Here is a 54,687-nt window from a genome sequence, read left to right on the forward strand (position 1 = left end):
CGCGGTGGTGCACTTCGACGGCGCCCGCATCTGGGAATGCACCCCGCACTTCGGGCGCTCCCTCCCGGAGATCGCCGCCCTCGCGGACAGCGTGTACGTCTCCTTCTACAAGTCGCTCGGCGGCATAGGAGGCGCCGCGCTGGCCGGGACCGAGGACTTCATCGAGGAGACCCGGGCCTGGCGGCACCGCTACGGCGGTCAGATCTTCCAGCAGTGGCCGACGGCGCTCACCGCGCTCGCCGGGCTGGATCGCGAACTCCCGCGGCTGCCGGAGTACGTCGCGCACGCGAAGGTCGTCGCGCGGGCACTACGGGAGGGCCTGGCCGCGGCCGGGGTGCCGTGGTTCCGGGTACAGCCGGACGAACCGCTCACCCACCAGTTCCACCTGTGGCTGCCGTACCCGGCAGAGGTGCTGAACGACGCGGGCATGCGGCAGGCGCAGGAGACGGACACCAACCTGTTCCGGACCTGGTCCGACGAAAGCCCGCCCGGACTGGCGATGACGGAGGTGACGGTGGGCTCGTCCGCACTGCACTGGACGGCCGACGACATACGGGCGGCGCTGACGGACTTCCTCGACCGCATGCAGAAAGGACACCGGACATGAACCGCCAGGAGCGGACGGCAGCGACAAGCAGCAGAGAGAGGAGGGGCCATGCCGTTCCCCGATGAGATCGCTCCGCCCACCGTGGTCGCCCATCGGCCGGAGTGGCAGGCCGAGTTCGGGCAGCTGGCGGAACGGTTGCACGACACTCTGGGCGAAGACGCGGTCGCCATCGACCACATCGGCTCCACCTCGGTTCCGGGGCTCCAGGCCAAGGACTGCATCGACGTGCAGGTGCGGGTCGCATCGCTCGACGCGTCGCGGGACGTGGCGCGGCTCACCGGGATCGGCTTCCGCCTGCGGCCCGAACCGTGGAACAACACGGAGGTGTCCTTCGGGACGCAGTGCCGCAAGCGCGTCTTCGCGCCGCCGGTCGGCGCCCGGTCGTGCAATGTCCATGTCCGCGGGGCCGACAGCCCCAACACCCGCTTCGCCCTGCTGTTCCGCGACTACCTGCGCGCGGACGACTCGGCTCGGCGGGCGTGGGGAGCCTTCAAGGAGCGGCTGGCGCTGAGCGTGCCGGAAATGTCCGCGTACGGAGGGATCAAGGCGCCGGCGACGATCGTGCTGCTGGGCGCGGCGGAACGGTGGGCGGCCGACGTCGGCTGGTCGGCCGATTCCGGGTGGGCGGCCGGCATAGGCCCGCCCGCCGGGTAGCCGCCTCGGCCTCCGCGGGTGAGACGGGCGAAGGAAGCGCCCAGGGCCCGTACGGCACGCAAGGTGCGGGCCGGTAGGCGGTCGGCAGGGTCGGTGATCACGGCGTTGAAGCGACGCCACCGGTGGATCTCGCGGACGGTACGGACGGTGTCGGCGCCCGGCAGAACCGGGGCCCGCTCGCCGCGCTGGGCGGCACGGTAGGTGTCGAGCATGTGCTGCTGGTGTGCGTTCATGCCCTCACTCTGGGGCGCCGCCGAGGGCCGTGGCGCGTCGATTGACGAGAGCCGTCAATCGACAACGGTGCAGGTCGAAGCATCGCGCATGATGGGTGCATGGCCGACGTCATAGACATCACCGGGCTGCCGCCCGAGCGTCTCCTCTTCGCCCCGTCACCCCTGGCGGAGCTGGGCGCCGCCCTGCACGCGCTGTCCGAGCCGGGCCACCACCCCGGACTGCACGGCTGGGTCACGGCGACCACGGCAGGGCTGAAGACCGACCTCGCCGACCGCCTGTGCGAGGCGGACTTCCTGTGGCGGTCGTCGCGTTCCGACATCCTGCTGCCGACCCGCCCGGGGGCGACGCTGGCCGAGGACCTGGACGCACTCGACCGGATCGACGACGAGCGGTTCGTGGCAGCCGCCTTCGAGGTCACCTGCTCGTCCCGCTACACCATGGTCACGCCCTCACCCCTCGTGGACGCCGAGGAGCGGGCGCGGGTACGGGAGATGGCGGCGGCGCGCGGGCCGCGCCAGGCGGCGTTCACCAACCGCATGCTCACCGACCCCGACGGGCTGCGGGTGTGGCTGCGCCGCCTGTTCGAGGACTGTGAGGAGGAGTTCTTCGGGGACATCTGGCGACGGGTCGGCATCCAACTGGCCGCGGACGCCCGGCACAAGACCGAACTGCTGCGGCACAAAGGGCTGGCGGAAACACTGCCGGCAACATCGACCGCCCTCTCCCTGGAGAGCGGCGGCCAGGACGGAAGGGGGAGCGACGGCGAGCGCATCATCGTCGACAAGCTGGCCGTGGGCCGCACGACGGCGTTCTCGGACGCGGCCGACCCTGGCGTGACGTTCATCCCGACGTCGTTCGGCTGGCCGCACCTGCTGCTCAGCCACGCGCCGGGCTGGCGCCCCGTACTGCAATACCCGGTCGCCAGCCCGGAGTTGCCGGCACCGGCCGCACTGGAACTCGTACAGCAGCGGCTGGAGGCACTGAGTCACCCGATGCGGATGCAGCTGTGCCGGACACTGTCACGCGGGCCGCACACCACGGGCGAACTGGCCACCGCGTTCAGCATCACGCCGCCCGAGGTGTCCCGGCACGTCGCGATGCTGAAGAAGGCCGGCCTGATCCAGACGCGGCGCCGCGGCCGATACGTCCTGCATCAGCTGGACCTCCAGGTAGTGGCCCGACTCGGCAGCGACTTCCTGGAGGGAGTGCTGCGGTAGGGAGTGCTGCGGTAGGGAGCGCTCCCGTAAGGGTCGTTCCCTGCAAGGGAGTGCTGCTCCGCGAGGGAGTGCTGCTGTGGGGGTGGGGTGGAGGGGGAGGTGGGGAGGGTGGGGCGGGGGGGGAGGGCCCCCAGGGCGTCACGGCTTGAACCTCACGCGGCGTCAGGATGCATCGTTGCGTCATGACCACTTCTGCGACCTGGAAGGTAGGCCGGCTCGCCGAGGCCAGCGGGCTGACCGTGCGCACCCTGCACCACTGGGACACCATCGGTCTGCTCAGCCCCTCGCAGCGCACCACGGGCGGACACCGGGAATACACCGAGGAAGACCTCGTCCGTCTGTATCAGGTGCTGGCGCTCCGCAGCCTGGGGCTGGCTCTGGACACCATCGCCGTCTGCCTCGATGCCGGGGTCGACCCGGAGCGGCTGGTCCGGGACCACTTGGCCGGAGTGGAGGCATCCATTGCCGCGCTTGGTGTGCTGCGTGCACGGCTCGTGCGGCTCGGTGACGAACTGTCGGCCGACCGGGCTCCGACAGGTAGGGCTCTGATCGATGCGTTGCGGGCGATCGGCGGCACCGGTCCGGAGAGCGCGCACACGCTGAGCCGCCACCTGGAGGCCGACCGGATCGAGGCCCTACGATCCCGTGCCGCCGCCCTGGGGCCCGCGAGGCATTACCTGCTGGAGGTCGAGTGGCCTGAGCTGTACCGCAGGGCCGAACGGCTCCGTGTGGCCGGCACTCCCCCCACTGACCGGCGGGTCCGTCGGCTGGCGGCGCGCCTGGATGAGCTGAGTGCGTTGTTCACCGGCGGCGATGCCCGTATTTCCACTGGTGTCAGGGCTGCCTGGCGTGACGATCCGGCCGCCATGTCGGGAGACCCCGGCGCTCCGGCTGACGACTGGCGAGAGCTGGCCGACTACCTGGACCGCGCTCGCGACACCCCGGCCTGACCGGCACGTGCCGTGGTCACCCTGTCCCCTTCCTTCACCTCCGTTCACAGAAGGAGTCCGGCCATGAACCGCCGATCCCGTATGCGCACCGCGCTGACCTCAACGCTCCCCACTCTCCTCGCCGTTCCGGTCCTCTGCCTCCTGGCCGTGGCCGGCGCGGTCCCGTGGTCTCTTCTTCTGGCCCTGCCGGTTGCGCTGGTGGTGCACGCGGCCATCAACTTCTTCCGCCTGGAACGGAGGCTGTCGGAGGCCGGTTCCAGGCGCCCGAAAACCGTGTGACGATCACGTGCGCCGGCCGAGCGCGCGGGCGTCCGGCTCGGCCTCCGGTCCGCGGACCACGGTTCACGGACCACGGACCGTGATCCGTGAACCGTGAACCGTGAACCGCACCGAAATCCCCTCACTGCCCTGACCGGCAGCGATCCGAGCAGCCCCCGACAGCCCCTCACAGTCCCCAGCTGCCAACTGCCCCACAGGGACCTCTTCAGTTGTCCTGAAGGAACTTCTTCGCGAGGGCGTCGCCGCGGCTGACGGCGTCTTCGTGGCTCTCGATGGGGTCGGCCTTGGAGTTCTTGAAGAGGAGGTAGGTGACGCCCGAATCGGCGCCGCCCGACTCCGGGTTGGGGTCGATGCCCAGGTTCTTGGCGGCTGCGTACGACGCCTCACCGATGATCTTGTTCGGGCCGGTGTCGCCGACGACGGCGTACTCGACCTGGTTGTTGTAGATGATGGCGACCACACCGCCGCCCTTGATGCCTGCCGCGCCGTAGTCCCAGATGTCGCTGACGCTGGGCACCACGACGTACGGGAGTTTCTCGGCGCTGAGCGGCTTGCCGTTGGACTGGTGGAACGCCGTGTCGTCCTGGAACCAGGGGTCGGTGTCGGCGTTGCACTGGGTGGTGATCTGGCCGTCGCAATCTATGTCCATGTCGGCCTTCCAGAAGACCGCGCCGTTCTTGCCGCAGACCGGGACGGTGGCCGAAGTCTCTTCGTCGGTGCGGTACTTGCCCTTGGAGAGCTGGTCGCACGTGGCGAGCTTGGCGAGCAGGTCGGATGCGCCGACCGAGCCCTCCTGGAGGCGGTGCGCCTTTCCGGCGGACGGCGGGGGTGCTGCGGTGGTCGGCTGGGCCGCGGCGGGCAGGGCGGCTGCGGCGAGGAGTGCCGCACCGGAGGCGGTGGCGAGTGCCAGGATGCGTGTCCGCACTGGGGAACCTCTCTATTAGGAAGGTTTCCTTACCGAGCGGGGTCAATCTGCTCCTGTTGCGTGTCCACGTCAACCCTTTGGGCGATGCGGTTCCGGCCAGGCTCAGTCGTCTCCCGGCCCGAGTCTGGCCCCCGGCCGGTCCGCGCGCCCCGCCCGACGTGCCCTCAGGACCGGCTGTTCGCCCGGTCGGAGGCGAGACTTCGCCCGCTCGCCTCCGCCGGGGGCCGCCCCGTCCCGGCTGAGCGCCCGACACGCTCGCCTCCGCCGACGCCCGGCCCGTCCCCGCTGAGCGCCCGACCCGCCAGGCGCTCGCCTCCGCCAGCCGCCCTTCCCCCGCTAAGCGCCCGTCCCCGACCCCGCGCCCCCGGCCCGTACCAGGCCCGTCTCGTAGGCGAGGACGACGGCCTGGACGCGGTCCCGGAGGCTCAACTTCGTGAGGATTCGGCCGACATGCGTCTTGACCGTGGCCTCCGACAGCACCAGCTTCGCCGCGATCTCGGCGTTCGACAGCCCCTGCGCGACCAGCAGCAGCACCTCGCGCTCGCGTTCCGTGAGCCGTCCCAGCTCGGGCCGGTCCGGCTCGGCGGCCGTGGCGGGCAGCATCGGGGTGAAACGGTCCAGCAGCCGACGGGTGGTGGAGGGAGCGACGACGGCATCGCCGCTCTGCACGGCCCGGATGGCGCCCAGCAGTTCACTCGGCGGCACATCCTTGAGCATGAAGCCGCTGGCGCCCGCCTTCAGCGCGGAGAACGCGTACTCGTCGAGGTCGAACGTGGTGAGGATGAGGACCTTGGGCGCGTCCTCGTTCCGGCCGCCCTCGCAGATCCGCCGGGTGGCCTCGACACCGTCCAGATGAGGCATCCGGACGTCCATGAGGATGACGTCGACCTTCGTGGAGCGCAGCACCTCCAGCGCCTGCACGCCGTCGCCCGCCTCGGCGACGACCTCCATGTCGGGCTGCGCGGCGAGCACCATCCGGAAGCCGGTGCGCAGCAGCGCCTGGTCGTCGACGAGCATCACGCGGATGGTCATGGCAAGGGGATCCCTTCGGGGGTGGGGCTCCAGGGTACGGAGCGGGCAGGGTACGGGCCGACGCACCGGAGCGGGTGCGGGACCTGGCAGGCGACGGGGCGGGCCCGGCCACCGGGCCGTGCGACCCGGCGGTGCTCCCGGACGCCGAGAGGCGACGAGAAGCGCATGCACAAACGCTCCGGGGCGGCTCCCCGGCCGTGCGTGCCGCGTCCCGCCGCCCTCACCGTTCGGGCTTGAGCGGCAGGACGGCGCTGATCCGGAAGCCGCCGCCCTCGCGTGGCCCGGCCTCCAGCCGTCCGCCGACCATGCCGACCCGCTCGCGCATCCCGATGAGGCCGTGCCCCAGGCCGTCGGCGCCGCCCTCTTCGTACAGTTCGTGCTGCGCGCCCCGCCCGTCGTCCTCGACGAGAAGGCCCAGGTCGGCGTCCTTGTAGGTGAGGCGGACGGTCGCGCCGACGTCGGGGCCGCCGTGCTTGCGCGTGTTGGTCAGCGCCTCCTGCACGATGCGGTACGCGGTGAGTTCGACGCTGCTGGGCAGGGGCCGCGGCTCGCCCTCCACCCGGAAGTCGACGGGCAGCCCGGCGCCCCGTACCTGGTCGACGAGGTCGGCGAGCTGTTCCATGCCGGGCTGCGGTACGTACTCGCCGCTTTCGGGCTGTTCCCCGGTGCGCAGCACGCCGAGCAGGCGGCGCATTTCGGCCAGTGCCTGCCGCCCGGTGCCGGAGATGGTTTCCAGTGCCTGCCGGGTCTGCTCCGGGGCGCTGTCGAGGACGTAGGCGGCGCCGTCGGCCTGGACGACCATCACGGAGACGTTGTGGGCGACGACGTCGTGCAGTTCGCGGGCGATCCGGGCGCGTTCGGCCGCGACGGCGATGCGGGCCTGTGCCTCGCGTTCCTTCTCCAGCCGGGTGGCCTTCTCCTCCAGCTGCGCCCAGTAGGCGCGCCGGGTCCTGACGGAGTCGCCGAGCACCCAGGCGAGCACGAACGGGCCGGTGAGCAGCACCGTGAGGAAGACACCCTCCCAGAGCGGGCGGCTGTCGGGTGCGTCGCCGAAGCGCATCAGGGAGAGCGTGGGGCCGATGAGGGCGCCGATGAGGGCGAGCCGGGAGGCCCAGCGGGTGGTGCCGGATGCGGCGGTATAGATGATCACCAGCATCGCGAAGTCGCCGGGGTTGCTCGGCACGTTGGCGATCAGTTGCCCGACGCCGAGCGCGGCGGCCAGCAGCAGCATCCACTCGGGCCACTTGCGGCGCAGTGCGATGACGGTGCACAGGCCGACGGTGAAGAGCGCGCCGAGGGACTGCTCGACGGCTCCGCCCGGCAGCGACACGACCCACAGGCAGTTGAACCCGAAGAGGAGGAACGCCCAGAAGGAGTCCACCCCTGTCGGGTGTCTGCGGAAGAAGTCGTAGAGGCGCTGCACGTAACCCAGCGTATGCAGGCCGTATAGGTGTACGGGTCAACCGGAGGGGCGATCCTGTGCGCCGCGTCTACTCCAGAAGGTGGAGACCGGAGCACGCCTGCGCCGCCGCCCGCCGCCCGGCGCTCGTCCCTTCCGCCCCTTCCGCCCGCCGAGCACCCCGGCCGCGTGTACCCCCCACCCCCCTCGTGCGTACCGTGGTCCGGTGACGAGCGAGTGGTGTGGCTGGCGGGACGCGGCGGAAGCGGCCCTCTACGGTCCTGACGGTTTCTACACCCGGCCAGGTGGCCCCGGTCCCGCGGGGCATTTCCGTACTTCCGTGCACGCCTCGCCCCTCTATGCCGGTGCTGTCGCCGGGCTGCTGTGCCGGGTCGACGCGGCGCTCGGGCATCCGGACGAGCTGGCGCTGATCGATGTCGGCGCGGGCCGCGGCGAGTTGCTGACGGGGGTGCTGGACGCGCTGACGGACCGCACCGAGGCGGCGGGTGCCGCGGCCCCGCTGTCGGCGCGGCTGCGCCCGTACGCCGTCGAGCGTGCCGCGCGTCCTGACGGTCTGGATCCGCGCATCGGCTGGCTGGCCGAGCTGCCGGCGCCCGGTTCGCTGACCGGGCTGCTGTTCGCGAACGAGTGGCTCGACAACGTTCCGGTGGAGGTCGTCGAGACCGATCCGGACGGGGTGCCGCGCCGGGTGCTGGTCGGCGCGGACGGCACGGAGCGGCTGGGCGACCCGGTCGGCGGCACGGACGCGCAGTGGCTGGCCCGCTGGTGGCCCGGTCTCGTCCCGGAGCCCGGCCGGGCCGCCCCCGCTCCCGCCCCCGCCCCCGGCCTGCGCGCCGAGGTGGGCCGCCCGCGGGACGCCGCCTGGGCGCGGGCCGTCCGTACGCTGCGCGCCGGGCTCGCGGTCACCGCCGACTACGCGCACCGGCGGGACGACCGTCCGCTCTTCGGCACGCTCACCGGGTTCCGGGCGGGGCGGGAGGTGCCCCCGGTGCCGGACGGTGGCTGCGACATCACCGCGCATGTCGCGCTGGACGCGTGCGCGAGCCCGGCGGCCGGGCTGCTGACCCAGCGCGAGGCACTGCGCGCCCTCGGCGTGACCGGCCGACGCCCGCCGCTCCCCCTCGCCACCACCGACCCCGCCGCCTACGTACGGGCGCTGGCCGCCGCGGGCGAGGCCGCGGAGCTGACGGACCCCGCGGGGCTCGGCGGCTTCGGCTGGCTCGTCGAGCCCGTGGGCGCGGCCTGTGCCGGAATCCTGGACGATCTCGGCGCCGGGCGGGTCCGGCGGGAGCACGGCGGCGGGTAGCGCGCGGGCCACGGCGGCGGGTAGCGCGCGGGCGCGGTACGGGCACCGGCCCGCCCGCGGCCCGTCCCGCTCCGCCACCTCCTCCCGTCCCCGCCCCGCCGAACTGCGAGACTGTTCCCATGACGGAGACGACGGTCGGCATCGGCGGCGCGGCGGAGAGCACCGACATGGTGCTGAACATCGGCCCGCAGCACCCCTCCACGCACGGCGTGCTGCGGCTGCGCCTCGTTCTTGACGGTGAGCGCATCCAGCACGCCGAGCCGGTGATCGGCTACATGCACCGCGGCGCGGAGAAGCTGTTCGAGGCGCGCGACTACCGGCAGATCGTGATGCTCGCCAACCGTCACGACTGGCTGTCCGCGTTCTCCAACGAGCTGGGCGTGGTGATGGGCGTCGAGCGGATGCTGGGCATGGAGGTCCCGGAGCGGGCCGTGTGGACCCGTACGCTGCTCGCCGAGCTGAACCGCGTGCTCAACCACCTGATGTTCCTCGGTTCGTACCCGCTGGAGCTGGGCGGCATCACGCCGGTCTTCCACGCCTTCCGCGAGCGCGAGGAGCTCCAGACCGTCATGGAGGAGATCTCCGGCGGCCGGATGCACTACATGTTCAACCGGGTGGGCGGCCTCAAGGAGGACCTGCCGGCCGGGTGGCTCGGCCGGGTCCGGCACGCCATCGCCGATGTCCGCTCCCGGATGGACGTGTTCGACAATCTCGTCCTGGGCAACGAGATCTTCCGCGGCCGTACCCGCGGCGTCGGCGTGCTGTCCCGCGATGCGGTGCACGCGTACGGCGTTTCCGGGCCGATCGCCCGCGCCTCGGGTGTCGACTTCGACCTGCGGCGCGACGAGCCGTATCTCGCGTACCCGGATCTCCAGGACACCCTCAAGGTCGTCACCCGGGATGCGGGCGACTGCCTGGCGCGTTTCGAGTGCCTGCTGGAGCAGAGCCACAACTCGCTGGATCTCGCGGACGCCTGCCTGGACCGCATCGCCGAGCTGCCGCCCGGTCCGATCAACCAGCGGCTCCCGAAGGTCCTCAAGGCCCCGGAGGGCGCGACCTACGCCTGGACGGAGAACCCGCTCGGCATCAACGGCTACTACCTGGTGTCCAAGGGCGAGAAGACGCCGTACCGCCTGAAGTTGCGGTCCGCTTCGTACAACAACATCCAGGCGCTGACCGAGCTGCTGCCGGGGACGCTGGTCGCTGACATGGTCGCGATCCTGGGGTCGTTGTTCTTCGTCGTCGGCGACATCGACAAGTAGACGTCGGCAAGTAGACGTCGGCGAGTAGACGTCAGCAAGTAGCCGCTGCGGGGCGCTAGTCGGGGCCGTTGGGCATCGCTGTCATGCGTCCGGCCCCGCCCCCGGCCCGGGAGACGGGCGGGAGACGGGGCCGGAGGGCGAGTGCCTGAGGGCAGGTGCCGGTTACGAGATGGCGCTGCGCAGCTCCGCCACGTCGAGCTGTTCGGTCTCGTCGTGCGCCGTGAGGTCGATGACCTCGCCGACACCCTCCGCGGGGACCTCGGCACCGGCCTCGTCGCCGTCATCGGCGGCGTTCCCCGGTGCGTCGGGCGCCGTCTCCGTACGCGCGTCGGGAGCCGTCTGCGGGCGCCCGTGCCCGGCCTCTTCCGTACGGGCGTCCGGAGCCGCCGCTTCCGGGGTCTGGCCGGGGCGGAGGCGGGCGGTGGCGTGGGCCGACTGTTCGGCGACGGCCTCGTCGCCCACGACGTCCGCGAGGTCCTCCTCCAGCGGGGCGGGCAGCTCGCGCGGCGCCGCGTTGCCGAAGAAGTCGAAGCCGCCGATGGCGCGGGACGCCCGGGGGCCGGGTGCCGCGGGCGGTGCGACGGCGGCGGCAGCGGCCGGGATGTGGCGGAGCGCGGGGGCGGCGGCCTCGGCGGCGCGCGCGGTGGCCGCCGCGGGCTTCCCCCGGCCGTCCTCACCACCCTGCCCGCCGGACTGCTCCGGGCGGTCCTGGGCGGGGTTCCGACTGCCGTCCTGGGCACCGTGTGCGCCCTGGCCGCTGGCGCTCTCGTCGCGCTGGCGGGCGGCGTTGCGGGCCAGCCGCTGGAGGGCCAGGTCGGCCTGCGCGAAGGTGGCACCGGCCGCGGAACGGCCGTCCGTGGCCCGTGCGTCGGCCGTGCCGCGCTTGTCGATGGCGACCCGCTTGTCGATGGCGGCCCGCTTGTCGGTGGCGGGGCGGCCGTGCGCCGTGCGCCGGCCGCCGGATGCGGCGGGACGGTCGGAGGCGGCGGGGCCGTCGGTCTGCGGCCCGTCGGTCCCGGGGTCGTCCTGTCCGTCGGTGCGGGTGCTGCGTTCGACGGCGGTGCCCGGGGTGCCGTGCGGCTGCCGGGGCAGGCCGCTGCCGAGCGCGGTCAGCTCCTTGGCGGGGGCCGCCGCCTCGATCGCGAGCAGCCGACGGCCCTCCAGGGCGCTGGCGCGCTCGGTCTCGGCGGTGGCGTAGCGGCGCAGCAGATCGGCGTGTTCGGTGCGCAGCCTGGCCAGTTCGGCACGCTTGGCCCGCAGCTTGGTGTCCAGGGCGGCTCGTATCTCGCGGGCCTCCTCGACGTCCGTTTCGAGTTCGGCGATCCGCTCCTCGGTCCGCCATTCGTCACGGGTCCGGGCGCGGCTCAGCTCGGCGACCCGCTTGCCGGCCTTGCGGTCCCAGACGCGCAGCAGGACGGAGCCGGTGACCGCGGCGGCTGCGGCACCCGCTGCGAGTCCCCGCTGCACCAGGTCGTCGCCGACGAACCACGCGCCCGCGGCGCAGGCGATCGACGTTGCGGCGACCGAGGAGGGAGGAAGCAGCCGGTGGAGGGGTGGTGAATGGCGGTGGCGTCCTCGTGGCATGGCCAGAAACTTACCGTGCGTGCGGGGCCTATGGGGCCCCGCCCACCGATCCGTTCCCCGTGGCTACTTCTTCACCAGGCCCTTCGACTCCAGAAATGTCTGGGCGACATCCGCGGGCTTGAGTCGCTCGGCGTCGACCTTGCGGTTCAAGTTGATCAAGTCCTTGGTCGTCAGCACACTCGTGAGCTTGCCCAGAGCCGTCTCGATCTCCTTGCTGCCGGCGCTCTTGGCATTCACCACGGGCAGCACATTGTCGGCGTTCTGGAGCTTCTTGTCGTCGTCCAGGAGCACCAGACCGAAGTTCTCCAGGGTGGCGTCCGTCGTCGTGGTCAGCACCAGTTGATCGGTGCCGTCCTTGACCGCCTGCTTGGCCGGTGTGGTGCCGACGCCCTTCGGATCGATGCCCTTGACGTCGATGCCGTAGGACTTCTCCAGGCCCGGCTTGCAGAACGGCCTGGTCTCGCACTCCTCGCCGGCGGCCAGGGTGACCTTCTGCCCGGAAGCTCCGAGATCGGAGAGCGTCTTCAGCTTGTGCGCCGCGGCGAATTCCTTGGTAACGGCGAAGGCGTTCTGGTCGGTTGCCTCACCGACCGGCAGTACCTTCAGTCCGCGCGGCCCGGCGAGCTTCTTCAACGCCGTCACGGTCTTGTCGATGTCACTGGAGGCGACGGGCTTCGCCTTGGCGCCGTTCTTCTTCGCGTTGAGGAATTCGGCGAGGGTGGAGGCGTATTCCGGAACGACATCGATCTGGCCCTTCTCCAGGGCCGGTTCATACAGCTCGCGATTGGCGAGTGTCTGTACGCGTGCGGTGTATCCGGCATCGTTAATGATCTTGGAATAGATCTCGGCGAGCACCTTCGACTCGGTGAAACCGGCAGAGCCGACGACGATCTCGCCCTTGCCGCCCCCCTTGCCGGTTGCTCCGCCCTTGTCCTCCAGGCTTTCGCCGCTGCATGCGGCCAGCCCGGCCGCCAATGCGATCACTGTGCCCGCGACAACCGCGGTGCGCGACGCGCGTGACGTGCTGCTCATGGGATTCACCATTCGGTTCGTTGAGTTCGGATGTGCTGGTTGGGGCGAGGACCGTGCGGAAGGCAGCTTGGCAAAGCGCCGGCGCCGCGTCAGGCGGGTTTCCCTATCGCGACCGCATCGTCACCACGACCGCCGCGCCGCCCACGGCCCTTGGCGCGGCGCCGCCGCCCCCGCATCGGGTCGAACAGCCGGTCCGCGAGGATCAGCGCGCCCTCAACGGCCAGCGCAAGTACGGCCACCAGCACGGCGCCCGCGACGACCTGCGGGGTGTCGTAGTTGCCGAAGCCCGCGGTGATGATCCGGCCGAGCCCGCCGCCGCCGGCCAGCGCGGCCAGTGTGGCGGTCGCGACGACCTGCACCGTGGCCGACCGCAGCCCGGTCATGATCAGGGGGTAGGCGAGCGGCAGTTCCACCCGCAGCAGGAGCTGCGGGCCCGACATGCCCATCCCCCGGGCCGCCTCGACCACGTCGCGGTCCGCCTCCCGCATCCCCAGATAGGCGTTGGTCAGCAGCGGCGGTATCGCGAACAGCACCAGCGCGATGACCGTCGGCCAGTCGCCCTGCTTCCCCAGCGGGCTGAGCGTCAGCAGCACCAGCACCGCGAAGGTCGGCACCGCCCGCCCGACGTTGGAGAGGTTGACCGCCAGCGTCCCGCCCTTGCCGATGTGCCCCAGCCAGAGCGCCACCGGCAGGGCTATCAGACAGGAGATGACCAGGCAGACCGCGCTGAGCTGGACGTGCTCGCCCAGGCGGTGCCACACCCCTTTTTCCCCGGCCCAGTTGGCGGCCGACGTCAGCCACTGCCAGGCGCCCGTGATCGCGTCCATCGCTCAGGCCACCGCCTTCGTCACCCGTGCCGCGCGCCGCGCACGGGACCTGGCCCGCGCCTGCGCCCGCGTCCACGGCGTCAGCAGCCGCTGGAGTGCCAGCAGCAGCAGATCGGCCACCAGCGCCAGCAGCACGCACAGCACCGAAGCCGTCAGCACCTCCGCCTTGAAGAAGCCCGCCATGCCGCTGGCGATGAGATTCCCCAGGCCGCCGTATCCGACGACGGAACCGATCGTCGTCATCGCCACCGTCGACACCGTGGCGATCCGCAGCCCGGCCACCAACGCCGGTATCGCCAGCGGGAGTTCCACGCCGAACAGCAGCCGCAGCGAGCCGTACCCCATCCCGCGGGCGGCCTCCCTGACCTCGCCCGGCACCGCTTCGAGCCCGGCGAGGATGTTGCGCACCAGGATCGTCAGCGAGTAGAGCACCAGACCCGTGACGACCACCGAGACGGAGACCCCGAAGACCGGCGTCAGCAGGGCGAACATCGCCAGCGAAGGGACCGTGTACAGCACCGTCGTCAGCCCCAGGACCGGCCCGGCGGCGGCCCGCCAGCGCCGGGCGACCAGCGCCAGCGGAAAGGCGATCAGCAGCCCGATGACGACGGACGCGACGGTGATCCCGATGTGCTGGAGCGTCGCGTCCAGCAGCTCCTGGCTCCGGGTGCGGACGTACTCACCGCAGATCCAGTCGTTCGCCTCCAGGCAGCTCGGGCCGCCCGGCTGCCCGGCCGCCTGCGCCACGTGATGTCCGGTCAGCTGTGTCGGCAGGCTCGCCGGCAGCTGTGCCATCAGCTGCGTACCCCACGGCACACTCACCCGTCGTCACCTCCCCCGCCCCTGTCGCTCACATTTTCGGTGACTGTCTGCGACCCTATCCCCCACCACTGACAATCGGCCCGGCCCGCCATTCATCCGCCACATCGCGTTCACAACTGCCTGGTCACAATGGAACCGTCCACCTTGGGGGAAAGATGATCCGCTTCGCGCACGTCACCAAGCGCTACCCCGACGGCACCACCGCCGTCGACGACCTCTCCTTCGAGGTCGCGAAGGGTGAACTCGTCACGCTCGTCGGCCCGTCGGGGTGCGGCAAGACCACGACGATGAAGATGGTGAACCGGCTCATCGAGCCCACCAGCGGCAGCATCCACCTCGACGGCGAGGACATATCCGCCGTCGACCCCGTCGAACTGCGCCGCCGGATCGGCTACGTCATCCAGCAGGTCGGGCTCTTCCCCCACAAAACCGTCCTGGACAACACCGCGACCGTCCCGCACCTCCTCGGCTGGCAGCGCAAGAAGGCACGCGAGCGGGCGGCCGAACTCCTCGACCTGGTCGGCCTGGACCCGGCCGTCCACGGCGACCGCTACCCCGACCAGCTCTCCGGCGGCCAGCGCCAACGCGTCGGTGTGGCCCGCGCACTCGCCGCCGACCCACCCGTCCTCCTCATGGACGAACCCTTCGGCGCCGTCGACCCCGTCGTCCGCGAACACCTCCAGAACGAATTCCTCCGCCTCCAGTCCACCCTCCACAAGACGGTCCTCTTCGTCACCCACGACATCGAGGAGGCGGTCCGCCTCGGCGACCGCATCGCCGTCTACGGAGAGGGCAGGATCGAGCAGTTCGACACCCCGGCGACGGTCCTGGGCGCGCCGGCCACCCCGTACGCAGCCGCCTTCGTCGGCGCGGACCGCGGCCTCAAGCGGCTCTCCGTCACCCCCGTCGAGAGCGGCGACCTCGATACGCCGCCGGTCGTCCGCCTCGACGACCCCGCGGACCGGGCAGCCGCCCTCCTCGCGGCCGACGACGCCTCCTGGGCGGTCGTCCTGGACGCCGACGCGTCCCCGTACGGCTGGGTGTCAGCCGCCGCGCTCGGCGGCCCGGCACCGGACGCCTCCGCCTCGCCCCGCACCACGAAGTCCGCCGCGGGCACCGTCCGCGACCACGCCCGCCCGATGGACGCCGCGCTGCCCCTGGGCGCGCCCCTCAAGGAGGCGTTCAGTGCGATGCTCCAGCACGACGCCGGCTGGATAGCGGTCCTCGACGGCACGGACTACCGCGGCGTCCTCACCCCCGGCCGGCTGCACGCCGCGCTGCGCCGCTCCACCGGCGCCGACGCCGCGCGCATCCCGCGCGCCGAGGTGTCCCTGGACGCGGTGCCCGGAGGCCGCTGACCTGCCGTCCGCCTAGGCCGCGGTGGCGCCCGCGTCGTCCTCGTCGTCCGGCAGCTTGCAGACCCGCTCCAGGAAGATCGCCGCCGCCACCACGGCGGCGCCCGCCAGCACCGAGAGACCGGCGTAGATCGCCTGGTCCCGGCGCGGCGCGACGTCCATGCCCGAGATCAGCAGGAAGACGCCCGCGCCGCCGTACAGCCCCGCGACCAGCGCCGCCACCAGGGCGCTCGCCTGCCCGAACACCACCGCGCGGGCGGCGACCAGCGGATCCACGCCCTTCGCGCCGGGGCGCCGCTCGCGCTGCGCCCGCAGCCGCGCGCGGAACGAGAGGGCGGTGGCGGCCAGCACGGCCGCGATCAGCGCCAGCACGATCGGCGCGGCCAGCGGCACGCTCGGCAGGGTGCCCAGGCTGTCCCACAGCCGGGCGCCGGCCCAGGCCAGCACCCCGGCCACCAGAAACAGCCCGACCAGCACCTTGATTCGTAGCTGCTTCACCGAGCCATCGCCCCTTGCGCCCTCATGGCTGCCCCGCTGTCCTGATCGACTCGTCCGTCACGTACACCCGCGTCCACGCCACCGCGGTCTCCGCGATCACGCCGTGCGTCACGCCGTACGCAACCACATCGCGCGGCCCGGACGCCGTACGCGACCCGCAAGCCTAACGACTACTCGGGCAGGTGCAGTTCCAGGTCGGCGCGCGCCTGCACGCCCTGGCTGCCGACCGAGGCCAGCAGATCGGCGACCGCGCCGTGACCGGGCACCTCGGCCGACGGGTCGACGTCGTGCCACGGCACCAGCACGAAGGCACGCTCGTGGGCGCGCGGGTGCGGCAGCGTCAGCCGCGGGTCGTCGGAGATCACGTCCTGGTAGGCGAGGATGTCGACGTCGATCGTGCGCGGGCCCCAGCGCTCGTCCCGCACCCGCTCGAAGGCTTCCTCGATCGCGTGCCCGCGCTCCAGGAGGGATTCCGGCGGCAGCGTCGTCTTCACCAGCACGACGGCGTTGAAGTACGAGGGCTGCGAGCCCGGGGTCACGCCCCACGGCTCGGTCTCGTACACCGGGGAGACCGCCTTGACCCGCAGTCCCGGGGTGTCCTCCAGTGCGTCGACGGCCCCTTGGAGCGTCTCCAGGCGGTTGCCGAGGTTGCTGCCGAGGGAGATCACGGCGCGCTTCGGGTTGGACAGGGTCACATCCGCCGCGTCCACCTGCTCCACCACGGAGGCGGGCACCGGCTGAACGGTCGGGTCACTGCTGGTCATACTCGACTCCGGGTGATGGTGATGGTCACGTCGTCGAAGGGGACGGTGATCGGGGCATCCGGCTTGTGCACCACCACTTCCACCTCCTGCACCCCCTCGTGCTTCAGGCACTGGGTGGCGATCCGCTCCGCGAGGGTCTCGATGAGGTCGACCGGATCGCCCTCGACGACGGCCACCACCTCCTCGGCCACCACGCCGTAGTGCACGGTCTTCGCGAGGTCGTCGGTGGCTGCTGCCGGGCGGGTGTCGAGCCCCAGCACCAGGTCCACGATGAAGGTCTGGCCCTCCTCGCGTTCTCGGGGGAACACCCCGTGGTGCCCTCGGGCCTTCAGCCCACGCAGCGCGACACGATCCACGCGAATCACTCCCACTGGTCCCACTGGCACCTTTGGCGCCACTGCTCGTCGGAATTCCGGACATGCGCCGAACCCGTCCGGCACACCGCCCGTCGTCGAATCTACCTGCGAACACCGACAGCGCTCGCCCATGGGGGCTATGGACAAGGCCCCTCACTGCTGCTAGGAACCCGCCAGATGGGCCGGGCCCGGACAGCCGTGAGGCCGCCCGCGCGGCCTCCTACCCCGGTTACCCCGGACCGCGTCCCCCACCCCTACCCACACCGCACTTGGCTCGAACGGGTGCGCTCCCGATCACCCCGCTGACGCCCGCCCTCGCCCTGCCACGGCACCCGAAGGCCCGGACGGCGACGTCCCGCGGCCCTCCTCAGACCGCGCCGGGCGCCCCGCCGGGACCGGCCGCGCCGTCCTCGTCGTCGCCGTCCTCGTCACCGTCGCCCTCGCCGTCCGTCAGCACCGGCGAGCCGTGGTGCGACCACACCCGCCAGCCCTCCTCGGTACGCCGGAAGACGTTCGTCGCGACGACCAGTTGGCCGATAAGCGGCCCCACCGACCCGTCGTCCTCGGCGGGCCCGCCGCTGAGGATGTTCTCCGTACACGTCACCAGCGCCGTGTCACCCATCACATCGATCTCGACATCGGTGAGAAAGAACTGGATGTACTCGGTGTTGGCCATGATCAGCGCGTACGAGCGGAGCACCTCGCCACGCCCGCGCAGCACAGGCCACCCGGGATGGACGACGCTGACCTGGCCGTCCAGCCACAACCCGGACATGGCTTCGTGGTCGCCGCGCTCGATGGTCTCGTACAGGGTCGTGTTCGCCTGCTCGACCAGCTCGATGTCCGTACGTGGGCGCAAGCCGCTCACACCGTTCCCGTCGCGTTCGCCGTCATGTCCTCGCGGCCAGCCGTGCCCGCCGCGCGTTCCACCGCGCGGGCCACGCGTACCGCGTCCGCGCTCGCCCGCACCTCGTGCACCCGCACCGCCCAGGCCCCCTCGCGCGCCACGATCGCCGACACCGCCGCCGTCGCCGCGTCCCGCTCCCTGGCCGGCGGCGGGGCGGTTCCTTCACCGCCCGCCAGCACCCTGCCCAGGAACCGTTTCCTCGATGCGGCCACCAGCAGCGGGCGGCCCAGGGCGCGCAGCCTGCCAAGCCGGGCGACCAGCTCAAGATCGTGCCCGGCGTCCTTGGCGAAGCCCAGGCCCGGGTCGATCACTATCCGCTCCGGATCGATGCCGCCCGCCACCGCCCGCTCCATGCTGCGGCCCAGCTCGTCCACGACCTCGCCGACGACGTCCGCGTAGACGGCACGGTTGTTCATGTCGATGGACTGGCCCCGCCAGTGCATCACCACGAACGGGACGTACGCGGCGGCCACCGTCGGCACCATCGCCGGATCGGCGGCGCCCGCACTCACGTCGTTGACCAGCCGCGCCCCCGCCTGCACCGCCTGCTCGGCGACGGCGGCCCGCATGGTGTCGACGGAGACCACGGCGCCCGCGGCGGCCAGCTCCCGTACGACGGGGACGACGCGGCGCAGCTCCTCGGCCTCGTCCACCCGCGCGGCTCCGGGACGGGTCGACTCGCCGCCCACGTCCACCAGGTCCGCGCCCTGCGCCACCAGATCGAGACCGTGTTTGACGGCCAGCTCGGTGTCGAACCACTGGCCGCCGTCGGAGAACGAATCGGGCGTGACGTTCACCACGCCCATCACCGCACAGCGGTCCCAGTCCGGAAGTCCGGCCACCCGGTCACGCGAGGTACTCATGCCACCAGCGTAGGCGGTGTACCAAGGGGCTTTCGTTCGGATCATGCGAGCCCATGATCCGAACGGAAGGCCCTTGCGCCTGCGCGATGGCCACCGGTCGCCGCCCGCGCACCGGTACGGCCCGCTCAGGCCGCGTGCTCCATGGCGCTCGCGGCCGGCCTGGGCGCATCCGTGTGCGCGCAGGGCCGCGGCTCGACGGGCTTGCGGCGGCGCAGCGCCCGCGGCAGGCCCAGCTCCAGATAGCCCTCGGCCTGGAGCGCCGCCAGGCCGATCCGCGGGATGTCCCTGCTGTTGCGGAACACCACGAAGCGCGGCTCCCAGCGGGGCCTGAACTTGTCGTTGAACTTGTACAGCGACTCGATCTGGTACCAGCGGGACAGGAAGACCAGCATGCCGCGCCACACCCGGATGACCGGGCCGGCGCCCAGCTTCTCGCCGCGCTCCAGAGAGGAGCGGAAGACCGCGAAGTTCAGCGACACCTGCTTGATCTTCAGATCGGGCGCGGCCTGCAGCGCGGCGACGATCAGCAGTTCGTTCATCCCGGGGTCGGCGCTGCGGTCGCGGCGCATCAGCTCGAGCGAGATGCCGTCGCCGCCCCACGGCACGTAGTGCTGCATCGCCTTCAGGTCGCCGAAGGCACCGGGCTCCTCGCCGTCGGCGGGCGCCTGGTGCGCGGTGGCTATCACCGCGTCGCCGTCGGTCACCGCGTCGATCCGCCCCAGCGCCATGGAGAAGCCGCGCTCGGTGTCGGTGTCCCGCCAGGCGTCCGCGGCCAGCTGGATGCGCGCCAGCTCGTCCGGCTCCAGGTCGCGCACCCGGCGCACCCGGGTCTCGTAGCCGTTGCGCTCGATGCGCTTGACCATCTGCCGTACGTTGCGCATCGCGCGCCCGGTGAGGCTGAAGTCCGCCACGTCGACGATCGCCTCGTCGCCCAGCTCCAGCGCGTCCATGCCGGTCTCCCGGGTCCACACCTGGCCGCCGGTCTCGCTGCACCCGGTCACCGCCGGCGTCCAGGAGTGCGCCCGCGCCTCCTCCATGAACCGCTCGATCGCGCCGGGCCACGCCTCGACGTCGCCGATCGGGTCGCCGCTGGCGAGCATCACGCCGGAGATCACCCGGTAGCAGACCGCGGCCTTGCCGGTCGGCGAGAAGACCGCGCCCTTGTCGCGGCGGAGCGCGAAGTAGCCGAGCGAGTCGCGGCCCCCGTGCTTGGCCAGCAGCTCCCGCAGCCGCGACTCGTCCTCGTCGGTGAGCCGGGCCACCGGATGCTCCGGACGGAACGCCAGATACGCGGTGGTGGCGAGGGTCAGCAGGCCGAGCGCGCCGAGCGAATAGCCAACGGTGTAGTCGACCCGGTGCGTGTAGGCGATCGGGCCCTCGAAGCCGAACAGGCCCCACAGCACGTGCTGGACCCGCTCCCACAGGGACGGCGAACCGACGATCTTGCCGGGGTGCGAGCTGACGATCACCAGGCCGATGCCGAAGCTGGCGCCGCCCAGCACCACGGCGTTGGCCACCGCCTTCCAGCGGCTGCGCGGGTCGGGCAGCGCGGCGAACTCCTTGCGGTGCCACAGCAGGAACGCCAGCAGCGCCAGCGAAAGCACCGCCCCGATGAAGGAGTGGCGGTAGACGAGCTGCGCGGCGATACCGACCGGGAGCAGCGCCACCGCAGCCGCCCAGGCCCGCCGCTTACGCCGTTTGAGGCCGTGCGCCAGGAGGAGCAGCAGAATGCCGACGACGAGGGACGCGGCGGCGGCCAGCGGGCTGACCGCGCCCGGCAGCACCTCGGCCAGGGCGTGCACCCGGCTGTGCCGGAACCGCGGGAAGATGCCTGCCACGAGGTTGAGCAGACCGATGAGGACACCGGCCGTGCCGACGCACCGCGGCACCGACTCGGGTCGCGGCCCGCGGAGCCAGCGTGGCGTGCGCCACGCAACCGTCTCCGACTTTTCGCCATCTAGCCTGTCAGACATCACTTTCCCGTCGCCCGGGTCGAGAGAACGTGCGAGCCTTGTCGCAGCATCTGGACTTTTTGCGCCCTGTATGACGGCGTTCCAGGGCTCGGGGTTCCATCAGCGGACGGATGGGCCGGCCGCTCGGAAGAAAGCACCTCATGGGTCTCACCAGCAAAAAAGTGCTGATTCTTGCTGTCGTCATCGCCGTGGCGCTGTTCATCGTCACGATCTGGCTCTGGCCGCGGCTCTCCGGCCGCAACTGGCGCACGGTCCTGGGACGCGTCGGACTGCTGCTCGTCACCCAGATATCGCTGTTCGCCGCGGTCGGTCTCTTCGCCAACAACTCGTTCGGCTTCTACGCCTCCTGGGCCGACCTCTTCGGCCAGGAGCAGGAACCGGGTGTGGTGACCACCTACAAGACGGGACCGGACAGCACCCAGCTCCAGACGCTGGGCAGCGAGCGCTTCAGCATCCGCGGCGCGGGCCGCCCGGACGTCGCGGGCCGGATAGACAAGGTCCTGATACGCGGCGAGCAGTCCCACATCACCAGCCCGGCCTTCGTCTACCTCCCGCCGCAGTACTTCCAGCGCGCGCACGCGCACCGGACGTTCCCCGCCGCGGTCGTGCTCACCGGCTACCCGGGCACCGCCGAAGCGCTCTACAAGAAGCTGCACTTCCCGCAGACCCAGCACGACCTGCACAAGCACGGCAAGATGCAGCCGACCGTCCTGGTGATGATGCGCCCGACGGTGGCCCCGCCGCGTGACACCGAGTGCGTGGACGTACCCGGCGGCCCGCAGACCGAGACGTTCTTCACCAAGGACCTGCGCCGCGACATCGCCGGGCACTACCGCGTCGGGCCCGACGCCAAGAGCTGGGGTGTCATGGGCGACTCCACCGGCGGCTACTGCGCCCTGAAGATGACCATGCGCCACCCCGAGTCGTTCTCCAGCGCCGTCGCGCTCTCCGGCAGCTACAAGGCCCCCCTCGACGCCACCACCGGCGCGCTCTTCGGCGGCGACAAGCAGCTGGAGCGCGAGAACAACCTGCTGTGGCGTCAGCAGCACCTGCCGGCCCCGAAGGCGAGCTTCCTGGTCACCAGCAGCAAGCAGGGCGAGGGCAACTACCGCGACACCCTGAAGTTCATCAAGGGGACGAAGTCCCCCTCGCAGGTCGCGTCGATCATCCTCGACAGCGGCGGCCACAACTTCAACACCTGGCGCCGGGAGATCCCGGCCGCCATGGAATGGCTAGGCGGCCGGCTCAAGGTCTGACCCTCAGGACGAACCCCCACCTCACGGCCCGTACGCTCCCGTACGGGCCGTGACGCGTTTCCGGACGGCCGTCAGCGGGCCAGTATCAGGCTCATCGCCTCGGCGCGGGTGGCCGGGTCACGGAGCTGCCCGCGCACCGCCGACGTGGTGGTCTTCGCCCCGGGCTTGCGGACGCCGCGCATGGTCATGCACATGTGCTCGCACTCGATGACGACGATGACGCCGCGCGGCTCCAGGATGTTCATCAGCGAGTCGGCGATCTGCGTCGTCAGCCGCTCCTGGACCTGCGGGCGGCGGGCGAACACATCGACCAGCCGGGCCAGCTTCGACAGGCCGGTGATCTTGCCGTCGGTCGACGGGATGTAGCCGACGTGCGCGACGCCGACGAACGGCACCAGGTGGTGCTCGCAGCTCGACGTGACCTCGATGTCCTTGACCAGCACCATTTCGTCGTGGCCGAGGTCGAACGTCGTCGTCAGCACGTCCTCAGGCTTCTGCCACAGCCCGCCGAAGATCTCCCTGTACGCGCGCGCCACCCGGTTCGGCGTCTCCCGCAGGCCCTCGCGGTCCGGGTCCTCGCCGACGGCGATGAGCAACTCGCGGACGGCGTCCGCGGCGCGCTTCTCGTCGAACTCGCCGATCGCGCCTTCGCCGTCCAGCGTCACAGGGTCGGTCATGTGGTGCCTCGTTCCTTCTGCGCCGGCTCCCCCATGCGGAATGCCGCGCCTCCAGGCTAGAACCTGTGAGGCGCGGCATTCATTCCGGGTCCGTTCGGGCCCTGGCGATCAGCTCTCCGGGTGGTTTTCCTCCGGGGCTTCCGCCTTCTCCGTGGAGACCGTGGCGGTCGTGGGCACCGTGCCGTTGGCCGGCGACAGCTCCCGGGGGGACAGCACCGGCGGGCGGGTCGACGGCGTACGTCGCGAGGAACCGGTCCACGCCGGGCGGGCCGGGCGCTTCACGATGTGCTTGAAGACCTCGGCGATCTCCTCCTTGCCCAGCGTCTCCTTCTCCAGGAGCGTCAGGACGAGGTTGTCGAGCACGTCGCGGTTCTCGACCAGGATCTCCCACGCCTCGTTGTGCGCGGTCTCGATGAGCTTCTTGACTTCCTCGTCGACCAGCGCGGCGACCTCTTCGGAGTAGTCACGCTGGTGGCCCATCTCGCGGCCCAGGAAGGGCTCGGAGTTGTCGGTGCCGAACTTGATGGCACCGAGACGCTCGGTCATGCCGTACTGCGTGACCATCGCGCGGGCCGTGGCGGTGGCCTTCTCGATGTCGTTCGCCGCGCCCGTGGTCGGGTCGTGGAAGACCAGCTCCTCCGCCGCGCGCCCGCCCAGCATGTATGCCAGCTGGTCGAGCATTTCGTTGCGGGTGGTGGAGTACTTGTCCTCGTCGGGCAGGACCATGGTGTAGCCCAGGGCCCGGCCGCGGGACAGGATCGTGATCTTGTGGACCGGGTCGGAGTTCGGGGAGGCCGCCGCGACCAGGGCGTGTCCGCCCTCGTGGTACGCGGTGATCTTCTTTTCCTTGTCCGACATGATCCGGGTCCGCTTCTGCGGACCGGCCACGACGCGGTCGATCGCCTCGTCCAGGAAGTGATTGTTGATCAGCTTCGCGTCACTACGGGCCGTCAGCAGGGCGGCTTCGTTCAGGACGTTGGACAGGTCGGCACCGGTGAAGCCGGGGGTCCGCTTGGCGACGGCCGTGAGGTCGACGTCCGAGGCGACCGGCTTGCCCTTCTGGTGCACCTTGAGGATTTCCAGCCGGCCCTGCATGTCCGGACGGTCGACGGCGATCTGCCGGTCGAAACGGCCGGGACGCAGCAGCGCCGGGTCGAGGATGTCCGGGCGGTTCGTGGCGGCGATGAGGATCACGCCGCCCTTCACGTCGAAGCCGTCCATCTCGACGAGCAGCTGGTTCAGCGTCTGCTCGCGCTCGTCGTGGCCACCGCCGAGACCCGCACCGCGGTGCCGGCCGACGGCGTCGATCTCGTCGACGAAGACGATCGCCGGGGCGTTCGCCTTGGCCTGCTCGAAGAGGTCGCGCACCCGGGAGGCACCGACACCGACGAACATCTCGACGAAGTCGGAGCCGGAGATCGAGTAGAACGGCACGCCGGCCTCGCCCGCGACGGCGCGCGCCAGCAGCGTCTTGCCCGTTCCGGGCGGGCCGTACAGCAGCACACCCTTCGGGATCTTGGCGCCGACGGCCTGGAACTTCGCCGGCTCCTGGAGGAACTCCTTGATCTCGTGGAGTTCCTCGACCGCCTCGTCCGACCCCGCGACGTCCGAGAACGTCGTCTTGGGCGTGTCCTTGGTGATCAGCTTCGCCTTCGACTTCCCGAAGTTCATCACCCGGGAGCCGCCGCCCTGCATCTGATTCATCAGGAACAGGAAGACGACGACGATGAGGACGAAGGGGAGCAGCGACAGCAGCACACCGACGAACGGGTTCTGCTTCGACGGGGAGACGGTGTAACCGTCCTTGATCTCGCCGGTCTGGTACTTGGCCTGCAGGTTCTTGGCCACGTCGACGCCCTGGTCGCCGATGTAGCTCGCCTGGAGCTTGTTGGAGCCTTGGATCTTGTTGTCGCCCGACAACTCGACCTTGATCTTGTTCTCGTCGCCGGTCGTCAGCTCGGCGGATTTCACCTTGTTGTCAGTGATCGCCTTGACGACCTGACCGGTGTCCACCGTCTTGTAGCCGCCGGACGAGCCGACGACCTGCATCAACACGACCACGGCGAGGACGGCCAGCACGATCCACATGACCGGCCCACGGAAGTATCGCTTCACGTCCATCCATACGGAGCCGACACGGCCCCGTCCCTCCTGCCACAGTGAGGCACAACAGCCCCGTGGAGGGCTGGTCGTGCGTACGGTGTATTACTGGCCCGAAAAATGAGTGCCTTCGGACGGTACCCCAGCATTGTCACCCGACGCCGCCGCCCACGGTTAACAATGAAGCCTCGGATTCCGTTCCCGCTGCTTCAACGGCGGGCGGCCCCGAGGGGTTCCCGCCGCGGCACAACGGCTGCTCCGGGCCCTCGCCGGCCGATGGTGGCCGACGAGTGGTGGTGCGTCCCTCAGCCGCCGTACACGTGCGGCGCGAGGGTGCCGACGAACGGCAGGTTCCGGTACTTCTCCGCGAAGTCCAGGCCGTAGCCGACGACGAACTCGTTGGGAATGTCGAAGCCGACCCACTTCACGTCGAGGGCGACCTTGGCTGCCTCCGGCTTGCGCAGCAGCGTGCAGACCTCCAGCGAGGCCGGCTCGCGCGAGCCGAGGTTCGACAGCAGCCACGACAGCGTCAGGCCGGAGTCGATGATGTCCTCGACGATCAGGACGTGCTTGCCCTTGATGTCGGTGTCGAGGTCCTTGAGGATGCGGACCACGCCGGAGGACTGGGTGCCCGCGCCGTAGGAGGAAACGGCCATCCAGTCCATGGTGACGGGGGTGGACAGCGCGCGCGCCAGGTCCGCCATCACCATCACGGCGCCCTTGAGGACTCCGACGATGAGCAGGTCCTTGCCCGCGTACTCCGCGTCGATCTTCGCTGCCAGCTCGGCCAGCTTGGCGTCGATCTCTTCTTTGCTGATGAGCACCGACTGAAGGTCGGAACCCATGTCCTTGTCGTCCACCCGTGCCACTCTCGCTCGGTTCGGTGTTCATGTCAGTCGTGAGACTGGTGAAGCGGGGCAGTCCTGCGGCTCAGCCCTGCCGAATGACCAGTCTGCCACCCTGCCGTCGAACACCGACCCGCCCGGGGAGGTTGATGGCGCCCTGACCACGCCAGGCGGTGATCAGCCGGTCCACTTCCTCGACGTGGCGGGCGAAGAGCGAACCGGCCGGCGCACCCGCCGTGATGGCGGCCCTGCGCAGCACCCGGCGGCGTACCGCGGCGGGCAGCGCGAACAGCCCGGCGACGTCCAGGGCGCCGTCCTCGACGAGGACCGTCCGCTCCGCGTCGGCCGCCCAGCAGTCCAGGGCGTCGGCGTCGTCACGGGAGAGCTGCGCGGTACGGGCCAGGGCCTCCACGACGCCTTTGCCGAGGGCCTTTTCGAGCGCGGGCAGCCCTTCGTGGCGCAGCCGGGAGCGGGTGTAGGAGGGGTCGGCGTTGTGCGGGTCGTCCCAGACCGGCAGCGACTGGATCAGGCATGCCTTGCGGGCGGTCTGGCGGTCGAGTTCCAGGAAGGGGCGCCGGTAGCGGCCGTTGCGTCCTGTGGTGGCGGCCATGCCGGAGAGCGAGCGGGTGCCGGAGCCGCGGGCGAGGCCGAGCAGGACGGTCTCCGCCTGGTCGTCGCGGGTGTGGCCGAGGAGGACGGCGGCGGCGCCGAGGCGGTCGGCGGTCGCGTCGAGTGCGGCGTAGCGGGCGTCGCGGGCGGCGGCTTCGGGGCCGCCTCCCTTGCCGACGGAGACGGCGACCGACTCGACCGGGTCGAGCCGCAGGCCGCGCAGCCGCAGCACGACCTCGGCCGCGCGGATGTCGGAGCCGGCCTGGAGGCCGTGGTCGATGGTCACGCCGCCCGCCCGGACGCCGAGCTTGGGCGCTTCGAAGGCGAGGGCGGAGGCGAGCGCCGTGGAGTCGGCGCCGCCGGAGCAGGCGGCGAGCACGAGCGGGGGCTCGGCCGATTCCTGCGCGCAGTGCTGGTTCAACACGTCGTGGAGTACGCGGCGGACCGCCAGGCGTATCGCGGCGACCGCTGGATGGGGACCCATGTCCGTTTCCAATCGTTCAGCTGGGGAGCCTCGGCGCGTGACGAGCAATTCGTCACACAGAGTGCCTAGATGGTGACAGAGGCGAGCAGTTCCCCGAGCATTGCACGCCTATCCATCGGTCACGGTCCCTCAGAAGGGTGATTGAGGGGGCATTCATCTGCCGTGCGAGGTGTGTGCGGCTCCCAGCTGCCTTACCGTGCCTCCCCTTCTCGGACGCGACGTCCCGGACCGGCCTAACCCCGCACGCGGGCGACCCAGTCGGCGGGCGCGGCGATCTCCTGCTTGGTGGGGAGGGTGTTCGGCGAGGTCCAGACGCGGTTGAAGCCGTCCATGCCGATGTCGTCGACGACGGCGCGCACGAACCGCTCGCCGTCGCGGTACTGCCGCAGCTTGGCGTCCAGGCCGAGGAGCTTGCGCAGCGCCAGGTCGAGCCGTCCTGCGCCGCTGGCCCTGCGCTTCTGGAACTTCTCGCGGATCTCCGCGACGGAGGGCACGACGTCGGGGCCCACGCCGTCCATGACGAAGTCGGCGTGGCCCTCCAGGAGGGACATCACGGCGGTCAGCCGGCCGAGGATCTCGCGCTGGACGGGGGTCTGCACGAGGTCGACGAGGGAGCGCCCGCCGTCCTCGCCCTCCTCGCCCTCGGGCCTGGCGCCGGCCAGCGACTGGGCGGCCTCGCGCAGCCGCTCCAGGAGGGTGCCGGGGTCGATGTCGGTCTCCGCGAGGAAGGACTGGATCTCGCCCTCGATGTGGTCGCGCAGCCAGGGGACGGCGGTGAACTGGGTGCGGTGGGTCTCTTCGTGCAGGCACACCCACAGGCGGAAGTCGTGCGGGTCGACCTCAAGCTCCCGTTCGACGTGCACGATGTTCGGCGCGACGAGCAGCAGCCTGCCGCCCTGGGCCGCGGCGGGCAGTTCGCGGGATGCCGGGGCGAACGTCTCGTACTGGCCGAGGACGCGGGAGGACAGGAACGACAGCAGCATGCCCAGTTCGACGCCCGTCACCTTGCCGCCGACGGCGCCGAGCACGGCTCCCCCGGGGCCGTTGGAGCGGCGGGTCTCCATCTTGTCCAGCAGCGGCTTGAGCACCGCGCGGAACCCGGCGACGTTGGCCTTGATCCAGCCGGTCCTGTCGACGACCAGGACCGGGGTGTCGTGCGGCGCCTCGCCCGCGGGGCCCGGCTGTGCCATCCGCGTGAAGGCGCGGACGTGTTCCTCCGATGACCTGGCGTGCCTGCGCAGCTCGGCGACGATCGCCCGCGCCTCGTCGCGGCTCACCTCTGGACCGGGCCGCACGAACCGGGTCGCGGTCGCCACCGCGAGATTCCAGTCGACCATCTCGACACCACCGATGCTCGTCATGCGTTCACGGTACGTGGGCAGTTGGCTCGGGGGTAGCCGACCGGGGTTTTGCGGTGCGGGCGCCTGCCGCCGCGCGGCCCGGGATTCAGCGGCAGCCGCAGTTGGCGACCGCCGACGCGAGGGTGTCGAGCGCCTCCTGGGCGCCCTGGGCGTCGGTGGTGCCGCTGGTCATGAAGGCGAAGACCAGCAGCCGTCCGTCGGCGTCGACGACGGTGCCGGCCAGGGTGTTCACGCCGGTGAGGGTGCCGGTCTTGGCCCGTACCGCGCCGGCGCCCGCGGTGTGGCTGTAGCGGTCGCTGAGGGTACCGGTGAAGGCGGCGACGGGCAGGCCGGTGACGATCGGGCGCAGCTCGGGGTGGTCGGGTGCGGAGGCGCGCAGCAGGAGGTGGGAGAGGAGTCCAGCGGTGACCTTGTCGTCGCGGTCGAGGCCGCTGCCGTCGGCGAACTTCGCGCCGGCCAGCGGCAGCTTCCGGTCGGCGAGGGCCTTGCGTACGGCGGTGGCGGCGCCGGCGAAGCTGGCGGGCTCGCCCGCGCGGACGGCGGTCTGCCGGGCAAGACCTTCGGCGATGTCGTTGTCGCTGTGGGTCAGCATCCGTTCGACGAGGTCGGACAGCGGCAGCGAGCGGACCGCGGCGATCCGGTCGGCCTTCTTCTTGGGGGCGTGGGCCGCTGCCGGGGTGCCCCGGACGTCGATGCCGCGGGCGCGGAGCAGGCCGGCGAAGGCACGGGCCGCGGCGGCGGCCGGGTCGGCGTCCCGTGGCGCCGTGCCGTGGTCGCTGTCGTCGAGCCGTCCCTCGTCGGCCATCAGGGCGCTGACCGGGGCGATGTTCTCGTTGGGGCCGATGGGGTGCAGGCGGGGCCCGGAGTAGAGCGAGGTGTCGTAGCCGATGGCGACCTCGGTGGTGCCGCGTTTCTTGAGCGTGCGGGCGGTGTCGTCGGCGAGGGTGCGCAGGTTGGCGGGGCGCTGGTCGGCGGGGCCCCGGGGCGGGCGGGCGGTGAGCGTCGGGTCGCCGCCGCCGACGAGCACGATGCGGTGCTTGCCCGCGCCCTTGCCCTTCCCGCCCTTCCCTGGGGCCGCCACGACGGTGGTCAGGATGCGGTGGTCGGGCCCGAGCGTGGACAGCGCGGCGGTGGCGGTGGCGAGCTTGACGGTGGAGGCGGGGGTCGAAGCGGCGTGCGGCTCGGCGCTGAAGATTTCCCGCCCGGAGGCGACGTCGAGGACGGACGCGCTGCGCAGCGGGCCCAGCGCCTCGCTCTTGAGCAGCGGGGCGAGCGCGTCGGACAGCCCGGCCTTGGTGGGCGCGGGCGCCGCGGCGCGGTCCGACGTGCCCTGGGCGGGGGTGCCGAGCGCGGGCAGGACCTGCGGGGTGCCGGGGCCCGGATCCGCTCCCGGGCCGGGTGCTCCGGCGTGATGCTCGCCACCTGTTCGGGCCGCTGCCCCTGCGCGGGCCCGCTCGGCCGTACGCTGACCCGAGTCCCACGGCCCGGCCGTCGCCACCGCGGCGGTCGCGACCGCCAGACCGGCGACGGCGGACACCGTGGTCAGCCGCCAGGTCTGCCGCGTACGCAGCGGTGCGGACCGCCATGCCTGTGCTGCGTCACGCCCGGCCGCCTGCGCGGTGCGCGACGCGGTGCGCGCGGCGGACTTCGCCGACCGTTGCGCCGACTGCCATCTGACCTGCCACGATCCGGTCTCCGGCACCTCGGACCAGCCCCTTTCGCCACCACACACCTGCGTGGGGGACACTTAATCACCAGACCTATGTGTTGATCATGGAGGAGCCACCCGTGGAGTTCGACGTCACCATCGAGATCCCGAAGGGTTCGCGGAACAAGTACGAGGTGGACCACGAGACCGGTCGGATCCGCCTGGACCGTCGACTCTTCACCTCGACCAGCTACCCCGCCGACTACGGATTCGTCGAGAACACCCTGGGCGAGGACGGCGACCCGCTGGACGCGCTGGTCATCCTGGACGAGCCGACCTTCCCCGGTTGCCTCATCAAGTGCCGCGCCATCGGCATGTTCCGGATGACGGACGAGGCCGGCGGCGACGACAAGCTGCTGTGCGTGCCCGCGTCCGACCCGCGCGTGGAGCACCTGCGGGACATCCACCACGTCTCGGAGTTCGACCGCCTGGAGATCCAGCACTTCTTCGAGGTCTACAAGGACCTGGAGCCCGGTAAGTCCGTCGAGGGCGCGAACTGGGTCGGCCGCACCGAAGCCGAGGCCGAGATCGAGGCGTCGTACAAGCGCCTGGAGGCGCAGGGCGGCGCCCACTGACGTGGCCCTTTCCGGGGGCCTTCACCGGCCCCCGGTTCCGGCGCGTGCGCTGATTTTCGTACGCGAACGGGCGGCACCCGGTCGGGGTGCCGCCCGTTCGTGCGTGTCGGGGCGGGCGGGCGCGCCGGAAGGGCCGTCGGGCCCGGGTCAGAAGCCGCGGGTGCGCTTGGCGGCGCGGCGTCCGCCGCCGACCGCCTCGGGTCCTGGGGCGCGGAGGAACAGCCGGGCGACCTCGCCTCCGAGGTTCACGCCGACGGCGATGGCCAGCGCCAGCGAGACCGCCTTGATCAGCGACGAGATGCCGTCGAGAAGGTTGCCCTGGGCGAAGTTGAGCAGCCCGAAGTACGTGGCGCTACCGGGCAGCAGCGGGCCGATGGCCGCGGTGACGTAGGGCAGCGCTGAGGCGTAGCGGTAGCGGGAGAGCAGCTGTCCGAAGAGGCCGACGAGGCCGGCGGCGATGGCGGTGGCGGGCACCGCGTCGAGCCGCGCGACGTTGGCGAGGGCGCCGTAGACGACCCAGGCCACCCCGCCGTTCAGCGTGGCGAAGGCGACGGTGTGACGTTCCTGCTGAAGCAGCACACAGAACGCCAGCGCCAGCAGCATGGACGCGCCGATCTGCACCACCGGCTCGTTGTAGACGTGCAGCGCCTCCTCGGGGTTGAGGCGCCTGAGCCCCGGATTCACCTGGAGCCCGATGTACAGCACGCCGAGCACGCCGACGACGATGCCGACGATGAGGTAGCCGACTTCCAGGAGACGCGCGGACGCGGTGATGTAGTAGCCGGTCAGGCCGTCCTGGACGCCGGCGACCAGCGCCCGTCCCGGGATCAGCGCGAACAGCCCACCGGTGATCACCGCGGACGCCTGCACGTTGGCGTGGATCAGGCCGAAGCCGACGCCCATCATGGCGGGCGGCATCGCGGCCACCACGAACTGGTAGAACTCGGGCAGCCCGCGCCCGGACGCCAGCCAGGCGAGCCGGTCGCCGAGCATCGAGCCGATCGCCGCCGCGACGAACACCAGCAGCCCGCCGCCGACCAGCATGGAGGCGGCGCCGGACAGCAGCCCGGAGGCCAGCGTCAGCGCCCAGCTGGGGAACGGGTGGCGGTTACGGCGGATCTCGGCGAGGCCGCGGTACGCCTCTTCGAGGGTGATGCCATCGGACGTGATGTCGTCGACGAGCCGGAAGACCGCGGACAGCCGGGTGTAGTCGACGCCGCGCCGCCGCACCGTCCTGCTGGCCGTGACGGGGTCGTCGACCAGCGAGGGCTGGTACGAGATGGACAGCAGCGTGAAGGTGACGGTGGGCTCGACCCGCTCCAGGCCGTAGGCGTGCGCGACGCCGAACATCGCGGCCTCGACGTCCTCGGCGCCCTCGCCGCCTGCCAGCAGGATCTCGCCGATACGGAGCGTCAGGTCGAGCACGCGCGGGACGGCGGGCCCGGTCTCGTCGGTCCGCTCGGTCCGCTCGGGGATCGGGCGCTCGTGGACCGGCATCCGCAGCATGGTGCGCATCCGGTCCTGCCAGGGCGCCTCTTTGGTGAGGCTGATGACGGGGATGCCGTGCGGCGGTGTGAAGGCCGGGAATCCGCCGGGCGGCGCGAACGCCGAGCCCTCCTGCTCCGCCGGTGCCTCCGGACGCAGCCCTTCGGGCAGCGCGAACTCGGATGTGGTGCTGCTCTCGTCCTCGGGCAGCGGCGGGTACGGCACGCCCATCGGCGGGGTGAAGGCGCTGCGCGCCTCGTCGGGTGTCGGCTTCCGGTCCTCGTCGAACGGCTCGGGGCCGTTGCCCGACGAGGTGGTGCCGTTGCCGTTCCGCGCGCTCTTGGAGCCGTTCTGGGAGTGCGGTGTGCCGTTGGTGCCGCGCTGGCCGCGCTGTGGGTCCGACGCCACGTCTCTTCGCTCCTCGTACGCCTCATGCGACCGTCAAGGACACGATGCCTGATGGCGTCCCGGTGCGCGCGGGCCGGGGGGTGTTTCCCGGTCGCCCTACGGGCCGGCGAGGGTGGTTCGGGGGTGCGCCGGCGTGCCGCGGAGGTGCGGCCCGCGCTCCGGGTGCGGGTCCTGCACCGGCTGCGCGCCCCCGGTGCGCCCGCCGCCGCCTGCCGCGGAGCGGCGCGGCGCCCGTACGGGTGTCAGCGCTTGGCGTGCCGGCCGCGGCGTCCGTCGCCGCCGTTCGGCTGCGGGGCGGCGGCCTGGCCCGGCACCTCGGCCGCGGCTGCCTTCTTGGCCTTGCCGCGGGCCCTGAGGAACTCGACGGCGATCGGCACCACCGAGATCAGCACGATCAGGACCAGCATGGCCTCGATGTTCTTGTGCACGAACTCGATGTTGCCCAGCGCGGCGCCGAGCAGCGTGACACCCGCGCCCCACAGGGTGCCGCCGATGATGTTGAAGATCAGGAACGAGCGGTAGTTCATCCGGCTCACACCGGCGATGATCGGCGTGAACGTCCGCACGATCGGGACGAAGCGGGCCAGGATCAGCGACTTGGGGCCGTACTTCTCGAAGAAGTCGTGGGCCTTCTCGACGTTCTCCTGCTTGAACAGCCGGGAGTCGGGCCGCTTGAACAGCGAGGGGCCGACCTTGCGCCCGAAGAGATAGCCCGCCTGATCGCCGAGCACCGCGGCCAGCACGACCAGCGCGCACACCGCCCACAGCGGCAGGTCGATCTTGTTGGTGGTCACCAGCAGGCCGGTGGTGAACAGCAGCGAGTCGCCCGGCAGGAAGAAGCCGATCAGCAGGCCGGACTCCGCGAAGACGATGACCAGGACGCCGATCAGGCCGTACGTCGCGATCAGGTAATCCGGGTCCAGCCACTGGGGGCCGAGCGCGAGAGTGTTCACGGGGTGAAGGCTCCTGGGTCGAGGGCGCCGGATCGCGCAGTGCGACGGGGAAGCGACGGGGATACGGGCGCAGTGTGCGGCCCCAAGCTATCAACGCCGGATGACGGCCCGTGGTTCCATCCGGCCCCGCGGACGGCCGCACCCCCGCGGTTGTCCCGGACGGACTGGCCCGGCGGACCGAACCACGCAATGCTGATCGCCAAGGAGGTGCACCCATGGGCATCGAGGAGTACGGCGGCGGACAGCAACCCCAGTCCGACGTCCTGGTGGTGACGACGAACGACGTACCCGGTTTCGCCGTGCAGCAGGTCATCGGCGAGGTATTCGGACTGACCGTCCGCTCCCGCCACTTGGGAAGCCAGATCGGCGCCGGGCTGAAGTCGATGATCGGCGGCGAGCTGAAGGGCCTGACCAAGACCCTGGTCGAGACGCGTAACCAGGCCATGGAGCGCCTGGTCGAGCAGGCCCGCTCGCGCGGCGCGAACGCGGTGCTGATGTTCCGCTTCGACGTCACCGAAGCGGCCGACGTCGGCACCGAGGTGTGCGCCTACGGCACCGCGGTGGTACTCGCCCCGCAGAGCTGACCCGGCGCGGCCGGCCCGGGGGCGCGCTCCCCGGACCGGCCGCCGCACCGCCGTACGACGACCGCGCCGCAGGTCAGGCCCGCCGCGCCGCGTTGGCCAGGATGGCGTCGCGCAGGTAGACGGCCAGGCCGGGGCGGATCGCCTCGTAGGTGGCGGTGAACCGCTCGTCGTCGACGTACATCCTGCCGATCCCGGTGTGGATCTCGTAGGTGCAGTCGTAATACGCCCGGCAGATGAACTGCCGGTGCTCCTCGGCGACCGCCGTCGCCTCGTCGGACGCCGGGTCCGCCCCCGCGTCGAGGAGGGCGGCCATCCGCTCGTGGACGGCGTCCATCTCGGCGGTCAGCCGCTTCCAGTCGTCCTTGGTGTACGCGGCGGTCCTGCGCTGCGACTCGCGGTACGCGTCCGTCCTGCCCCAGCGCTCGTGGACCTCGTCCTCGTACACGTCGGGGTCGAAGTCGCCGAACACCTCGAACTTCTCCTCCGGTGTGAGCCGTACGTTCATCCTTCGTGCCTCCATCGCCTTGTCGACGGCCGCGGCCATCTCCTGGAGCCGGCCGATCCGCTCGCCGAGCAGCTGCCGCCGGCGCCGCAGGTGTGCGAGCGGATCGGCGTCCGGGTCGTCCAGGAGCACCGCGACCTCGTCGAGCGGAAAGCCGAGCTCCCGGTAGAAGAGGATCTGCTGGAGCCGGTCCAGATCGGTATCGGTGTACCGCCGGTGACCTGCGTGATTACGCGCGCCGGGCACCAGCAGGCCGATCTCGTCGTAGTGGTGCAGGGTGCGCACCGTGACCTTGGCGATGCCCGCGATCCGTCCCACCGGGTAACTCATGTCCGCTCCTTTCCCGGTACGTGTGCCACGCTCCCCCCTCCCGCCGCGTGAGGTGCAAGTCCGCATCCTGAAAAGGCGTGCGGGGGAACGGCCCCGGGGTGCGATCCTTCGTCCCATGCTGGGGATAACGGACCTTTCCACGTATCTGGCGGGCCTCGCGCTGATCATTCTGCTGCCGGGCCCGAACTCGCTGTACGTCGTCTCGGTGGCGGCCAGGCGCGGCCCGCGCGTCGCCTACCGCGCGGCGGCCGGAGTGCTCTGCGGCGACACGGTGCTGATGACGCTGTCGGCGGGCGGCGTGGCCTCGCTGCTGCAGACCAGCCCGGTGCTCTTCACGATCGTCAAGTTCGCGGGCGCCGGCTATCTGACCTGGCTGGCGTTCGGAATGCTGCGCGGCGCGGTGGCCCTGTGGCGCGGCCGGGAGGCACGCCGGGCCGCCCGCGAGGGGGAGCAGGCGGAGCCGAAGGCGGCCGTCGAGCGGCCGTACCGCAGGGCGCTGGTGGTCAGCCTGCTCAACCCGAAGGCGATCTTGTTCTTCATCTCTTTCTTCGTGCAGTTCGTGGACCCGTCGTACGCGCACCCGGTGCTGTCGTTCCTGACGCTGGGCGCCTGGGCGCAGCTGTTCAGCTTCACGTACCTGTCGGTCCTGATCTTCAGCGGGACGTACCTGGCGGCGACCTTCCGGCGCCGCCGCAAGCTGACGGCCGGTCTGTCGGCGGGCGCGGGCGCGGCGTTCCTCGGCTTCGCGGCGAAGCTGTCGATGGCCAGCGCGGGCTGATCCGGCCGCTGCGCCCTTTGGCCGTACACCGCAGGCCACCGCACCTCCTGCGCCCCTATGTTCGGGGTCAGGAGGTGCGCCATGTCCCCGCCCGACGCCCCTGACGGACACGAAGGACCCGCAGGACCGGCCGTCAACGTAGCGGTCATCTACTACTCGTCGACCGGCACCGTCGCCCAGCTCGCCCAGCTCATCGCGGACGCGGCCGAGCACGCCGGGGCCGCGGTGCGGCTGCGCAGGGCGGCCGAGCTGGCGCCGCAGGCCGCCGTCGAATCCAACCCGGCCTGGGCGGCGAACGCCGCCGCCACCGCCGACATCCTGGAGGCCGTCCCCGAGGACATGCTCTGGGCGGACGCGGTGATCTTCGGCACCCCCACGCGCTTCGGCAACGTGACGTCCCAGCTCAAGCAGTACATCGACACCCTGGGCGGCCTCTGGCAGCAGGGCAGGCTGGCCGACAAGGTCTACAGCGGCTTCACCGCGACCGCGACCCGGCACGGCGGCCAGGAATCCACCCTGCTCGCGCTCTACCAGACCGTCCACCACTTCGGCGGCGTCCTCGTCGCCCCCGGCTACACCGAACCGGCGAAGTTCTCCGACGGCAATCCGTACGGCACTTCGCACGTCGGCGGTCCCGACACCCCGCTCGACGACGACGCCCGCACCGCGGCCGGAATCCAGGCCCGGCGCGTGGTGAAGCTCACCCGGGCGCTCAAGTCCGGTCTCTCCGGCACGGATTGAGGGGCACCCGCGGCAGATGACTCTCCACAAAGGCGCATCCGGCGGCGACCGCGAGCGGGCCCGGCACCCGGTCAACCCGTTCTACGGCGAGGCGGACCCGGTCGCCGGCATGAGCAGCTCGCCGTCCCGGCACACCCTGCCCGAAGGCCCCGTCTCCCCGCACACCGCCTACCAGTTCGTGCACGACGAGCTGATGCTGGACGGCAACGCCCGCCTCAACCTGGCGACCTTCGTCACCACCTGGATGGAGCCGCAGGCCGGGGTCCTGATGGCCGAGTGCCGGGACAAGAACATGATCGACAAGGACGAGTACCCGCGCACCGCCGAACTGGAGAAGCGCTGCGTGGCGATGCTCGCCCACCTGTGGCACGCGCCCGACCCGTCGGCCACCGTCGGCTGCTCGACGACCGGGTCGAGCGAGGCGTGCATGCTCGCCGGGCTGGCCTTCAAGCGGCGCTGGGCGCTGCGCAACAAGGACCGCTATCCCGGCAGCGCCAGGCCCAACCTCGTCATGGGCGCCAACGTCCAGGTCTGCTGGGAGAAGTTCTGCAACTTCTGGGAGGTGGAGGCGCGCCAGGTGCCCATGGAGGGCGACCGCTTCCACCTCGACGCCGAGTCCGCCGCGGCACTCTGCGACGAGAACACCATCGGCGTGGTGACGGTGCTCGGCTCGACCTTCGACGGTTCGTACGAGCCGGTGGCCGAGGTGTGCGCGGCGCTCGACGCTCTCCAGGAGCGCACCGGGCACGACATCCCGGTGCACGTCGACGGGGCGTCAGGCGCCATGATCGCGCCGTTCCTCGACCCCGAACTGCCCTGGGACTTCCGGCTGCCGCGGGTCGCCTCCATCAACACGTCGGGCCACAAGTACGGCCTGGTCTACCCGGGCGTCGGCTGGGCGCTGTGGCGGGACACCGACGCGCTGCCCGAAGAGCTGGTCTTCCGCGTCAACTACCTGGGCGGCGACATGCCGACCTTCGCCCTGAACTTCTCCCGGCCCGGCGCGCAGGTCGCCGCGCAGTACTACACGTTCCTGCGGCTCGGCCGGGACGGTTTCCGCGCCGTCCAGCAGGCCACCCGCGACGTGGCCCGCTCGATGACCGAACGCATCGGCGCGCTGGGCGACTTCCGCCTGCTCACCCACGGCGACGAGCTGCCGGTCTTCGCCTTCACCACCGCCGACGACGTCACCGCCTTCGACGTCTTCGACGTGTCCCGGCGGATGAAGGAACGCGGCTGGCTGCTGCCCGCCTACACCTTCCCGCCGCACCGCGAGGACCTGTCCGTACTGCGGGTGGTCTGCCGCAACGGCTTCTCGCTCGACCTCGCCGACCTCTTCCTCGCCGACCTGATCCAGCTGCTGCCCGAACTGCGCCGCCAGGAATGCCCGTTGGGCCGCTCGGAGGCGGAGGCGACGGCCTTCCACCACTGACCGGCGCCGGTGGCCTGGCCGCGCCGCTCAGCCACCGCCGGGGCCGTCGTCCCCCTCGGCGTCCCGCCCCGCGCGTCCCGGCCGGCCGCGCTCCCCCGCCGCGTACGGGTTGGCGGCGCCGTCCGGAAGCACCCCGACGAACGGATCGCCCTCCCCGGCGAACACATACGCACCGCCCTCGATCCGCTCGATCAGGCCGCGCGTCCACGCGGCGCCGCTGTCCGCCGAGTGCACCCACATGTTCATGATCTCGCCGATGTGGCCGAACACTTCGGGGCCGCCATCGGGTGCGTAGTACTCGGTGACCGTGGCTCGCCACTCCGCCAGCGCCCGCACCCGCTCCCTGAGCAGCGCCACCGCGTCGGCGCGCGGCAGGTCGACGAGGAAGCCGAGCCCTGCGCTCAGCTCGTCGGTCTTCCGGTCGGGCTGCGACAGCGCGGCCCGCAGCAGCGAGAAGAACTCCGCGTCGCCCGCGGCGGTCACCTCGTACTCCGTGCGCGGCGGGCCGCCCGCCGTGCTCGGCGCGAGGTCGTGGGCCCGCAGCAGGCCCTGCTTCGCCATCTGCTTGAGCGCGTGGTAGATCGACCCCGGCTTGGCGTTCGACCACTCGTGGGCGCCCCAGTACTCCAGGTCGTTGCGCACCTGATAGCCGTGCGCCCGCCCGTGCTGCCGCACCGCGCCCAGCACCAGCAGCCGGATCGCCGACATCGTCCCTCCGCCCCTGGCCTTACCGGGAGAGCCCTGCGCACCCGGTAAGGCCACCCTAGAGGGGACGGATACCGCCCGTTACGCCCCCTGCTGCGCTGCCCGCTCCTCGTCCACCAGGGCGAAGGCGGTCCTGCCGTCCAGGGACTCGCGGACGATGTCGGCGTGCCCCGCGTGCCGGGCCGTCTCCTCGATCAGGTGCAGCACGAGCCAGCGCATCGACTGCCTGGCCCGCGGCGGGTACCACGGCGCATCCGGCAGCGGAAAGGTGTCGTCCAGACTCGGCACCGACCGGATGAACTCCTCGGTCCTGCGGGCGACCTCGTCCCAGAAGGCCAGCACGCTCCCGACCGTCTCGCCGTCCGAGAGCCGGAAGCTCAGCGGCCAGGAATCCTGGTCCCTGGCGATGGAGTGCGGCAGTTCCTGCGCCGTCTCGACCCAGCCCTGCTCGGTCTCCGCGACGTGCTTGAGCAGCCCGCCGACCGACAGCTCGCCCGCGGTCGGCTGCCGCCGCGCGTCCTCCTCGCTCAACCCGAGCGCCGCGCGCCGCAGCCCGCCGCGCTGCGCCTCCAGGAAGGCCAGGAGCGCACCGCGCTCGTCACCATGGGCCTCGGCAGGAACGTGAGTGGGCATGACGCCGCCTTTCGTGAAGTCCCGGGGCGGTACGGCTGTGTGCCGCCCGCCTCCCGACACCTCGAACGCTACGGAGCCATGCGGACAGTGGCTGTCCGCATGGCTCCGGTGTCGCGCGAAAACCGGGACGCAGGTCCCGGCGGGCCTCAGAACGGGAAGCGCGACCTGCCGTGCTGGATGGAGATCCACTTGGTGGTGGTGAACGCCTCCACCACCGCGTCTCCGTTGAGCCGGCCCACGCCGGAACTCTTCTCGCCGCCGAACGGCACGATCGGCTCGTCGTGCACCGTGCCGTCGTTGATGTGGATCATGCCGGTCTCGATCCGCTTGGCGAACCGCACCCCGCGCTCGATGTCCGCGGTGTGCACCGCCCCGCTCAGCCCGTACGGCGACGCGTTGGTGATCCTGACGGCTTCCTCGTCGCCGTCGAAGGGCACCAGCAGCACCACGGGACCGAAGATCTCCTGCCCGAGGATCCACGAGTCCTCCGGTACGTCACCGAGCACGCTCGGCGCGACGAGGGTGCCACGGGCCTCGCCGTGGACGAGCGCGGTGGCCCCTTCGGCGACGGCCCGGCCGACCATCGACGAGACCGCCTCGGCCTGCCCCTCGTTGATCAGCGGCCCGATGTGGGTCTGCGGATCCACCGGGTCGCCCACCTTCAGGGACGCGACCTTCGCCACGAACTTCTCGGTGAACTCCCGCTCCACCGCGCGGTCCACCAGCACGCGGTTGGCCGCCATGCAGACCTGGCCCTGGTGGACGAAGCGGCTGAAGACCGCCGCGTCCACCGCGTAGTCGAGGTCCGCGTCGTCGAGGACGACCAGCGCGCTGTTGCCGCCCAGCTCCAGCACCGTCTGCTTGAAGTGCGATGCGGCGACCGTCGCGACGTGCCGGCCGACCTTCTCCGAGCCGGTGAAGGAGATCACCCTGGGCACCGGGTGCTCGATCAGCGCGTCACCGATCTCGGCGATGTCGGTCACGACGACGTTGAGCACACCGGCCGGCAGCCCCGCCTCCTCGAAGATCTTGGCGACCAGACCGCCGCCGCAGACCGGGGTGTTCTGGTGCGGCTTGAGCACCACGGCGTTGCCCAGCGCGATGGCGGGGGCGACCGACTTCATCGACAGCAGCAGCGGGAAGTTGAACGGGCTGATCACCCCGACGACGCCGACCGGCAGCCGGTAGAGGCGGTTCTCCTTGCCGTCCACGGGCGAGGGCAGGATGCGCCCCTCGGCGCGCAGCGCCAACTGCATGGCCTCCCGCAGGAATTCCCTGACCAGGTGCAGCTCGAAGCCCACCTTGGCGTGGGTGCCGCCGACCTCGGCGGCGATCGCGTCGGACAGCTCCGCCTCGCGGGCGTCGACGATCTTCAGCGCCCGCTCGAAGACCAGCCGCCGGGTGTACGGATTGACCTCGGCCCACTCGCGCTGCGCACGTTCCGCCGCGCGGTACGCCTGGTCGATCTCCTCGGCCGTGGCGACCGGTATGGAGGCCAGTTTCTCCCCGTTGTAGGGGTTGAAATCGACGATGTCCCAAGAGCCGCTCCCTGAGCGCCACTCGCCGTCGATGAACTGATGTGCCACGTCGTCGAAGTAGGACATGCGAACCCGATCTGGAGAACAGGGCGCTCAGGGCGCCGCATTGGGGGGTGCTGACTCCTGATGGTTTGTCATCCTACCCACGCGTCACATCAATTGGAGTAGACCACGAAGGAGATCCCGGGACTCGGCCGGATTCGGGCCTTCTTCCTGGAGGCGGTCCATCACCCGGGCGTACAGCGCCACTTCCTCGGGCTTGTCCACGTACAGGGCGCTGGTCAGCTGCTCCAGATAGACGATGTCCGGCAGGCCCGACTCCTGGAAGCCCAGCATGGTGAAGGCCCCGCTCTCACCGGCGTGCCCGCCGATACCGAAGGGCATGATCTGGAGGCGCACGTTCGGCCGCTCCGACACCGCTATCAGATGTCTCAACTGGTCCCGCATCACCTGTCTTTCGCCGTACGGGCGGCGCAGCGCGGCCTCGTCGAGCACGCAGTGGAACTCCGCGGGCCGCTCGGCCAGCAGCAGCTTCTGCCGTTCGAGACGCAGCGCGACCCGGCGCTCCACCTCCGCCGGCGCGGCGTCCGGCATGCCGCGTCTGACGACGGCGTCGGCGTACTCCTCGGTCTGCAACAGGCCGTGTACGAACTGGACTTCATAGGTACGCAGCGCGGAGGCGGCGCCTTCCAGGCCGACGTACGTCTGGAACCACCCGGGCAGCACGTCGGAGTAACTGTGCCACCAGCCCGCGACGTTGGCCTCGCGGGCGAGCGACTGCAGCGCCTCGCGCTCCTTCTCGTCGCCGACGCCGTACAGCGCGAGGAGGTCCGCCACATCTCTCGACTTGAAGCTGACCCGGCCCAACTCCATGCGGCTGATCTTCGATTCGGATGCGCGGATCGAATAGCCCGCCGCTTCCCGGGTTATCCCGCGCGACTCCCGCAGCCGGCGAAGCTGCGATCCCAGCAGAATCCGCCGCACCACCGACCCGCTCGACTCACTTGCGGACACCTTTCCGACCCTCCCGTGGCCCCACCCGCCCAATAGTGCGCCGCAGTCTGCCACGTTCCCGCATCGTTGAGTGCTCATCCGGTTACTGATATGTGAGGCCCGTCCGCCCCTTCCGCAAGAAGACGGCAGGAAGAATTGACCGCGAACCGGAACGCTCTCCCGCAATCGCGGCACGTGCACGTGCATCTGCCCTTGCATCTGACGTACGCATTCGGAACCATGGGCGTCGCACGCATGCACGCTCGTGAAAGATCCGCCAGATCCGGCTGACCGGCCGTCCGCGAACGCCAGGAGTGCCTCGCATGGGGACCAAGGTTTTGACCATGCTCGAGCCGTTGTGGCAGGGCTTTCCTCCCGTCGACCCCTGGGCAGTCTCCGGATCGGCCTCCTGCACCCTCGCGCCACGCTACGAATCGGTGAGCGGCGCGCGGAAGTTCACCCGCGAGACGCTCCAGGGGTGGGACCTGGACGACCTCTTCGACGGGGTCGGCCTGGTGGTGTCCGAGCTGGTCACCAACGCGCTGCGGCACGCCGTGCTCGCCGCCCCCACACTCGCCGACACCCCGCCGCCGGCCCGGCTCCATCTGATGCGCTGGTCCTCGCGGTTGGTGTGTGCGGTGCGCGACCCCAGCGACGATTCACCGGTCGCGGGCGAGGCCGACTCCGGCGCGGAGTCAGGGCGCGGACTGCACCTCGTCGACTCGTTCAGCGACAGCTGGGGCTGGCACCCGCTGTCGGGCACCCCGCACGGCAAGATCGTGTGGGCGCTCTTCCGGCTGCCGTAACCCGGCCGACCGCCCCCCGCGCGGGCACGGCGGCCACCGGGCCAGTCCGCCCCCGCGCGCAGTCCTTCCGGACCTCAGTCGCGCACCAGGTGGTCGAACTCCCCGTCCTTGACGCCGAGCAGCATGGCCTCGACCTCGGCCGGCGTGTAGATGAGCGCGGGCCCGTCGGGGAACCGGGAGTTGCGCACCGCTATCTCCCCGCCCGGAAGCTTGGCGAACTCCACGCAGGAGCCCTGGGAGTTGCTGTGCCGGCTCTTCTGCCACGCCACCTCACGGAGATCCGTTGCGGCCATGCCGTTGTATGCGTGGGGCACAGGAGTCTCCCGGGTGATTACTGGTCTTCAACTGCCCGGGATCATAGCCGCGTTCACATGCAGATGCATGCGCAGATGCAAGTGCACGACAGGGGGTGCCGACGCCGTCACTGCACGTCGAGCGCCCGCCCTGCCGTACACCTGTACGTATATTCGGCCGGTAACCGCCCCTTACTGTCCGGCACCCGACGCGGCGGGACGGGGCGGACCGGCGCCACGGGGGGCGAGCCGGTGGAGAGACGTACGCCATGCCCCGCGGGTTCCCTCACCTCGACGGGTACGGCAGCAGCGCCATCTCCCTGGCGTTCTTGATCGCCCGCGCCAACTGCCGCTGCTGCTGCGCGGAGACCCGGGTCACCCGGCGGCTGCGGATCTTCCCGCGGTCGGAGAGGAACGTCCGCAGCAGACCGGTCTCCTTGTAGTCGACGTGGGTGATGCCCGCCGCGTCGAGCGGATTGGGGCGGGGGACGGACGTCCGGCGGGGGTCGGACCTACGGGCCATGACAGGGAACTTCCTTACGGGATACGGGAGATGGGGATGCGGGACGAGCCGGCCGGGCCCGCACCGCTGCGCACGGACCCGGCAGACCCGGTCACGGAACGGGGTCGAGCAGCGCGTCGAAGGCGGGCGGCAGGCTCTTCCAGGCCGACGGGCCGCCGGCGAACTCCGCATCGGTGAGCAGACAGGAGTCCAGCAGCGAGGCCAGCCCCTCCCGGTCGAGGCCGGGCGAGGTGAAGACCAGGTGCTGCCCGCGGTCGCCGTGCTCCGGATGCCAGTCCAGCGCGGCGGCTGCCCGGCGCACCGGCGGCACCAACTCCCAGGCGGCGTCCGGCAGCGAGGCCAGCCACGGGCCCGCGTTCTCCACGCACAGGGCGCCGCCGGCCGCGTCCCAGGACAGCAGTGTGTCGGGCCGGTCGGCCAGCCAGAAGCGGCCACGGCTGCGCGCCGCCGCGCAGGTCAGGTCCTCCAGCGCGGCATGGAGCCGCCCGGGGTGGAACGGCCTGGTGTGCTGCCAGACGAGCGTGCTCACCCCGTCCTCGTCGGCCTCCTGCGGCAGCAGGGCGCACGCCGGGTGCTGCCGGCCGGCCGCCGCCTCGACGTCGAACCCGGCGACCGCGACGGCCGCCAGCTCCGGCAAATCGACCGCCACCTGCCGCGCCGTCGGGTGGAGCTGCCGCAACAGCGCCAGGTCGGCCTCGTCCGCCGCCTCCTCCCCCGGCGCCAGCACGAGCACCGGCGGGTACTCCAGCTGCCGCGCCCAGGTGTCGGCGACGGTGCGCTGATCGGAAGCCGCCGCGGCGAGGCCGGCGTCGACGAGGTCGTCGCCGCACCCGAGGTAGGGCAGCAGCAGCGCCGGATCGACCGCGGTGATCACCCCGGTCAGCCCGATCTCCGCGCTGCCGCAGGCGGTGACCACCTCGGCCATCGCCTTCGGCTCGACCGAGTCCCACAGCTCCACGACGGCCAGCCGGCAGGTGCGCCCCGCCGCCAGCCGCTCCAGCTCCGGCACCAGATCCTCGCGCAGCGCACAGCACGCGCAGTCGTTGACCAGCGGCGTCTCGCCGGTGTCGAGCGTGCCCGACGCGTCCCGGACGGTCCGCACGACGGTGCCGTCGGCCGCCGACGCCAGGTCGTGATGGAGAGCGACGCTGCCCGGCACGGTGCGCAGCAGCCGCTCGACGGCGGCCCGCCGCGCCTCCGCGTGCAGGCCACCGACGAGGACGACATCGAGCCGCTCCATCAGCGGGCCCCGCCCTTGCCGTAACGGCGCTCGAAGCGCTCGACCCGGCCCGCGGTGTCCAGCACCCGGGCGGTCCCTGTGTAGAAGGGGTGGCTCGCCGACGAGATCTCGACGTCGACGAGCGGGTAGGTGCGCCCGTCCTCCCACTCGATCGTCGTGTCGCTGGTGACGGTCGAACAGGTCAGAAAGGCGAAGTCGGCGGCCCGGTCGCGGAAGACGACGGGCCCGTACGCGGGGTGGATTCCGGGCTTCACGAAGCTCAGCGCTCCTCTCGGAAGGTGACGTGCCGGCGGGCGACCGGGTCGTACTTGCGCAGGACGAGGCGGTCGGGGTCGTTCCGGCGGTTCTTGCGGGTGACGTAGGTGTAGCCGGTGCCGGCGGTGGACCGGAGCTTGACGACCGGGCGTAGTTCGTTGCGGGCCATGTGGTTAGTATACGGAAATGGTTTCCATTTTCAATAGGCCCTCACCAGGGGCCCCTCCCGAAGGGATCTCGTCACCATGTCCGCCCATTGCCAGCTGACCGGCCGCAAGCCCGGCTTCGGCAACTCCGTCTCCCACTCGCACCGGCGCACCGCACGCCGCTTCGACCCGAACATCCAGCGCAAGCGCTACTGGCTGCAGAGCGAGGGCCGGCACATCCGGCTCACGCTGAGCGCCAAGGGCCTCAAGACCGTCGACACGATCGGGATCGAGGCGGCCGTCGCCCGGATCCGCGCACGAGGGGAAAGGGTCTGATGGCCAAGCAGAGCAAGATCGCCAAGAACGAGAAGCGGCGCGCGACCGTGGCCCGCTACGCCGCCCGCAGGGCCCTCCTGAAGGCCGTCATCCGCAACCCGCGGACCCCGCAGGAGGAGCGGTACGCCGCCCAGCGCGAACTGTCCCGCCAGCCGCGCGACGCCAGCGCCACCCGGGTACGCAACCGCGACAGCGTCGACGGCCGCCCCCGCGGCCACCTCCGCGCCTTCGGCCTCTCCCGCATCAGGGTGCGCGAGCAGGCCCACGCCGGCTACCTCCCGGGGGTGCGCAAATCCAGTTGGTGACCCGGTCCGCCCGGCCGCCCGGCCCGGGGGCGACCCCTCGGCCGGGCGGCCGGACCCTTCCGGTCATACTGGGCAGAACGTCCGCAGGCACCCCCGACGAAAGCGAGCACGCCATGCTCCGGAACGCCTTCGAACCCTGGCACCTCATCCTGATCATCGCGGCGCTCGTGCTGCTCTTCGGCTCGAAGAAGCTGCCCGACATGGCCCGTGGCCTGGGCCGCTCGATGCGCATCCTCAAGTCCGAGACCAAGGCGCTCAAGGAAGAGCGGCAGACCGAGGAGCCGCACGCCTCGGCCGCCACCCCGCGCCCGGAGTCGGCCGCCGGCCACTGACCGCGCACGGCCGCCGGAAGGCGGCAGCGCTCAGCTGTCCCCGCCCTCCTCGATCAGCCGCCGCACCTCGCGGTCGATCAGCCCCAGCCGCGCCTCGGCGACCAACGGCACGGAACGGCGCTGCCGCCGCGCCTCGGACAGATCGATGTCGACGGTGACCAGCGCGGGCTCCCACTCGGGCGCCTGCGCCACCACCGCACCCCGGGGATCCACCACCCGCGAGCCGCCCCAGAAGGCCGCCCCGTGCTCGTTGCCGACCCGGTTGACGAAGACCACCCAGCACTGGAGCATCTTCGCCGTATAGGCCAGCAGGGTGCCCCAGTACAGGCCGGTGTCCATCGCCCCCGGATCCAGGCTGGCCGCACTGTTCGTCGGCACGAACAGCACCTCGGCCCCGTCCTGCACCGCCAGCCACGGCAGCACCGGCTGCCACGCGTCGTTGCAGACCAGCGTCGCGCCCCGCCCGCCGCTCGGCGACTTCGTCAGGTCGTACGCCCGCAACGACTGCCCCGGGCTCACGTGCTTGCGCTCCTCCCAGGCCAGATAGTTCGGCAGGTAGAGCTTGCGGTGCGCGTGCACCAGCGCCCCGCTCGCGTAGTGCGCCGACGTGTTGTACGCACGCATGTTGGTGTGCTCATGAAAGCCGACCAGGACATCGGGCCCCAGCATGCTCAGCTCCAGCAGCCGGGAATCCCGCGCCTCGACCGACGCGTCACGCTCCAGGGCACCCAAGTGATAGCCGTGCAGGCTGAGTTCGGGAAACACCACCAGATCGGCGCCCTGGGTGGCGGCCTGCTCGATCTGCTCCCGGGCGACGGCGAGATTCTCCGGGACGTCCCCCAGGACGCAGTCCGTCTGCGCCAGCGCTATCCGCATCGCCGCACCTCACCCATTCATCACCTTTTGCGGCATTTCCTCCTGCCATCCTCCCAGAGGTGACCCGAAATGGCCCCGGCACAGCGACCGCCCCGTCCGGCACCGCCCCACTCCCCGCCACCCGCCACCCGCCACCCGCCACATCGTTTCCCCACCGCCCTGCGACACCCCGCCCCTGACCGAGCCCTTTGCGCCGCTTCAAACCCCCGACGTACGCCGGTCCCACCAATGAGCGAATGAACGATCCTGCCCGTGCCGGAGCGGATGTTCACGCGTTGATCCGCACAGTCCGTCGTCCGAGCGCCGGTGGCTTCCAGCCGCAGCGCCACCAGGCAGCGTGGTACGACGGCGCGCGGTCGAGTCGTCCGGCGATGCCGACGGCCGCCTCGACCGGGCGGCCCAGGCCGAGCGGCCCGCCGGACCCGCTCGGCCGGCCGCCGAGACCGCCGCCCCGCGCGCCTCTCGGCTCCCGGCCGCCCCTTCTCCCCCACGCCCCGCCCTCACGACCGGGCGGCCGGCCCCGCGTCCACAGACACGGAACCGGCCGCCCGGGCGAACGTGGGGCCGTCAGTGGTTGCCGACACCGTTCCCGGAGAGCACCGGGATGTCGTCCAGAATGTGCGACAGCGGCTCGTCGCCCTTGGCCTGCGTCGAGTTCTTCGTGCACTGCTGGTTCTGCGGGTTGGCCAGGACGTTGACGTCCTGCACCGTGATCGGGATGAGACCGATCAGCGAACCGACGTTGACCTTCGCCGGCACGCCCAGGCAGAGGTCGTTCAGCGTCCCCTGGACGAGGCCCGTCTGCGCGCTCATCTTGCCCTTGGTGGTGGCGTTGCCATAGGCGGTCTTGGCGCCGTTGCCGTTGACCGTCGTGGTGCCGTGGTCGTTGCCGACCGCGAGCGCCTGCGGGGCAGCCGCAGCCGAGATACCCACCAGCGACGCCGCGAGGGCGGCGCCAGCCATGATCTTCTTCATCGTACAAACCCTTCCGTACTCGGAGCTTCCGGCACGGAAGCCCTGATTCAACAACCCGTCAGAAAGCCCCGGGTTCCGGCCGGTCACCCGAACAGATGGAGATCCCGCACCGAAGAGCCGTCACCCTTCGCTCACACGCGGGGTCTGCGCCGCCATATCCGGCCGCGCAGACCCCTTGTGCACCTGCCGGCATGCCCACGCTTCCGCAACCCATCGACCCCGCGGACGCATGGGCATGCATCCCTCCACACACCGTGCCCAACGAATGACACCGGCCCCTCCGGTCACGGCCGCATAACAATGCAGGGAATTCGATAAGGCCCCGAATTTCCGCTCCGGGCACGCCCCCAACAGCGCCGTTCCGGGCAGCGAAAAACCCGGGCCGCCCAGAAGAAGGAGGGCTGGGCGGCCCGGGTTTCTTCGCACCGGTCAGTGGTTCGCGGTGCCGTTCCCCGAGAGCACCGGAATGTCGTCCAGAATGTGCGACAGCGGCTCGTCGCCCTTGGCCTGCGTCGAGTTCTCGGTGCACTGCTGGTTCTGCGGGTTCGACAGGACGTTGAGGTCCTGGACCGTGATCGGGATGAGACCGATGAGCGAGCCGATGTTCGCCTTGGCGGGCAGCCCGATGCAGGGCTTGTTGAGCGAGCCCTGGATAAGGCCGATCTGCGGGCTCATGTAGCCGTAGGTCGCGGAGTTGCCGTACGTCTGCGCGGCACCGTTGCCGTTGACGGACGTCGTGCCGTGGTCATTGCCGACCGCCATCGCCTGCGGGGCGGAAGCGGCGGCAATGCCGACGATGGACGCAGCCGCGGCTGCGGTCGCCAAAGCCTTCTTGATCATTGCGTTGTCCTTCGTGTTTCGGGTTGCCCTTGGACCGGGCACCGTGCCCAACCCGGGTTATTGGAGTGGGGTTGTGCAGATTCACTCGGATGAGCTTGCGTCCTGATCTTTTTCGTCGATCAGAAAATCCGCCCGAGATACCGAAGAAGCGATACGGCGGCCGTCGCGAATATCGGTGGTCCGACATTTCCGTACGACGGCTATCCGCACCGCGCGGGGAATTACCGCCCGAGCGGCAGACCACCGAGCAGCTTGCTGTTCTTGGCGGCCCCCGTGGCGCCGCCGAGCAGGTCCGCCGCTCCGGACTCCGCGTTTTCGCCCGTGCCCCTGACCGTGTCGACCAGCGGCCGGATCTGGTGACCGTCCAGCTGCTCGCTGTTCAGCGCCTCCGTGAGCCCGCCGTTGAGGCTCATGGCCGGGGGCGCGGGCGGCGCGGCAGCGAAGGCGGGAGTGGCCGCACCGAGGGCCATCAGAGAACCGGCGACAACGGCGGCGGACTTCGCGTACTTCACTTTGGACTGTCCCTTCTCGGGCGGTGCTCGGGAGAGCGCGACACCAGAGCCGCGTGAGCAATCACTTCGCTGCTCGGATCACCGCTTTCCCTCTGGCTAACGAGAACCGCCCGCCGGGGAAACTCTGAAGTTCCCGGTTCTTGGGAACGCCACTCAAAAGGTTCGCCGGGCCGCCGGGCACACCGCACGCGGCCCGTAAACCGGCCGGCCTCGGTGCGCGGAAAAGACGCACCGAGGCCGGCCGGGACAACGCAGTTCGAATATCTCCGAATCAGCCGTTGACGCAGGTGTTGCCGAACGCCGGGTTGAGCAGCCCGATGATGTCGATCGTGTTGCCGCAGAGGTTGATCGGAATGTGGATCGGCACCTGGATGGTGTTTCCGGAGATGACGCCCGGGGAGCCCTTGGCGGAACCCAGGGCACCCGAGTCGGCGAATGCCGGCGCGGCTGCACCCACTGCCATGAGAGTTCCGGCGGCGACCGCAGCGGCCTTTGCGTACTTCACTTTCAGCCCTTCCTGCAGCGGGTCCGTGGCGGACACGTCCTTCGTGCCGCACGGGCGTGAACCTGCTCGCCCGTAGCTCCGCTGACGATATTGGTAACGACGTCCCCTCGCCGACGAAACTCCTGCGGAGGAGTTTTCGGAAAAATCGTCCGATCGCCCCGGAGTCGTTTCGGCCGATAGTCACCACGCACAGTGCGCGGCCTCGCCGTCGGAGCCCCGCAGGACGAAAAAACGAAGGGTTGTTTGACGTATACGAATTCCTGCCGGAGGCGGATCGGATTACGCCGGCCCACGATTCGCAGCGGGGCGCCACACGGCCCGGACCGCCGGGAGGAGAGAACCGGGGATCCGGGCCGGTGGCCGACGGAAGGGTCAGTGGTTGGCGACGCCGTTGCCGGAGATGACCGGGATGTCGTCGAGGATGTGCGACAGCGACTCGTCGCCCTTGGCCTGCGTCGAGTTCTCGGTGCACTGCTGGTTCTGCGGGTTGGCCAGGACGTTGACGTCCTGCACCGTGATCGGGATGAGACCGATCAGCGAACCGACGTTCGCCTTGAGCGGCAGGCCGATGCAGGGGTTGTTCAGCGTGCCCTGGATCAGCTCCAGCTGCGGGCTCATCTTGCCCTTGGTGGTGGAGTTGCCGTAGGCGGTCTTGGCACCGTTGCCGTTGACCGTGGAGGTGCCGTTGTCGTTGCCGACTGCCATCGCCTGGGGGGCGACCGTCGCCGTAATGCCGACGATGGAGGCGGCTACGGCCGTCGTGGCCAGGACCTTCTTGATCACGATTTACCCTTCTCGAAGCGGAGCGTCCGAATCCGGAGCGCCCTGGACAACTCGCTTCTGAGGGTGCGGTTTCGCCCATTCACCCAAATGCCACGAAACCATAGACACATATCACCAGATCCGGGTGGCGCCGCGGGGCGTGATCCGGGCCCGGCATGCGGAAGGCCGGTACGGAGATCAAGGACTCCGTACCGGCCGGAAGCTGTGCGGCCCGGGGCGGGCGACCGCCGTCGGGCGATGCTCAGCTGTTGACGCAGGTGTTGCCGAAGGCCGGGTTGAGCAGGCCGATGATGTTGATGGAGTTGCCGCAGAGGTTGACCGGAACGTGGAGCGGAACCTGGATGACGTTGCCGGAGATGACGCCGGGGGAACCATTGGCGCCACCCGCGGCACCGGAGTTGGCGGAGGCGATGCCGGCCCCGCCCATGACAGCGACGCCCGCGGCGGCGGACAGGACGACGGCCTTGGAGACAAACTTCACGGCGAACCTCTTAACTGAGCAGCGTTCAGGACCTGTACGGCCGCAAAGAGCGCCGTACTGCCGCGTAGAGCGACAAGCTGCTCAACGGCTCACGGCGCGTCGAAGTAGCGGCTCATTCGAGTGAATCGGGAGCCTGGCGTGCCATGTGGGGCACTTGGAACATCGGCCCGGGGTACGGCCGTTCGAGGACCTGGGCGCCAAGCTCACGTCGCTCGCGGTCGATTGTCAGTGGTCTCGTGTGCAATGGATCCATGAAGGTCACCCATGCTCAGGTGTGTGCCTGGCGGCTGCGGCAGCAGAGCCTTCTGCCGCGGACGAACGTGCCACCGGCGAAGCTCGTCGGGCGGCTTGCCGGTGTCCAGGCACAGGTGGCGTCCGCCGCCGAACTCGCCCTGGCCACACGGCGGAAGACGCCGTCGGCCGGTGCCGTGCAGCGGGCGCTCGCGGACCGCTCCCTGGTCCACACCTGGGCGATGCGCGGCACCCTGCACCTGCTGCCCGCGCGGGAAGCGGCGGCCTATCTGGCGCTGCTCGGTGCCGCGCGTACCTGGGAAAAACCGTCCTGGCAGCGGGCGTTCGGGGTGAGTCCCGCGCAACTTGCGGCGCTCGGCGACGCGGTGGACGAGATCCTCGAAGGGCGGGTGCTGACGCGCCAGGAGTTGACGGCCGAGGTGCTCGCGCGGCCGGGGCTCGGTGGCCTGGGCGAGCAGTTGTCCTCCGGGTGGGGTGTGCTCCTCAAGCCGCCGGCCTGGACGGGGCGGTTGTGCCAGGGGCCGGCGCAGGGGCAGCGGGTGACGTTCACCGCGCCGCGGACGTGGGTGCCCGGGTGGCAGGGGGTGCCGGATCCGGAGGAGGCCGCGGCGTTGGTGGTTCCCGCGTATCTCGGGGCGCACGGCCCTGCGGCGCCTTCGGCCTTCGACGCCTGGCTGCTGCGCGGGGCGACGCGTAAGCCCGTGCTCCGTGGCTGGTTCGCGGCGCTCGGCGACCGGCTGACGGAGGTCGAGGTCGACGGGGCGGGCGGGGCGTATGTGCGCAGCGAGGACGCCGAGGCGCTGGCGGGGACGCGGCCGTCGGACGTGGTGCGGTGCCGCGGGCCGGTCTGGAGGCGGAGGCCGCGCATCTGGCGCGTTGCACGGGCCGGGAGCGGACGCTGCGGGTGCGGACGGAGTGAGGGGATGAGGGGCGATGAGGGCGATGAGGGGGACGAGGAGCGAGGGGGGACGGGTGAGATGGGTGCGGTGCGCGGGGGCCTTCGGGGGCCGGTGGTGGCCTGTGGGTGGGCGAAAGGGCTGGTCAGGGGCGTTGTCAGACCCTGGTGGAAGACTCGGGGGTATGAGATGGGCGGTGGCGGAGACGGGCGACGGGGGTGCGCGTCTCTGCCCGCTCGCCCAGGACGGGCGGCCCGCCGGGCCCGTGGTGCGGGAACCGTCGCTGGCCGAGGCGGTCCGAGCGCGGCCCGAGGTCGAGCGGTGGGTCTGGCGTTCCACCGCGGACGTCTACCGGCGGCTGCTGGCGGCGGGGGTGCGGGTCGAGCGCTGCTACGACGTGGAGGCCGCCGAGGCGCTGCTGATCGGCCACGAGGAGGGGCAGTCGGGCCAGCCGCGTTCGCTGGCCGCCGCATGGGCGCGGCTGCACGGCCTGCCGGTGCCGGAGGACGCTCCGGTGCGGGCGGCCGAGACCCAGCCCTCGCTGTTCGAGCCGGGTCCGGTGCCGCTGCCCGACGGCGCGGACGAGCTGACCGCGCTGCTGGAGGTCTACGCGGGTCAGGTGGCACGTACGGAGCGGGCCAAGGAGCCGGAGCGGTTGCGGCTGCTGCTGGCGTCCGAGTCGGCGGGGACGCTGGTCGCGGTGGAGATGACGCGGGCCGGGGTGCCCTGGCGGGCGGATGTGCACCGTTCGCTGCTGGACGGGCTGCTGGGCGAGCGGTATCCGGGCGGCCTGGAGACGCGGCGGCTGGCGGAGCTGGCGGAGGAGGTGTCGCAGGCGTTCGGCCCCGGGGCCCGGGTGCGCCCCGATCTGCCGAACGACATCATCAGGGCCTTCGCGGGCGCGGGGATTCCGCTTTCCTCGACCCGCAAGTGGGAGTTGCAGCAGCTCGACCATCCGGCGGTGGCGCCGCTCCTGGAGTACAAGGCGCTCTACCGGCTGCACACCGCGCACGGCTGGTCCTGGTTGCAGCAGTGGGTGCACGACGGCAGGTTCCGGCCCGCGTATCTGCCCGGCGGGACGGTGTCGGGGCGCTGGACGACCAACGGCGGCGGGGCCCTCCAGATCCCGAAGATCATCCGGCAGGCCGTGCGGGCCGATCCCGGGTGGCGTCTCGTGGTCGCCGACGCCGACCAGATGGAGCCGCGGGTGCTGGCCGCCGTCTCGCGGGACCGCGGCCTGATGGAGGTGGCGGGCAGCGGCCGTGATCTGTACGCCGATCTGGCCGCCCGTGCCTTCCGGGGTGACCGGGCGCAGGCCAAGCTCGCGCTGCTCGGGGCCATCTACGGGCAGACGTCCGGTGACGCGCTCAAGCACCTGGCCGACCTGCGCCGCCGTTATCCGGCCGCGGTGGCGTACGTCGACGACGCGGCGCGGGCGGGTGAGGAAGGCAGGCTGGTGCGGACGTGGCTGGGGCGTACCTCGCCGCCCGCATCCGTGGCGCCGCCCGACGAGGCGGGTCTGCCGCAGGAGGAGGCGGTGTCCTCGGGGTACGGCAGCAGTGCGGCGGCCCGTGCCCGCGGCCGGTTCACCCGTAACTTCGTCGTGCAGGGCAGCGCCGCCGACTGGGCTCTGCTGGTGCTGGCGGGGCTGCGGCGGACGCTGCACGAGGGCGGGCTCCGGGCCGAGCTGGTCTTCTTCCAGCACGACGAGGTGATCGTGCACTGCCCGGCGGAGGAGGCCGAAACGGTGGCGGTGGCCATCGCTTCGGCTGCGGACGCGGCGGGGCGGATCGCGTTCGGCCGGACCCCGGTGCGTTTTCCGTTCACGACGGCGGTGGTGGACTGCTATGCGGACGCGAAGTAGTGAGGAGTGGTGAGGAGTAGTGAGGGGTGAGGCGCGGGAGGGGACGGGGGCGTGGCGGATGGGGTGTGGGGGGGTGCCCGGGATGCCGGTGCCATGACCTGGGGGTGCGGGCGGACAGCGCCTAAACTCCCGGAGTAGGGGGCCGGCCGTGCGGTGGGCGGCCGACATCCGATCCGGAAAGGGACCACGCGTTGACCGACAGCGAAGGGAATCAGACCTCGGTCGCGACCGGGGTCGCGGACGGGCACGCGCCGGCCACGGGCATCCCGGCGGCGAAGCTGAGCCCCAGGAACCGCCGGAAGCGCATCGCGGACCGGGTGCTGGCCGAGGGCCAGGTGACCATCGAGGAGCTGGTCCAGGAGCTGGGTGTCAGCCAGATGACGGTCCACCGCGACCTGGACACGCTGGAGCACCAGGGGTGGCTGCGGAAGGTGCGGGGCGGTGCGACGGCCGCGCCGAACGCCCTCTTCGAGTCCAACGCACGCTGGCGTGGCAATGAGCAGGTGGCGGCGAAGGAAGCCATCTGCGCGGCGGCGCTGGCCATAGCCGAGCCGGGCCAGGCCGTGATCATCGACGACTCCAGTACGGCGCTGCCGCTGGCCCGTACGCTCGCCTCGCGCGGCGCCTACACCGTCATCACCAACTCCCTCCAGGTGATCAACGAGTTGGCGGAGGAGCCCGATATCCGGGTGATCGCGCTGGGCGGCGAGTACCACGCGGCGTTCAACGCCTTCCTCGGGATGTCCACCGCCGATATCGCCCGCAGCTTCCGCGCCGATGTCGCCTTCCTGTCCACCTCCGCCGTCGACAACGGCCACTGCTACCACCAGGCGCAGGAAAACGTCCTGGTCAAGCGGGCGTTGATGGCCGCGGCCCGGCGCCGGGTGCTGCTCGTGGACCACT

The 54,687-nt window shown here is 71.2% G+C and carries 58 protein-coding genes and 1 pseudogene (2 of these 59 cut by a window edge); 21 read left to right on the top strand and 38 right to left on the bottom strand.

Annotated elements, in window-relative coordinates:
• The 5 genes from ACIBK8_RS20495 to ACIBK8_RS20515 form a co-directional block, all read left to right on the top strand.
• On the top strand, window positions 1-607 hold the 3' portion of the coding sequence (locus ACIBK8_RS20495) for a threonine aldolase family protein (protein ID WP_399043233.1). 614 nt of this gene lie to the left of the window's left edge; the window shows 607 of its 1,221 coding nt (coding positions 615-1,221); its start codon lies beyond the left edge, outside the window; its stop codon occupies window positions 605-607.
• A 48-nt stretch (window positions 608-655) separates the two neighbouring features.
• On the top strand, window positions 656-1,261 hold the full coding sequence (locus tag ACIBK8_RS20500) for a GrpB family protein (protein WP_399043234.1): 606 nt from the start codon (window positions 656-658) through the stop codon (window positions 1,259-1,261).
• Between the two features lie 332 nt (window positions 1,262-1,593).
• Window positions 1,594-2,712: a DUF5937 family protein gene (locus ACIBK8_RS20505; protein WP_393686545.1), complete on the top strand. Its 1,119-nt coding sequence runs from the start codon at window positions 1,594-1,596 to the stop codon at window positions 2,710-2,712.
• Window positions 2,713-2,894: 182 nt separating this feature from the next.
• Window positions 2,895-3,662, top strand: a complete 768-nt coding sequence (locus tag ACIBK8_RS20510) for a MerR family transcriptional regulator (RefSeq protein ID WP_399043235.1) — start codon at window positions 2,895-2,897, stop codon at window positions 3,660-3,662.
• A gap of 63 nt (window positions 3,663-3,725) precedes the next feature.
• Entirely contained in the window at window positions 3,726-3,941 is a 216-nt protein-coding gene (locus tag ACIBK8_RS20515) for a hypothetical protein (protein WP_399043236.1), read from the top strand.
• A gap of 205 nt (window positions 3,942-4,146) precedes the next feature.
• Here the strand turns inward: ACIBK8_RS20515 and ACIBK8_RS20520 are convergent, their stop codons facing one another.
• The 3 genes from ACIBK8_RS20520 to ACIBK8_RS20530 form a co-directional block, all read right to left on the bottom strand.
• A complete protein-coding gene (locus tag ACIBK8_RS20520; RefSeq protein ID WP_393686546.1) occupies window positions 4,147-4,866 on the bottom strand; it encodes a glycoside hydrolase family 75 protein in 720 nt (239 codons plus the stop codon).
• 336 nt (window positions 4,867-5,202) lie between these two features.
• Window positions 5,203-5,898: a response regulator gene (locus ACIBK8_RS20525; protein ID WP_399043237.1), complete on the bottom strand. Its 696-nt coding sequence runs from the start codon at window positions 5,896-5,898 to the stop codon at window positions 5,203-5,205.
• Between the two features lie 220 nt (window positions 5,899-6,118).
• On the bottom strand, window positions 6,119-7,321 hold the full coding sequence (locus tag ACIBK8_RS20530; RefSeq protein WP_399043238.1) for a sensor histidine kinase: 1,203 nt from the start codon (window positions 7,319-7,321) through the stop codon (window positions 6,119-6,121).
• A 202-nt stretch (window positions 7,322-7,523) separates the two neighbouring features.
• Between ACIBK8_RS20530 and ACIBK8_RS20535 the strand changes: the two genes are divergently transcribed.
• Entirely contained in the window at window positions 7,524-8,624 is a 1,101-nt protein-coding gene (locus ACIBK8_RS20535) for an SAM-dependent methyltransferase (RefSeq protein WP_399043239.1), read from the top strand.
• A gap of 119 nt (window positions 8,625-8,743) precedes the next feature.
• Window positions 8,744-9,886, top strand: a complete 1,143-nt coding sequence (locus tag ACIBK8_RS20540; protein WP_393686550.1) for an NADH-quinone oxidoreductase subunit D — start codon at window positions 8,744-8,746, stop codon at window positions 9,884-9,886.
• Between the two features lie 162 nt (window positions 9,887-10,048).
• Here ACIBK8_RS20540 and ACIBK8_RS20545 read toward each other — a convergent pair whose 3' ends face one another.
• From ACIBK8_RS20545 to ACIBK8_RS20560, 4 genes are all read right to left on the bottom strand, one after another.
• Window positions 10,049-11,470, bottom strand: a complete 1,422-nt coding sequence (locus ACIBK8_RS20545) for a hypothetical protein (protein WP_399043240.1) — start codon at window positions 11,468-11,470, stop codon at window positions 10,049-10,051.
• A 63-nt stretch (window positions 11,471-11,533) separates the two neighbouring features.
• On the bottom strand, window positions 11,534-12,502 hold the full coding sequence (locus ACIBK8_RS20550; protein ID WP_399043241.1) for an ABC transporter substrate-binding protein: 969 nt from the start codon (window positions 12,500-12,502) through the stop codon (window positions 11,534-11,536).
• 89 nt (window positions 12,503-12,591) lie between these two features.
• Entirely contained in the window at window positions 12,592-13,329 is a 738-nt protein-coding gene (locus ACIBK8_RS20555; RefSeq protein WP_399043242.1) for an ABC transporter permease, read from the bottom strand.
• Between the two features lie 3 nt (window positions 13,330-13,332).
• On the bottom strand, window positions 13,333-14,124 hold the full coding sequence (locus tag ACIBK8_RS20560; protein WP_399043390.1) for an ABC transporter permease: 792 nt from the start codon (window positions 14,122-14,124) through the stop codon (window positions 13,333-13,335).
• A 182-nt stretch (window positions 14,125-14,306) separates the two neighbouring features.
• Here ACIBK8_RS20560 and ACIBK8_RS20565 point away from each other — a divergent pair, with 182 nt between their 5' ends.
• Complete coding sequence (locus tag ACIBK8_RS20565) at window positions 14,307-15,509, top strand: ABC transporter ATP-binding protein (RefSeq protein WP_399043243.1); 1,203 nt, start codon at window positions 14,307-14,309, stop codon at window positions 15,507-15,509.
• Between the two features lie 12 nt (window positions 15,510-15,521).
• On the opposite strand, the gene ACIBK8_RS20570 is transcribed toward ACIBK8_RS20565, so the two are convergent.
• The 6 genes from ACIBK8_RS20570 to ACIBK8_RS20595 all read right to left on the bottom strand — a co-directional run bounded on the left by ACIBK8_RS20570 (window position 15,522) and on the right by ACIBK8_RS20595 (window position 20,867).
• Complete coding sequence (locus ACIBK8_RS20570; RefSeq protein WP_399043244.1) at window positions 15,522-16,004, bottom strand: DUF3180 domain-containing protein; 483 nt, start codon at window positions 16,002-16,004, stop codon at window positions 15,522-15,524.
• A gap of 170 nt (window positions 16,005-16,174) precedes the next feature.
• Window positions 16,175-16,768, bottom strand: coding sequence for a 2-amino-4-hydroxy-6-hydroxymethyldihydropteridine diphosphokinase (folK, locus tag ACIBK8_RS20575; protein WP_399043245.1), 594 nt, complete (start codon window positions 16,766-16,768; stop codon window positions 16,175-16,177).
• Window positions 16,765-17,124 carry a dihydroneopterin aldolase gene (gene folB, locus ACIBK8_RS20580; protein WP_393686557.1) on the bottom strand — a complete coding sequence of 120 codons (360 nt, stop codon included), beginning with the start codon at window positions 17,122-17,124 and terminating at the stop codon, window positions 16,765-16,767. Before folB ends, folK begins: the two co-directional genes overlap by 4 nt.
• 367 nt (window positions 17,125-17,491) lie before the next feature.
• Window positions 17,492-17,983: a nuclear transport factor 2 family protein gene (locus ACIBK8_RS20585; RefSeq protein WP_393686558.1), complete on the bottom strand. Its 492-nt coding sequence runs from the start codon at window positions 17,981-17,983 to the stop codon at window positions 17,492-17,494.
• 5 nt (window positions 17,984-17,988) lie between these two features.
• Window positions 17,989-18,894 (bottom strand): dihydropteroate synthase, encoded by a 906-nt coding sequence (gene folP / locus ACIBK8_RS20590; protein ID WP_399043246.1) that lies wholly within the window; start codon window positions 18,892-18,894, stop codon window positions 17,989-17,991.
• Between the two features lie 125 nt (window positions 18,895-19,019).
• Window positions 19,020-20,867: a phosphatidylglycerol lysyltransferase domain-containing protein gene (locus ACIBK8_RS20595; protein ID WP_399043247.1), complete on the bottom strand. Its 1,848-nt coding sequence runs from the start codon at window positions 20,865-20,867 to the stop codon at window positions 19,020-19,022.
• A 140-nt stretch (window positions 20,868-21,007) separates the two neighbouring features.
• On the opposite strand from ACIBK8_RS20595, the gene ACIBK8_RS20600 reads away from it, so the two are divergent.
• Window positions 21,008-22,123: an alpha/beta hydrolase gene (locus ACIBK8_RS20600; protein WP_399043248.1), complete on the top strand. Its 1,116-nt coding sequence runs from the start codon at window positions 21,008-21,010 to the stop codon at window positions 22,121-22,123.
• A gap of 71 nt (window positions 22,124-22,194) precedes the next feature.
• On the opposite strand, the gene folE is transcribed toward ACIBK8_RS20600, so the two are convergent.
• From folE to dacB, 6 genes are all read right to left on the bottom strand, one after another.
• A complete protein-coding gene (folE, locus tag ACIBK8_RS20605; protein WP_393686562.1) occupies window positions 22,195-22,800 on the bottom strand; it encodes a GTP cyclohydrolase I FolE in 606 nt (201 codons plus the stop codon).
• Window positions 22,801-22,908: 108 nt separating this feature from the next.
• Window positions 22,909-24,921, bottom strand: coding sequence for an ATP-dependent zinc metalloprotease FtsH (gene ftsH / locus ACIBK8_RS20610; RefSeq protein ID WP_399043249.1), 2,013 nt, complete (start codon window positions 24,919-24,921; stop codon window positions 22,909-22,911).
• 284 nt (window positions 24,922-25,205) lie between these two features.
• Window positions 25,206-25,745 (bottom strand): hypoxanthine phosphoribosyltransferase, encoded by a 540-nt coding sequence (gene hpt / locus ACIBK8_RS20615; RefSeq protein ID WP_227049790.1) that lies wholly within the window; start codon window positions 25,743-25,745, stop codon window positions 25,206-25,208.
• Between the two features lie 85 nt (window positions 25,746-25,830).
• Complete coding sequence (gene tilS, locus ACIBK8_RS20620; RefSeq protein ID WP_399043250.1) at window positions 25,831-26,838, bottom strand: tRNA lysidine(34) synthetase TilS; 1,008 nt, start codon at window positions 26,836-26,838, stop codon at window positions 25,831-25,833.
• A gap of 233 nt (window positions 26,839-27,071) precedes the next feature.
• Window positions 27,072-28,199, bottom strand: a complete 1,128-nt coding sequence (locus ACIBK8_RS20625) for a zinc-dependent metalloprotease (RefSeq protein WP_399043251.1) — start codon at window positions 28,197-28,199, stop codon at window positions 27,072-27,074.
• 85 nt (window positions 28,200-28,284) lie between these two features.
• Entirely contained in the window at window positions 28,285-29,901 is a 1,617-nt protein-coding gene (gene dacB / locus ACIBK8_RS20630) for a D-alanyl-D-alanine carboxypeptidase/D-alanyl-D-alanine-endopeptidase (protein ID WP_399043252.1), read from the bottom strand.
• A gap of 86 nt (window positions 29,902-29,987) precedes the next feature.
• Between dacB and ACIBK8_RS20635 the strand changes: the two genes are divergently transcribed.
• Window positions 29,988-30,482: an inorganic diphosphatase gene (locus ACIBK8_RS20635; protein ID WP_108151010.1), complete on the top strand. Its 495-nt coding sequence runs from the start codon at window positions 29,988-29,990 to the stop codon at window positions 30,480-30,482.
• Between the two features lie 147 nt (window positions 30,483-30,629).
• Here ACIBK8_RS20635 and ACIBK8_RS20640 read toward each other — a convergent pair whose 3' ends face one another.
• Both ACIBK8_RS20640 and ACIBK8_RS20645 read right to left on the bottom strand, forming a co-directional pair.
• On the bottom strand, window positions 30,630-32,375 hold the full coding sequence (locus tag ACIBK8_RS20640; RefSeq protein ID WP_399043253.1) for a threonine/serine exporter ThrE family protein: 1,746 nt from the start codon (window positions 32,373-32,375) through the stop codon (window positions 30,630-30,632).
• A gap of 242 nt (window positions 32,376-32,617) precedes the next feature.
• Complete coding sequence (locus ACIBK8_RS20645; protein ID WP_399043254.1) at window positions 32,618-33,328, bottom strand: DedA family protein; 711 nt, start codon at window positions 33,326-33,328, stop codon at window positions 32,618-32,620.
• Window positions 33,329-33,543: 215 nt separating this feature from the next.
• On the opposite strand from ACIBK8_RS20645, the gene ACIBK8_RS20650 reads away from it, so the two are divergent.
• Window positions 33,544-33,912: a YbjQ family protein gene (locus tag ACIBK8_RS20650; RefSeq protein WP_399043255.1), complete on the top strand. Its 369-nt coding sequence runs from the start codon at window positions 33,544-33,546 to the stop codon at window positions 33,910-33,912.
• Window positions 33,913-33,985: 73 nt separating this feature from the next.
• Here the strand turns inward: ACIBK8_RS20650 and ACIBK8_RS20655 are convergent, their stop codons facing one another.
• Window positions 33,986-34,744 (bottom strand): MerR family transcriptional regulator, encoded by a 759-nt coding sequence (locus tag ACIBK8_RS20655; RefSeq protein WP_399043256.1) that lies wholly within the window; start codon window positions 34,742-34,744, stop codon window positions 33,986-33,988.
• A 115-nt stretch (window positions 34,745-34,859) separates the two neighbouring features.
• Between ACIBK8_RS20655 and leuE the strand changes: the two genes are divergently transcribed.
• The 3 genes from leuE (at window position 34,860) to ACIBK8_RS20670 (ending at window position 37,695) form a co-directional block, all read left to right on the top strand.
• The gene (leuE, locus tag ACIBK8_RS20660) at window positions 34,860-35,522 is read left to right on the top strand and encodes a leucine efflux protein LeuE (RefSeq protein WP_399043257.1); all 663 of its coding nucleotides are present in this window, start codon (window positions 34,860-34,862) and stop codon (window positions 35,520-35,522) included.
• Between the two features lie 81 nt (window positions 35,523-35,603).
• The gene (wrbA, locus tag ACIBK8_RS20665) at window positions 35,604-36,263 is read left to right on the top strand and encodes an NAD(P)H:quinone oxidoreductase (protein ID WP_399043258.1); all 660 of its coding nucleotides are present in this window, start codon (window positions 35,604-35,606) and stop codon (window positions 36,261-36,263) included.
• A 16-nt stretch (window positions 36,264-36,279) separates the two neighbouring features.
• A complete protein-coding gene (locus ACIBK8_RS20670) occupies window positions 36,280-37,695 on the top strand; it encodes a glutamate decarboxylase (protein WP_399043259.1) in 1,416 nt (471 codons plus the stop codon).
• A gap of 27 nt (window positions 37,696-37,722) precedes the next feature.
• Here ACIBK8_RS20670 and ACIBK8_RS20675 read toward each other — a convergent pair whose 3' ends face one another.
• From ACIBK8_RS20675 to ACIBK8_RS20690, 4 genes are all read right to left on the bottom strand, one after another.
• Window positions 37,723-38,403, bottom strand: coding sequence for a PadR family transcriptional regulator (locus ACIBK8_RS20675; protein ID WP_399043260.1), 681 nt, complete (start codon window positions 38,401-38,403; stop codon window positions 37,723-37,725).
• A 78-nt stretch (window positions 38,404-38,481) separates the two neighbouring features.
• A complete protein-coding gene (locus ACIBK8_RS20680) occupies window positions 38,482-39,033 on the bottom strand; it encodes a DinB family protein (protein WP_399043261.1) in 552 nt (183 codons plus the stop codon).
• 146 nt (window positions 39,034-39,179) lie between these two features.
• Entirely contained in the window at window positions 39,180-40,637 is a 1,458-nt protein-coding gene (locus ACIBK8_RS20685; protein WP_399043262.1) for an aldehyde dehydrogenase family protein, read from the bottom strand.
• Between the two features lie 84 nt (window positions 40,638-40,721).
• The gene (locus ACIBK8_RS20690; RefSeq protein WP_399043263.1) at window positions 40,722-41,585 is read right to left on the bottom strand and encodes a helix-turn-helix domain-containing protein; all 864 of its coding nucleotides are present in this window, start codon (window positions 41,583-41,585) and stop codon (window positions 40,722-40,724) included.
• Between the two features lie 302 nt (window positions 41,586-41,887).
• On the opposite strand from ACIBK8_RS20690, the gene ACIBK8_RS20695 reads away from it, so the two are divergent.
• Window positions 41,888-42,370: an ATP-binding protein gene (locus ACIBK8_RS20695; RefSeq protein WP_399043264.1), complete on the top strand. Its 483-nt coding sequence runs from the start codon at window positions 41,888-41,890 to the stop codon at window positions 42,368-42,370.
• Between the two features lie 74 nt (window positions 42,371-42,444).
• Here ACIBK8_RS20695 and ACIBK8_RS20700 read toward each other — a convergent pair whose 3' ends face one another.
• The 5 genes from ACIBK8_RS20700 to rpmG form a co-directional block, all read right to left on the bottom strand.
• Window positions 42,445-42,684 carry a DUF397 domain-containing protein gene (locus tag ACIBK8_RS20700; protein WP_399043265.1) on the bottom strand — a complete coding sequence of 80 codons (240 nt, stop codon included), beginning with the start codon at window positions 42,682-42,684 and terminating at the stop codon, window positions 42,445-42,447.
• 265 nt (window positions 42,685-42,949) lie between these two features.
• The gene (gene rpsR / locus ACIBK8_RS20705; RefSeq protein ID WP_399043266.1) at window positions 42,950-43,186 is read right to left on the bottom strand and encodes a 30S ribosomal protein S18; all 237 of its coding nucleotides are present in this window, start codon (window positions 43,184-43,186) and stop codon (window positions 42,950-42,952) included.
• 91 nt (window positions 43,187-43,277) lie between these two features.
• Complete coding sequence (locus tag ACIBK8_RS20710; protein WP_399043267.1) at window positions 43,278-44,426, bottom strand: CobW family GTP-binding protein; 1,149 nt, start codon at window positions 44,424-44,426, stop codon at window positions 43,278-43,280.
• Window positions 44,426-44,680, bottom strand: a complete 255-nt coding sequence (locus ACIBK8_RS20715) for a type B 50S ribosomal protein L31 (protein WP_399043268.1) — start codon at window positions 44,678-44,680, stop codon at window positions 44,426-44,428. Before ACIBK8_RS20715 ends, ACIBK8_RS20710 begins: the two co-directional genes overlap by 1 nt.
• A gap of 5 nt (window positions 44,681-44,685) precedes the next feature.
• Entirely contained in the window at window positions 44,686-44,850 is a 165-nt protein-coding gene (gene rpmG / locus ACIBK8_RS20720) for a 50S ribosomal protein L33 (protein WP_399043269.1), read from the bottom strand.
• Between the two features lie 76 nt (window positions 44,851-44,926).
• Here rpmG and rpmB point away from each other — a divergent pair, with 76 nt between their 5' ends.
• The 3 genes from rpmB to tatA all read left to right on the top strand — a co-directional run bounded on the left by rpmB (window position 44,927) and on the right by tatA (window position 45,800).
• Window positions 44,927-45,163, top strand: coding sequence for a 50S ribosomal protein L28 (gene rpmB, locus ACIBK8_RS20725; protein WP_399043270.1), 237 nt, complete (start codon window positions 44,927-44,929; stop codon window positions 45,161-45,163).
• Window positions 45,163-45,468: a 30S ribosomal protein S14 gene (gene rpsN, locus ACIBK8_RS20730; RefSeq protein WP_399043271.1), complete on the top strand. Its 306-nt coding sequence runs from the start codon at window positions 45,163-45,165 to the stop codon at window positions 45,466-45,468. Before rpmB ends, rpsN begins: the two co-directional genes overlap by 1 nt.
• A gap of 113 nt (window positions 45,469-45,581) precedes the next feature.
• Window positions 45,582-45,800 carry a Sec-independent protein translocase subunit TatA gene (tatA, locus tag ACIBK8_RS20735; protein ID WP_399043272.1) on the top strand — a complete coding sequence of 73 codons (219 nt, stop codon included), beginning with the start codon at window positions 45,582-45,584 and terminating at the stop codon, window positions 45,798-45,800.
• Between the two features lie 30 nt (window positions 45,801-45,830).
• Here the strand turns inward: tatA and ACIBK8_RS20740 are convergent, their stop codons facing one another.
• The 7 genes from ACIBK8_RS20740 to ACIBK8_RS20770 form a co-directional block, all read right to left on the bottom strand.
• Entirely contained in the window at window positions 45,831-46,676 is an 846-nt protein-coding gene (locus tag ACIBK8_RS20740; RefSeq protein WP_399043273.1) for a nitrilase-related carbon-nitrogen hydrolase, read from the bottom strand.
• 567 nt (window positions 46,677-47,243) lie between these two features.
• Entirely contained in the window at window positions 47,244-47,651 is a 408-nt protein-coding gene (locus ACIBK8_RS20745) for a rodlin (protein ID WP_399043274.1), read from the bottom strand.
• A gap of 429 nt (window positions 47,652-48,080) precedes the next feature.
• Complete coding sequence (locus ACIBK8_RS20750; protein WP_393686595.1) at window positions 48,081-48,491, bottom strand: rodlin; 411 nt, start codon at window positions 48,489-48,491, stop codon at window positions 48,081-48,083.
• 221 nt (window positions 48,492-48,712) lie between these two features.
• Window positions 48,713-49,003, bottom strand: coding sequence for a hypothetical protein (locus tag ACIBK8_RS20755; protein ID WP_399043275.1), 291 nt, complete (start codon window positions 49,001-49,003; stop codon window positions 48,713-48,715).
• A 271-nt stretch (window positions 49,004-49,274) separates the two neighbouring features.
• Window positions 49,275-49,508, bottom strand: a complete 234-nt coding sequence (locus tag ACIBK8_RS20760) for a chaplin (RefSeq protein ID WP_399043391.1) — start codon at window positions 49,506-49,508, stop codon at window positions 49,275-49,277.
• 372 nt (window positions 49,509-49,880) lie between these two features.
• Window positions 49,881-50,291 (bottom strand): rodlin, encoded by a 411-nt coding sequence (locus tag ACIBK8_RS20765; protein WP_399043276.1) that lies wholly within the window; start codon window positions 50,289-50,291, stop codon window positions 49,881-49,883.
• A gap of 241 nt (window positions 50,292-50,532) precedes the next feature.
• Window positions 50,533-50,718 (bottom strand): chaplin, encoded by a 186-nt coding sequence (locus tag ACIBK8_RS20770; RefSeq protein ID WP_399043392.1) that lies wholly within the window; start codon window positions 50,716-50,718, stop codon window positions 50,533-50,535.
• A gap of 305 nt (window positions 50,719-51,023) precedes the next feature.
• Here ACIBK8_RS20770 and ACIBK8_RS20775 point away from each other — a divergent pair.
• The 3 genes and pseudogenes from ACIBK8_RS20775 to ACIBK8_RS20785 all read left to right on the top strand — a co-directional run.
• Window positions 51,024-51,821: pseudogene (locus ACIBK8_RS20775) on the top strand (DNA glycosylase AlkZ-like family protein); the annotation flags it as partial.
• Window positions 51,822-52,104: 283 nt separating this feature from the next.
• Window positions 52,105-53,784 (top strand): bifunctional 3'-5' exonuclease/DNA polymerase, encoded by a 1,680-nt coding sequence (locus ACIBK8_RS20780; RefSeq protein WP_399043277.1) that lies wholly within the window; start codon window positions 52,105-52,107, stop codon window positions 53,782-53,784.
• A gap of 191 nt (window positions 53,785-53,975) precedes the next feature.
• Window positions 53,976-54,687 carry the 5' portion of a DeoR/GlpR family DNA-binding transcription regulator gene (locus ACIBK8_RS20785; RefSeq protein WP_399043278.1) on the top strand. Its footprint extends 158 nt past the window's final position, so only the first 712 of its 870 coding nucleotides appear in the window; it begins with the start codon at window positions 53,976-53,978; its stop codon lies off the right edge, out of view.

Source organism: Streptomyces sp. NPDC050161, assembly GCF_044460025.1.
Lineage (GTDB): Bacteria > Actinomycetota > Actinomycetes > Streptomycetales > Streptomycetaceae > Streptomyces.

Excerpts from the sequence above, each read along its gene's own strand:
- ACIBK8_RS20540 (WP_393686550.1), top strand. The coding sequence starts at position 8,744 with ATGACGGAGACGACGGTCGGCATCGGCGGCGCGGCGGAGAGCACCGAC.
- leuE (WP_399043257.1), top strand. The coding sequence starts at position 34,860 with ATGCTGGGGATAACGGACCTTTCCACGTATCTGGCGGGCCTCGCGCTG.
- hpt (WP_227049790.1), bottom strand. The coding sequence starts at position 25,745 with ATGGGTTCCGACCTTCAGTCGGTGCTCATCAGCAAAGAAGAGATCGAC.
- ACIBK8_RS20745 (WP_399043274.1), bottom strand. The coding sequence starts at position 47,651 with ATGAAGAAGATCATGGCTGGCGCCGCCCTCGCGGCGTCGCTGGTGGGT.
- wrbA (WP_399043258.1), top strand. The coding sequence starts at position 35,604 with ATGTCCCCGCCCGACGCCCCTGACGGACACGAAGGACCCGCAGGACCG.
- ACIBK8_RS20675 (WP_399043260.1), bottom strand. The coding sequence starts at position 38,403 with ATGTCGGCGATCCGGCTGCTGGTGCTGGGCGCGGTGCGGCAGCACGGG.
- rpmB (WP_399043270.1), top strand. The coding sequence starts at position 44,927 with ATGTCCGCCCATTGCCAGCTGACCGGCCGCAAGCCCGGCTTCGGCAAC.
- ACIBK8_RS20510 (WP_399043235.1), top strand. The coding sequence starts at position 2,895 with ATGACCACTTCTGCGACCTGGAAGGTAGGCCGGCTCGCCGAGGCCAGC.
- ACIBK8_RS20655 (WP_399043256.1), bottom strand. The coding sequence starts at position 34,744 with ATGAGTTACCCGGTGGGACGGATCGCGGGCATCGCCAAGGTCACGGTG.
- ACIBK8_RS20770 (WP_399043392.1), bottom strand. The coding sequence starts at position 50,718 with ATGGGCGGGGCCGGCATCGCCTCCGCCAACTCCGGTGCCGCGGGTGGC.
- rpmG (WP_399043269.1), bottom strand. The coding sequence starts at position 44,850 with ATGGCCCGCAACGAACTACGCCCGGTCGTCAAGCTCCGGTCCACCGCC.
- tatA (WP_399043272.1), top strand. The coding sequence starts at position 45,582 with ATGCTCCGGAACGCCTTCGAACCCTGGCACCTCATCCTGATCATCGCG.
- ACIBK8_RS20695 (WP_399043264.1), top strand. The coding sequence starts at position 41,888 with ATGGGGACCAAGGTTTTGACCATGCTCGAGCCGTTGTGGCAGGGCTTT.
- ACIBK8_RS20650 (WP_399043255.1), top strand. The coding sequence starts at position 33,544 with ATGGGCATCGAGGAGTACGGCGGCGGACAGCAACCCCAGTCCGACGTC.
- ACIBK8_RS20685 (WP_399043262.1), bottom strand. The coding sequence starts at position 40,637 with ATGTCCTACTTCGACGACGTGGCACATCAGTTCATCGACGGCGAGTGG.
- ACIBK8_RS20740 (WP_399043273.1), bottom strand. The coding sequence starts at position 46,676 with ATGCGGATAGCGCTGGCGCAGACGGACTGCGTCCTGGGGGACGTCCCG.
- ACIBK8_RS20670 (WP_399043259.1), top strand. The coding sequence starts at position 36,280 with ATGACTCTCCACAAAGGCGCATCCGGCGGCGACCGCGAGCGGGCCCGG.
- rpsN (WP_399043271.1), top strand. The coding sequence starts at position 45,163 with ATGGCCAAGCAGAGCAAGATCGCCAAGAACGAGAAGCGGCGCGCGACC.
- ACIBK8_RS20625 (WP_399043251.1), bottom strand. The coding sequence starts at position 28,199 with ATGACGAGCATCGGTGGTGTCGAGATGGTCGACTGGAATCTCGCGGTG.
- ACIBK8_RS20710 (WP_399043267.1), bottom strand. The coding sequence starts at position 44,426 with ATGGAGCGGCTCGATGTCGTCCTCGTCGGTGGCCTGCACGCGGAGGCG.
- tilS (WP_399043250.1), bottom strand. The coding sequence starts at position 26,838 with ATGGGTCCCCATCCAGCGGTCGCCGCGATACGCCTGGCGGTCCGCCGC.
- ACIBK8_RS20515 (WP_399043236.1), top strand. The coding sequence starts at position 3,726 with ATGAACCGCCGATCCCGTATGCGCACCGCGCTGACCTCAACGCTCCCC.
- folP (WP_399043246.1), bottom strand. The coding sequence starts at position 18,894 with ATGAGTACCTCGCGTGACCGGGTGGCCGGACTTCCGGACTGGGACCGC.
- ACIBK8_RS20505 (WP_393686545.1), top strand. The coding sequence starts at position 1,594 with ATGGCCGACGTCATAGACATCACCGGGCTGCCGCCCGAGCGTCTCCTC.
- ftsH (WP_399043249.1), bottom strand. The coding sequence starts at position 24,921 with ATGGACGTGAAGCGATACTTCCGTGGGCCGGTCATGTGGATCGTGCTG.
- ACIBK8_RS20545 (WP_399043240.1), bottom strand. The coding sequence starts at position 11,470 with ATGCCACGAGGACGCCACCGCCATTCACCACCCCTCCACCGGCTGCTT.
- ACIBK8_RS20600 (WP_399043248.1), top strand. The coding sequence starts at position 21,008 with ATGGGTCTCACCAGCAAAAAAGTGCTGATTCTTGCTGTCGTCATCGCC.
- ACIBK8_RS20525 (WP_399043237.1), bottom strand. The coding sequence starts at position 5,898 with ATGACCATCCGCGTGATGCTCGTCGACGACCAGGCGCTGCTGCGCACC.
- ACIBK8_RS20595 (WP_399043247.1), bottom strand. The coding sequence starts at position 20,867 with ATGTCTGACAGGCTAGATGGCGAAAAGTCGGAGACGGTTGCGTGGCGC.
- ACIBK8_RS20550 (WP_399043241.1), bottom strand. The coding sequence starts at position 12,502 with ATGAGCAGCACGTCACGCGCGTCGCGCACCGCGGTTGTCGCGGGCACA.
- ACIBK8_RS20780 (WP_399043277.1), top strand. The coding sequence starts at position 52,105 with ATGAGATGGGCGGTGGCGGAGACGGGCGACGGGGGTGCGCGTCTCTGC.
- ACIBK8_RS20680 (WP_399043261.1), bottom strand. The coding sequence starts at position 39,033 with ATGCCCACTCACGTTCCTGCCGAGGCCCATGGTGACGAGCGCGGTGCG.
- folE (WP_393686562.1), bottom strand. The coding sequence starts at position 22,800 with ATGACCGACCCTGTGACGCTGGACGGCGAAGGCGCGATCGGCGAGTTC.
- rpsR (WP_399043266.1), bottom strand. The coding sequence starts at position 43,186 with ATGGCCCGTAGGTCCGACCCCCGCCGGACGTCCGTCCCCCGCCCCAAT.
- ACIBK8_RS20560 (WP_399043390.1), bottom strand. The coding sequence starts at position 14,124 with ATGGCACAGCTGCCGGCGAGCCTGCCGACACAGCTGACCGGACATCAC.
- ACIBK8_RS20500 (WP_399043234.1), top strand. The coding sequence starts at position 656 with ATGCCGTTCCCCGATGAGATCGCTCCGCCCACCGTGGTCGCCCATCGG.
- ACIBK8_RS20565 (WP_399043243.1), top strand. The coding sequence starts at position 14,307 with ATGATCCGCTTCGCGCACGTCACCAAGCGCTACCCCGACGGCACCACC.
- ACIBK8_RS20750 (WP_393686595.1), bottom strand. The coding sequence starts at position 48,491 with ATGATCAAGAAGGCTTTGGCGACCGCAGCCGCGGCTGCGTCCATCGTC.
- folK (WP_399043245.1), bottom strand. The coding sequence starts at position 16,768 with ATGACCAGCAGTGACCCGACCGTTCAGCCGGTGCCCGCCTCCGTGGTG.
- ACIBK8_RS20555 (WP_399043242.1), bottom strand. The coding sequence starts at position 13,329 with ATGGACGCGATCACGGGCGCCTGGCAGTGGCTGACGTCGGCCGCCAAC.